41 protein-coding genes and 1 pseudogene are annotated in these 47,028 nt (G+C 63.5%); 15 read left to right on the top strand and 27 right to left on the bottom strand.

Features of this window, described 5'->3' with window-relative positions; all coding sequences use genetic code 11:
- From IQ16_RS40660 to IQ16_RS46125, 3 genes are all read right to left on the bottom strand, one after another.
- Positions 1-362 (bottom strand): helix-turn-helix domain-containing protein (locus IQ16_RS40660; protein ID WP_145832166.1); only part of this gene is annotated, 362 nt, incomplete at its 3' end.
- 40 nt (positions 363-402) lie between these two features.
- Positions 403-2,190: an ATP-binding protein gene (locus tag IQ16_RS40655; RefSeq protein ID WP_014498597.1), complete on the bottom strand. Its 1,788-nt coding sequence runs from the start codon at positions 2,188-2,190 to the stop codon at positions 403-405.
- Positions 2,191-2,308: 118 nt separating this feature from the next.
- Complete coding sequence (locus IQ16_RS46125; protein ID WP_014498596.1) at positions 2,309-2,863, bottom strand: hypothetical protein; 555 nt, start codon at positions 2,861-2,863, stop codon at positions 2,309-2,311.
- Between the two features lie 186 nt (positions 2,864-3,049).
- Here IQ16_RS46125 and IQ16_RS40645 point away from each other — a divergent pair, with 186 nt between their 5' ends.
- From IQ16_RS40645 to IQ16_RS40635, 3 genes are all read left to right on the top strand, one after another.
- Positions 3,050-3,826 carry a helix-turn-helix domain-containing protein gene (locus tag IQ16_RS40645; RefSeq protein ID WP_014498595.1) on the top strand — a complete coding sequence of 259 codons (777 nt, stop codon included), beginning with the start codon at positions 3,050-3,052 and terminating at the stop codon, positions 3,824-3,826.
- 89 nt (positions 3,827-3,915) lie between these two features.
- Positions 3,916-4,140: a hypothetical protein gene (locus tag IQ16_RS40640; protein ID WP_014498594.1), complete on the top strand. Its 225-nt coding sequence runs from the start codon at positions 3,916-3,918 to the stop codon at positions 4,138-4,140.
- Positions 4,137-6,626, top strand: a complete 2,490-nt coding sequence (locus IQ16_RS40635; protein WP_011090898.1) for an AAA family ATPase — start codon at positions 4,137-4,139, stop codon at positions 6,624-6,626. Before IQ16_RS40640 ends, IQ16_RS40635 begins: the two co-directional genes overlap by 4 nt.
- A 90-nt stretch (positions 6,627-6,716) precedes the next feature.
- Here the strand turns inward: IQ16_RS40635 and IQ16_RS40630 are convergent, their stop codons facing one another.
- The 6 genes from IQ16_RS40630 to IQ16_RS40605 all read right to left on the bottom strand — a co-directional run bounded on the left by IQ16_RS40630 (position 6,717) and on the right by IQ16_RS40605 (position 13,732).
- Positions 6,717-7,913 carry a hypothetical protein gene (locus IQ16_RS40630; RefSeq protein ID WP_225163673.1) on the bottom strand — a complete coding sequence of 399 codons (1,197 nt, stop codon included), beginning with the start codon at positions 7,911-7,913 and terminating at the stop codon, positions 6,717-6,719.
- A gap of 58 nt (positions 7,914-7,971) precedes the next feature.
- Positions 7,972-9,315, bottom strand: coding sequence for a PDDEXK nuclease domain-containing protein (locus tag IQ16_RS40625; RefSeq protein WP_014498593.1), 1,344 nt, complete (start codon positions 9,313-9,315; stop codon positions 7,972-7,974).
- Positions 9,312-10,553: a tyrosine-type recombinase/integrase gene (locus IQ16_RS40620; protein ID WP_011090895.1), complete on the bottom strand. Its 1,242-nt coding sequence runs from the start codon at positions 10,551-10,553 to the stop codon at positions 9,312-9,314. Before IQ16_RS40620 ends, IQ16_RS40625 begins: the two co-directional genes overlap by 4 nt.
- Before the next feature lie 157 nt (positions 10,554-10,710).
- Positions 10,711-11,322 carry a JAB domain-containing protein gene (locus tag IQ16_RS40615; protein WP_018646723.1) on the bottom strand — a complete coding sequence of 204 codons (612 nt, stop codon included), beginning with the start codon at positions 11,320-11,322 and terminating at the stop codon, positions 10,711-10,713.
- Between the two features lie 89 nt (positions 11,323-11,411).
- Positions 11,412-12,230, bottom strand: coding sequence for a type I methionyl aminopeptidase (map, locus tag IQ16_RS40610; RefSeq protein ID WP_018646724.1), 819 nt, complete (start codon positions 12,228-12,230; stop codon positions 11,412-11,414).
- Positions 12,231-12,415: 185 nt separating this feature from the next.
- On the bottom strand, positions 12,416-13,732 hold the full coding sequence (locus IQ16_RS40605; protein ID WP_018646725.1) for a mechanosensitive ion channel family protein: 1,317 nt from the start codon (positions 13,730-13,732) through the stop codon (positions 12,416-12,418).
- A gap of 207 nt (positions 13,733-13,939) precedes the next feature.
- Between IQ16_RS40605 and IQ16_RS40600 the strand changes: the two genes are divergently transcribed.
- Positions 13,940-15,733 (top strand): potassium/proton antiporter, encoded by a 1,794-nt coding sequence (locus IQ16_RS40600; RefSeq protein WP_018646726.1) that lies wholly within the window; start codon positions 13,940-13,942, stop codon positions 15,731-15,733.
- 287 nt (positions 15,734-16,020) lie between these two features.
- The gene (locus IQ16_RS40595; protein ID WP_018646727.1) at positions 16,021-16,281 is read left to right on the top strand and encodes a PepSY domain-containing protein; all 261 of its coding nucleotides are present in this window, start codon (positions 16,021-16,023) and stop codon (positions 16,279-16,281) included.
- A 189-nt stretch (positions 16,282-16,470) separates the two neighbouring features.
- Here IQ16_RS40595 and modC read toward each other — a convergent pair whose 3' ends face one another.
- From modC to mepA, 5 genes are all read right to left on the bottom strand, one after another.
- Positions 16,471-17,133, bottom strand: coding sequence for a molybdenum ABC transporter ATP-binding protein (gene modC, locus IQ16_RS40590; RefSeq protein WP_018646728.1), 663 nt, complete (start codon positions 17,131-17,133; stop codon positions 16,471-16,473).
- 2 nt (positions 17,134-17,135) lie between these two features.
- Positions 17,136-17,831 carry a molybdate ABC transporter permease subunit gene (gene modB, locus IQ16_RS40585; protein ID WP_018646729.1) on the bottom strand — a complete coding sequence of 232 codons (696 nt, stop codon included), beginning with the start codon at positions 17,829-17,831 and terminating at the stop codon, positions 17,136-17,138.
- Positions 17,832-17,856: 25 nt separating this feature from the next.
- Positions 17,857-18,642 carry a molybdate ABC transporter substrate-binding protein gene (modA, locus tag IQ16_RS40580; protein ID WP_018646730.1) on the bottom strand — a complete coding sequence of 262 codons (786 nt, stop codon included), beginning with the start codon at positions 18,640-18,642 and terminating at the stop codon, positions 17,857-17,859.
- A 170-nt stretch (positions 18,643-18,812) separates the two neighbouring features.
- The gene (locus IQ16_RS40575; protein WP_018646731.1) at positions 18,813-19,316 is read right to left on the bottom strand and encodes a hypothetical protein; all 504 of its coding nucleotides are present in this window, start codon (positions 19,314-19,316) and stop codon (positions 18,813-18,815) included.
- Positions 19,317-19,900: 584 nt separating this feature from the next.
- Positions 19,901-20,845 (bottom strand): penicillin-insensitive murein endopeptidase, encoded by a 945-nt coding sequence (mepA, locus tag IQ16_RS40565; protein WP_018646732.1) that lies wholly within the window; start codon positions 20,843-20,845, stop codon positions 19,901-19,903.
- 170 nt (positions 20,846-21,015) lie between these two features.
- Between mepA and IQ16_RS40560 the strand changes: the two genes are divergently transcribed.
- Together IQ16_RS40560 and IQ16_RS40555 are read left to right on the top strand one after the other, a co-directional pair.
- Entirely contained in the window at positions 21,016-21,435 is a 420-nt protein-coding gene (locus tag IQ16_RS40560; protein ID WP_018646733.1) for a L,D-transpeptidase, read from the top strand.
- Positions 21,436-21,824: 389 nt separating this feature from the next.
- The gene (locus IQ16_RS40555) at positions 21,825-23,993 is read left to right on the top strand and encodes an EAL domain-containing protein (protein ID WP_018646734.1); all 2,169 of its coding nucleotides are present in this window, start codon (positions 21,825-21,827) and stop codon (positions 23,991-23,993) included.
- Between the two features lie 259 nt (positions 23,994-24,252).
- Here IQ16_RS40555 and IQ16_RS40550 read toward each other — a convergent pair whose 3' ends face one another.
- On the bottom strand, positions 24,253-25,404 hold the full coding sequence (locus tag IQ16_RS40550; RefSeq protein ID WP_018646735.1) for an acyl-CoA dehydrogenase family protein: 1,152 nt from the start codon (positions 25,402-25,404) through the stop codon (positions 24,253-24,255).
- Positions 25,405-25,754: 350 nt separating this feature from the next.
- On the opposite strand from IQ16_RS40550, the gene IQ16_RS40545 reads away from it, so the two are divergent.
- The 4 genes from IQ16_RS40545 (at position 25,755) to IQ16_RS40530 (ending at position 28,783) form a co-directional block, all read left to right on the top strand.
- On the top strand, positions 25,755-26,708 hold the full coding sequence (locus IQ16_RS40545) for a tetratricopeptide repeat-containing protein (RefSeq protein WP_145832162.1): 954 nt from the start codon (positions 25,755-25,757) through the stop codon (positions 26,706-26,708).
- 299 nt (positions 26,709-27,007) lie between these two features.
- Entirely contained in the window at positions 27,008-27,421 is a 414-nt protein-coding gene (locus IQ16_RS40540; RefSeq protein ID WP_026312571.1) for an SRPBCC family protein, read from the top strand.
- 82 nt (positions 27,422-27,503) lie between these two features.
- On the top strand, positions 27,504-28,193 hold the full coding sequence (locus IQ16_RS40535; RefSeq protein ID WP_018646738.1) for an aspartate/glutamate racemase family protein: 690 nt from the start codon (positions 27,504-27,506) through the stop codon (positions 28,191-28,193).
- 272 nt (positions 28,194-28,465) lie between these two features.
- Positions 28,466-28,783, top strand: coding sequence for a hypothetical protein (locus IQ16_RS40530; RefSeq protein ID WP_145832161.1), 318 nt, complete (start codon positions 28,466-28,468; stop codon positions 28,781-28,783).
- Between the two features lie 181 nt (positions 28,784-28,964).
- Here IQ16_RS40530 and IQ16_RS40525 read toward each other — a convergent pair whose 3' ends face one another.
- The 7 genes from IQ16_RS40525 to lepA all read right to left on the bottom strand — a co-directional run bounded on the left by IQ16_RS40525 (position 28,965) and on the right by lepA (position 35,242).
- Positions 28,965-29,192, bottom strand: coding sequence for a hypothetical protein (locus IQ16_RS40525; RefSeq protein WP_020608067.1), 228 nt, complete (start codon positions 29,190-29,192; stop codon positions 28,965-28,967).
- Between the two features lie 69 nt (positions 29,193-29,261).
- Positions 29,262-29,444: a hypothetical protein gene (locus tag IQ16_RS40520; RefSeq protein WP_026312572.1), complete on the bottom strand. Its 183-nt coding sequence runs from the start codon at positions 29,442-29,444 to the stop codon at positions 29,262-29,264.
- A 421-nt stretch (positions 29,445-29,865) separates the two neighbouring features.
- Complete coding sequence (locus tag IQ16_RS40515) at positions 29,866-30,561, bottom strand: helix-turn-helix transcriptional regulator (protein ID WP_018646742.1); 696 nt, start codon at positions 30,559-30,561, stop codon at positions 29,866-29,868.
- Positions 30,562-30,665: 104 nt separating this feature from the next.
- Positions 30,666-31,046: a nuclear transport factor 2 family protein gene (locus IQ16_RS40510; protein ID WP_018646743.1), complete on the bottom strand. Its 381-nt coding sequence runs from the start codon at positions 31,044-31,046 to the stop codon at positions 30,666-30,668.
- 115 nt (positions 31,047-31,161) lie between these two features.
- Positions 31,162-31,611, bottom strand: a complete 450-nt coding sequence (locus tag IQ16_RS40505) for a GNAT family N-acetyltransferase (protein ID WP_018646744.1) — start codon at positions 31,609-31,611, stop codon at positions 31,162-31,164.
- Positions 31,612-31,761: 150 nt separating this feature from the next.
- Positions 31,762-32,997 carry an MFS transporter gene (locus IQ16_RS40500; protein WP_018646745.1) on the bottom strand — a complete coding sequence of 412 codons (1,236 nt, stop codon included), beginning with the start codon at positions 32,995-32,997 and terminating at the stop codon, positions 31,762-31,764.
- Positions 32,998-33,430: 433 nt separating this feature from the next.
- Entirely contained in the window at positions 33,431-35,242 is a 1,812-nt protein-coding gene (gene lepA, locus IQ16_RS40495) for a translation elongation factor 4 (RefSeq protein ID WP_026312573.1), read from the bottom strand.
- A 114-nt stretch (positions 35,243-35,356) separates the two neighbouring features.
- On the opposite strand from lepA, the gene IQ16_RS40490 reads away from it, so the two are divergent.
- Positions 35,357-36,982: a glycosyltransferase family 39 protein gene (locus IQ16_RS40490; protein WP_018646748.1), complete on the top strand. Its 1,626-nt coding sequence runs from the start codon at positions 35,357-35,359 to the stop codon at positions 36,980-36,982.
- Between the two features lie 127 nt (positions 36,983-37,109).
- Here IQ16_RS40490 and IQ16_RS40485 read toward each other — a convergent pair whose 3' ends face one another.
- The 5 genes from IQ16_RS40485 to IQ16_RS40465 form a co-directional block, all read right to left on the bottom strand.
- Positions 37,110-37,427 carry an HPr family phosphocarrier protein gene (locus IQ16_RS40485; protein ID WP_018646749.1) on the bottom strand — a complete coding sequence of 106 codons (318 nt, stop codon included), beginning with the start codon at positions 37,425-37,427 and terminating at the stop codon, positions 37,110-37,112.
- A complete protein-coding gene (locus IQ16_RS40480; protein ID WP_007597752.1) occupies positions 37,424-37,825 on the bottom strand; it encodes a PTS sugar transporter subunit IIA in 402 nt (133 codons plus the stop codon). Before IQ16_RS40480 ends, IQ16_RS40485 begins: the two co-directional genes overlap by 4 nt.
- Positions 37,826-38,033: 208 nt before the next feature.
- Positions 38,034-38,483 carry an HPr kinase/phosphorylase gene (locus IQ16_RS40475; RefSeq protein ID WP_026312574.1) on the bottom strand — a complete coding sequence of 150 codons (450 nt, stop codon included), beginning with the start codon at positions 38,481-38,483 and terminating at the stop codon, positions 38,034-38,036.
- Positions 38,480-40,279: a sensor histidine kinase gene (locus tag IQ16_RS40470; RefSeq protein ID WP_018646750.1), complete on the bottom strand. Its 1,800-nt coding sequence runs from the start codon at positions 40,277-40,279 to the stop codon at positions 38,480-38,482. The genes IQ16_RS40475 and IQ16_RS40470 overlap by 4 nt, the downstream gene beginning before the upstream one ends.
- Before the next feature lie 119 nt (positions 40,280-40,398).
- Positions 40,399-41,100, bottom strand: coding sequence for a response regulator transcription factor (locus tag IQ16_RS40465; RefSeq protein WP_008542552.1), 702 nt, complete (start codon positions 41,098-41,100; stop codon positions 40,399-40,401).
- A gap of 242 nt (positions 41,101-41,342) precedes the next feature.
- Between IQ16_RS40465 and IQ16_RS40460 the strand changes: the two genes are divergently transcribed.
- The 3 genes and pseudogenes from IQ16_RS40460 (at position 41,343) to IQ16_RS40450 (ending at position 46,649) form a co-directional block, all read left to right on the top strand.
- A complete protein-coding gene (locus IQ16_RS40460; protein WP_018646751.1) occupies positions 41,343-42,092 on the top strand; it encodes a HugZ family pyridoxamine 5'-phosphate oxidase in 750 nt (249 codons plus the stop codon).
- Between the two features lie 64 nt (positions 42,093-42,156).
- Positions 42,157-44,747 (top strand): annotated as a pseudogene (locus IQ16_RS40455) (CHAT domain-containing tetratricopeptide repeat protein).
- Between the two features lie 285 nt (positions 44,748-45,032).
- Positions 45,033-46,649 carry a phosphoenolpyruvate carboxykinase gene (locus IQ16_RS40450; RefSeq protein WP_018646753.1) on the top strand — a complete coding sequence of 539 codons (1,617 nt, stop codon included), beginning with the start codon at positions 45,033-45,035 and terminating at the stop codon, positions 46,647-46,649.
- Positions 46,650-47,028: the final 379 nt, after the last annotated feature.

Raw genomic sequence — 47,028 nt, 5'->3', positions numbered from 1 at the left:
GAGCGGATCGACCAGTGCGTTGCGTCGGGCGGCGTCGTACGCAATGTCCGCTCGATTACCTCGGCAACCTGATCATCGTCGATGGTTCGAGGGCGGCCCGGGCGGGCTTCGTCAAGCAGGCCATCACAACGATCCTTCAAGAATCGGCGGCGCCACTTGCCGACGGTGTGTTCATGGATGCCAAGTTCGGCAGCCACAGACTTGCTTGGCAGACCATCTGCACACCGCAGGATCGCGCGGCATCGCTCAGATAGCGATCGGGCTACACGATGACGACGAACTTGCCTCTCCAAGTACGCCCGCTCCTGCGAACTCAGCACCAACGGCGCGATCGGCCGGCCTTTCACACCTGCATTCGCCACGAGCGCTCTCCTCTCTAGAGATCCGAGCGATCAACTAATGTCACGAACTTCCGTTCCAGATGACTAGTTCGTGAAATATCTCGTCGGTGGCCATCTCAACGAGAGGCTTCACGTTCCCAAGAGCGACAAACATCCTCAGGAGAAGAAAAACTCTTTGACGGTCGTGATCGTTGGGTAGTGCCTTTATAAGGAGGTCGCGAATGGCCTCGCGTGCATTTTGCAGATGCTCACCCCCGGCGTCACTCAGGTAGGTGCGGCCGAGCGGTCTCATCGCATCGTGAATCTTGAAACGATCGACACCGAAAATCTGGATTGTACCGCTTGTTCGCAATCGCCTGAATGCCGTGGCCGCGATCTCCGGCTCGAGGTCGAAGGCGCGCTTCAATACGACACTGGCTTCGGATTGAGTCAGTGGGACGTCGCTGAGACTGAGCGCCGCGACAGCGCGGCGCTCAGGGTCGTTAAATCTGTCGAAGACATCTGACAGAATAAGTTCTTGCGCAGTCTCGACAATATGGGTGCGGTCCTCAAGCGCCGCGCAGACTCGGGTGACCACCCCCTCGTAGCTTTCAGCCGCAATTTTCAGCGCATTCTGGACGTAGAGCGGCAGCCCACCAGTGATTTTCAACAAGCGCTCATAGTCTGAGAAATCCCCACGGCATCCGAGCGACGCTCCCTCGGCCGCGGCCGTCTCATTGGACCAGCCGAGAAGCAACTCCGCCTTCACGCCAAGCGTTGCCTCGATTCGGGCGATCGTTGCGCTGGGCTGGGCGAGAAGCACAAACTGCAGCTGATCGGAGGCCCCGACCAGCGAAACCAAATCCGCGGCTGCAATGCGATGCGCGTTATCCAACACCACAGTCGCGGTGAGTTTGTCCTCGGCTAGGTGGCGACCGATCGCAAACAGGATTTCGGTGCCGCTTGCGCCCGGTAACAAGATCTCGCCTAGCTTGCCGCCACGCGATCCGAAGATGCGAGCTGCAAGTTCGCGTGCGACGGCATTGGCCAGCGCAGGGCCGGATATCTCGGCAATATCGTAATATGCCAGACGGTCAGAAGTATGCAGAGCTGTCTGAGAAACCCAGGACGTCTTTCCTGCACCGGAGAGGCCGACGACGAGCCGCACGCGTTGGCCATTTGCCAGATTTGGTTCATGTTCCTGCGGACGATATCGAAGCGGCGGAGCAGGAAAATCTTGGAGTTGGACAACAAGCTGCTCGAAGAGTGCCGGTAATTCCTCAACCGTGAACGTGTGATTGGAGCTTGGCTCAATCCCACCCGCTGCTGCCATCATCCGGCCAGCGATTTTCCAGACGAGGGTTTCTGGAGCCAATACGGAAAAAGGAAGCGTTTCGGCAGCCGCTCGGCACGCCTCGAAACCATCCGCGATGGTCCTCCACGGCAAGGGAAGGGCTTCGTCTACCGCCGGTGATTGCGGCCAATGGAGCCTGGTGTCGGACGGCCATTCTTTACCTGTGATAAGCTTGGCAAATTCCGGCCCAGGCGCACTATTCGATACTATGACGAACTGGCATGAACCGCTCCGTCGACCTTCCTCGTGCTCCTGTCTAATAGCCGCGAACCTTGAGAGTGCGCCATCAATGTCGCTTAGAATAAGGTTAGATGCCCGAGTTTTGACTTGTAGGTAGATTCGTCTGTCAGGCTGGACGAGTTCGACGTCTTCATCATTCTCGACGATGACATGGGTCACACCGGCCCGGGCAGCATCAAACAGACACGCGGCGGCATAGAGGTGCTGATAGAGGAACCCGCGATGAACGGCTTCGATCCGGGCAAGTTGACGGGGATCAAGGTTGAACGTTTCCATATCTGGCGGTCTCGTTATGGCTCAATAAAAGCGTGCGATGGCCGCTCGCGTTCGGCGATGGGTATCCGCTCTGTCGCACCTGTCGTTGAACTGCATCATGCCTTCAATTTCTCCTGGATTAGGCGCGTCGCAGCATTCGCGGGATGTGGACACGGTGAAAACCGTGGGTCTGCACTTGTCGGCGAAGTTTGGGGGTGTCATTGACGCCGAACGCAACCGCCGCCTTCAAGGGGCTGGCAAAGGTTGCGTAGAAGGTCCAGCGAGCGTCTTTCGGCAGAGGCGCGTTCTGCCGACGGTCGGTGATGACGACGTCGCGCGGGTCTTTGGTATTGCGGAAGGCATGGAAGGTGATCCAATCGGGCCGCCTGTAACGTGCCGCCTTGCTGAAGGGCACCGACTGAACCTTCACGTCGCTTTGGTCGAGAACCCAATCGCGCTGTTCCAATATCTGCCTGACCATGTGGCCGACCATCTGCTTGACGCGGTCAACCAGAACATCTTCGCGAAACTCCTCCAGAAGCTGCTCCTCGATGCCCTCGACGGCAGGCTTTCCGAGCTCCGAGGCCGTCTCCAAGCGAGCGATAGTGGCGGGCTTCGTAAGAAACGACCAAATCCGCTGACCGATGTCGGACTCCGAGAGCGAGGCGAATTTCTCCGGATTGTAACGAAGCATGATAAAGGTCTCCTTGACCGGTCATAAATGGCCGGTCATAAATGCCTAGTCAAGGGTACTGCACGTTGAATTGCCCAGTTTGCTGGTTTGCCGCCAGTGTGCCGCTCCGATTCCGGTCGGCTGCCTCACGCTGCCAGGCTCCCTCATGTAAATTTTGAGTCATCGAATACACGGGATGAGGTTGAGATGAGGAAGGTCGTGCCGAACGGGAAGGCGGTGAAAGCCCTGAGGGAGCAGCTTGAAAGGCTGTCGACCCAAAAGGAAATGGCGAGTGAAATCGGTGTCAGCATTCGCATGCTTCGTATGATCGAGAATGAGAATGCGCCAATTGCAGTGACAACGGCTGAACGGTTGGCAAAAGCGCTGCAAGTTCATCGTGAACGCATTATCCTTGGCTCCGAGCTTTCGGAAATGACGCCGACCGTAAGTGCGCCGGAAGTCCTTTCCGCGCTGATGGAAGATGAGGACCGGCTCATCCCCCGCAACGACTATGACATCGCCAGTGCGACAGCGGACGAGGGCGCGCTCTATACGGAGGCGGCCCGCTCGCACGACGTGGCCTGCATTATCGAGACAACGCTCGATGAGGAAACTGGAGCCTATGCGCAGGAGCTTTTCGATATCCTCGTTGGCTTGTCCTGGTCGCAGCGAGATATTCTCGTCGACATTCCCCCCGCGACGGAGATCGCGGTTCGCCGGCGCCTGCGACAGCTCATCGTCCTTCTCAAGGGCAACGACATCTGGATTTATCGAACCTCGGTTCTGAGGCGATTGCCGGAGCGCTACACGGTCGCACCGCCGGACGAGCCGTTCTCCTATCAAAGCCGTCAGGTCGTAGCACTAGGGCCGCCGGGTGAATATGGCGAGACCACCATGCGCGTGCCGATCGATCATGGGCAGCCGTTCATCCTTCCGGCATGGCGGAAGCTTCGCAAGAGCGACAACGAAACAGAGACAGCCTGATGATGAGACGCAATCGCTTGATCGTCGCAGAATTGCACGCGCGCACTGAAATCAAATAGAAGTGCATTGGGCGGAAGTCGGGGGAGCGTATGAAGTTTAAGCTGGAAAATACTTTCGAGGACAATCTCGCTTTGTTTAGGGCCGAGGCTGTACAGATCGATCCCGAATGCGCGAAGATCCTCTTCGACAATTTGCATCTGCTGGATTCGGGAGGTGACACCGCGCCAAGCCGGGCAACAATCGGCGAGTTTCATAAGGCGGTACTGGATGCGCTTGATGGCATGTCCATCCCTCTGGGCGAGGACAAGGCATGACGCGGTATTTCCTGGGCAGCCTGTCCATCGAGGGTTTTCGTGGGATCAATAATGACGGTGACCCGCTCGTCCTCAAGTTCAAATCTGACGCCGTCAACTCGGTGCATGCGCCGAACGGCGTCGGTAAAAGCTCCATATTCGAAGCCGTTTGCTTCGCGATCCACGGCATTGTCCCGCGCCTGAAGGCGCTCCAGGAAGCCGAGCAGGGCGACAGCTATATCGTGAATCGCTTCCATCCCGGGCAGCAAGCGACGGTTGATCTGATATTCGCCAGCGATGACGCCTCGCCAGATGTGGCGATCAAGGTGGTGCGGGCTGCCAACGGTGCGCGCCTAGTGACTTCGCCGAGCGGTCATGCCGACCCGCAGCAGTTCCTCGCGAGCCTGCAGGAGGATTTCGTCCTCGTCGACTATAATCGGTTCGCAAAGCTCATCGATATCTCCGCCTTGGAGCGGGGACGTTCTTTCGCATCGCTCGTGGGACTGAGCCGATACTCCCGGCTACGTCAGGCTCTGGACGGCGCCAAGCGAACGCAGAACGTCAACAGTGATCTGGGCCTCTCCGCGCTTGATGCCGAGGTGACCACAGGCGCGCGCGCGTTGAGTGCGATCGAGCGGCGTGTCATTGCGGCGCATGACGAGGTCGCCGGAGCGGGAAGCGCCGCCGTCGATAAACTCTCCGATCTGAAGGCGGCGGTAACCGCCGCCTTATCCGCCATCGCCTTGCTCAAGCCATTGATCGGCGAGGCCTCGGTAATGGATCTCGATTTCGAAGCGGCAGAGTTGGCGATCGAGAAACAGGAAGGCGGCGAAGCGCGAAAGACGCTGGACACGCTAACGACCTCCGCCACGTCGCTGGCGGGGCTTGAGGTCACGGTAGAGGAATTGGCCGACGTTGATCGGCTGCTCGAGTTGGCCGGAAGAAGAGACGAGGCCGTGCGCAGCGTCGGCGCGGAAGCATTGCACGCCCTTTTGCGCGATGCGCTGGCTGTGGTGTCCGGCTCCGATTGGCACGACCCGAATCAATGCCCAGTTTGCGAGGCGAAAGGTAGTGATGCTCTAAAGCCGCGGCTGGAAGGCAAGATCGCTAAATACGATGTAGCCGCTCAGCTCGGGGCCGAACTCATCAACGATGTCGCCACAGCGCCTGGGATCGCGAAGCTACGCAAGCTTGAAGAGGCGCCGGCCATGGCGATCGCGACGGGTGATCGCTTGCACGTAGCGTTCGATTTGGCCGCCAAGAAGGGGGATTTGGCGACCTCCGACCTGGAGATCATCAAGGCGCGCCTCGGGGTTCTTGAAACGCAGCGTGGCGAAACTCTTGCTCGGGTGCGAGGTGAGGCCGACGCGTTGCAGGCGCGCTTGCCTCCCTCATTGGTGCAGGTAACCCGCATCCTCAGCTTCGCAAAGCAGTTCCGCGATGCCGTGCTGGAATACGAGAGCGGCGAGCCGGTGCTCAAGGTGAAACAGGACAAGCTCAAGGTTCTGAATCGCTGGAAGACATTCATCACGCGCGCCGGCCAAAGCTTTGCTGATGCCGAAGCCGAACTGGCCAACGAGCGGATTGGCGAGATTCAGACCGCTTGTCAGGATCTGTTCGGCCGGTTCGTGCGAGGCGGTCCCGATGTGAAGCCGACCCTGAGCCGCGCGCAGAACAGCGAAAACGTTGATCTAAAGCTCGCGGACTTCTTCGGCCTACAGGACCTCAGTGCCCGGGCTCTACTCTCGGAAAGCTATCGGAACGCTGTGGCGGCTGCGATTTTCTTCGCGGCCGCGACCAAGCACAGCGGTGTTCCGCGCTTCATGGTGCTCGACGACGTGACATCGAGCTTTGACGCTGGTCACCAGTTCGCGTTGATGGACGCCGTGCGGACGTTGCTACGCTATGGCGCTGTGCCGGACGGGCTGCAGTTCATTTTCCTGAGCCATGACACCAGCCTGGAGAAGTACTTCGACAAGCTCAATGGCACTGCGGATTGGCATCACCAGAAGCTCCAAGGCATGCCTCCAAAGGGGCGGCTCATGGTATCGGCCCAGGAGGCGGATCGTCTCAAGGCGCAGGCGTTGCAGCACCTGAATGCTGGCCAGATCGATATTGGTGCGCCGATCCTGCGGCAATATCTCGAATACAAGCTGGGACAGATTATCGCCAAGTTGGAGATCCCTGTTCCACCGGACTATGCCACCCGTGGTGACAAGCGGACGCTTTCGACCTACATCGACGCAATCGGCGAGGCCGTGAAGCTTTATCATGCGGCCAATCGGTGTGTGCTGACGCCTCAGCAGATCGCCGATCTCCAAAACCATCATGTGCCATCGATCGTTGGGAATTTCGTCAGCCACTACGAGACCGGCGCGGGGACGCCTTTCAACGCCTACGCCTTGCTGGGGGTGTTGCAGAGCATTGATAGTCTCGCGGACTGCTTTACCTACGTTGATCCGAGTAACGGACAGAAGCGATACTATCGCCGGTTAGATCGCCGTTAAGCGACTCACGGAGGCTACGCGACAATCTCGCGATCAAGCAACAACAGGGCCGAAGGCCCTGGCGTTGCGCGTGCAGGGAGTTGCCGCAAGCTAGTCGAAGTGTGGGTCGGGATAGCGCTCTTCGATGACGTAGCGCATGACATTCCACCAGACGTTCTCGATCGTGTAGTCCATCGGTTTGATTTTGCGTGGGACCCACTCGCCGAGCGAGCTTGCCATGCGGACATGCCCGGGGGTCTTGATTTCCGGTTCCCTCTCGGCGGCCGTGCCCGATTTGACCGACAGCTCAATGACGTTGAGCGTATCCCGATCATATTCAATGATCGCCTGGAGGAAGCTGCCCTTATCGGTTAGCGGATGAGCGGCTGTATGGGATACAAGAGCCACTTGCAGTTTATCGCCCATTGCGATGTAAGGCTCTAGCAGTCCGTCTGTCTGGAGGCCTTGGCGCCAGCGGTCGTGGGTGTCGAGGGCGTCTGGAAAATCGCCCCAGTTGAAGTCTCCCCGGCCGCCGAAGGTGATCTTGCCGTAACCATCGACATGGTAACGCAGCGCGTCCATCAGCTCGAGCGCTCGACGCGGGTCTTTTTCTGTAAGGACCGCGTCGATGGCTCCCAACACCTCCTCCATGTCGAAAACGATCTTTCTGAGCTCCTCTTTTTGCTCAACAAACATCTTCGGGATTTCACCGACGGGGTTCGGAAGCGGAAGTGTCCAAGGAAAGTCGATGTCGTCTTCGCTGAAGCGCCGATAGGGAATGTTGAGCTTGTCCAGGAAGGCGGCCGACTGGTAGTAGGTCTGGCTCTTCAAGCTATGCTCGATCTGATCGAGTGCGAGCTTACGGGCATTAATTCTAAAAGTGCCTTGGAGCGCAGTCGTGCCGACGACGTAGCTTTCCGGTGAATGGGTGCTGCTGATGGATAGCGTGTTGACGATTTGCCGGGCCGACAGCAGGTACATCTCGCCGTCGTCCTCCCGGCCGACGTGAAGAAGCGCGAAGAAGCCTTCGAGCGGCATTCCTTTGTCGTCAACCACGTAGCTTTTGGGAATGTAGTGCGTTGTGCGGCGATCCTGAAAATATTTTGCCTGTATCACTCCGACGCGCGGCGGGACTCTATCGGTAAATCGCTGCGTGGTGGTGCGTCGCTGTATGAGAAAATCGGCCCCGTCGGTATCTACGCTCCGCTCGAGAACCCAGAACCGGTCGATGAGAAAAGAACGCGTACGCGCTTCTCCGACGGCGCCGTTCTCCATAATTTTGAGCCACGTCGGCCAGCTGTCTTCCACGAGATTGTCCTGTGCTTTCTGGGGTTTTGTCGGTGTCGGATTTGCCGCGAAAAGCACCTTACTCGTCTGTATTCAGTTTCTGGAGTTCCCCAAGGAAGATCGTGCCGATTTCGACGGCGCGTTCAGCGGTCTCCGGGTCCACATCCATGCCATGCGTAGCTTCGTTCATGGTGTGGAGGGCGTCGAGCATCTGCTCTGTGCTACTTGGCACCGATCCATTTCGATGCAGATCACGGAGCATTTTCATGATGCCGGTCGGCCGGTCGAAAGCGACGCCTCGCTTGTCCGCGAGATCGCGTACCGCGCGCTCGATTTCGATGCGTAGCTTGACCACGGACATCAGTGGAAATTCTCGCGCGAACTCCGCGGCCGTCGGGAGGGCATCCTCGAGTTGTGGCGGCAACGCAGCCGAGAGCTGATACTGGGCGACCCCCATCGGTTTGCTGGAGTCTCGCAACGCGTATTCCACGATCACCTCGTTGCGCCCTTTGCACAAGATGATGCCGATGGTCGGTTTGTCGTCGGGATGGCGCAATTGCTCGTCCACGGCCGAGAGGTAAAAGTTCATCTTTCCCGCAAATTCGGGTTTGAAGTCTTCGATCTTCAGCTCGATCACCACGAAGCAGCGAAGACGCAGATGATAGAAAAGAAGGTCCAAGTAGTAATCCTGCCCGCCGACTTCGAGGTGATATTGGCTGCCGACGAATGCGAAGCCCTTGCCGAGCTCGAGGATGAGTGAACGCAGATGCTCGACCAAACCACGCTCGAGGTCGCGCTCCAGCATGTCTGGGCCAAGCGAGAGGAAGTCGAACGTGTAGGGGTCTTTGAGGATTTGTTGGGCAAGCTCGGACTGCTCTGCGGGCAGGGTTCGCGAGAAATTGGTGAGGGCGCTTCCTTGCCGGGCAAAAAGCTTGCTTTCGATCTGATGGACAAGAACGTTACGACTCCAGCCGTGTTCAATTGCCTGCCGCGCGTACCAGGTGCGCTCTTCCTGCGTTTTGACGGCGTCGAGCAAACGGACGTTATGCCCCCATGGCAATAGTGCAACAACCTGTTGCACAAATTCGCCGTTGGGCCAGGCCTCGGCGAACGAGCGCATGTATTTCAGATTCCGGGGCGATAAACCGGTCATTTCCGGGAAAGCCAGGCGAAGATCGCCAGCCAGACGGTCGACCACCCGGGCACCCCAACCTTCGCGCTCCTGCCGTTCCAGGATGTCGCGCCCGATCGTCCAGTAGAGCGTCACTAGCTCGCGGTTGATCGACAAGCTGGCTCGGTGGCGTGCCGCCGCGATCTTCTGCTTCAGATCCCCGACGAACGCCGTGTAGCTTTGCGCGTCCACTTCGCCAGCGGAACCGAGCGCATCGCTGCGGCGAGGGGGCTTTCGCGGCCGCGAGCTCATGCGGCCTCTTTCAGTCGCTTCTTCGCCAGCATGGCGCGCACGAATTTGTCCCATTTCGCCATGCCAGCGCGTTTCTCGATCATATAGTGCCAGCGGTCGTAGTGCTTGGAGCTGACATCCTGTAGCGCGTGGTTCTGGAGGCGATCGCGGATTTCCTTCGACACGCCTGCCTTGCCGGCGAGCGTCTTGAACGTGCGCCGGAGATCGCGGTTTGTCGCATATGGAATCACGCCGCGATCTCGCTGCCGCCAAACAAAGCTATAAAGAGTGCCGTGGCTGACAGGCTTCGAGGGGTCCTTGGCGGAGGGGAAGAACCAGCCATACTCGTTCGGCTTGATCTTTTCGATCAGCTCGGCGGCAAGCAATGGCACTGGGACAGCGTGCGGCTGGAGGTTCTTGGTCTTCGACCAGTCGATGATTCGCTCACTGGCGTCCCATTGATTGACATGAAACCGCGCGATCTCCTCGACGCGCTGCCCTGTCAGCATGATGAGTTGCACCGCGCGGGGATAGGAGGGGTGGACCGGCGTGTCGGGGCTCTCCAGCCAGCGATAGAGTTGCACAAACTCGTCTTCGTCAAGCCAGCGCGTGCCCTGGATCTTAGGCTCGGTAGGAATGCCGGTTGCCGGATTGAAAGGGAGTCGAAAGCGTCTGGAAGACTGCTGCCGATAGTCGTTGTCAGACTTCATGCCCCAGCTAAAGGCGGCATGGAGATAGGAGCGCACATGGTCGGCCATTGATTTGGCACCGCGCTCGTAGATCGGGCGGATCAGCTCGATGATTTCCTCGGCCTCGATCTCGCGAGCGAGGCGGTTGCGTCCGAGCGTGTCGGCGATCTTGTTAAGGCCTTTTTCCGTTTCCTTCCAGGACGGCTTGCTCGCATCCTTGAGCGCGGCGACATAGCCTTCGAACAGATCAGCGACGGTGCCGGGGCGCGTGTCGGTAGCGATCTTGATGCTGCGACCCTTCTGGATGACGTCGGCGAAGTCGCGTTTGAATATTTCGCGTGCCTGGGCGAGCGATATGGAGGGATAAGCCCCGAGCTTCTTCTTGGTCCGCTTCCCATCGCGCCATTGCTGCGCCATCCAGTCGGCGGTGACGCGCTTCGGCATGGGCTTGAGGACAAGCACGAGGCGGCCGGTGCCGCGCCCTTCACCGTCGGCGAGATTTTCCTGTTTCTGACTTAGCTCCACCCGCTTCAACGCATGTCGGATCGCGGTGTCGGTCAGGCTTGGCATGGCGTTTCCTCCTGTGCCGCAACTGGGATCGGTCGAGGAGAAACGGGGATCGTTTGCTGGGATCGGAAAGCCGCTTTCAACCCCTCTTACCGCTCCCAATTTGCCATAGCCGCCCCCTGTGTGCAATGAAGAAAAAATCGGATATATCGTTGATGATTCATCGGTATTGAACGTGATCCAACGTGATCATAGGGTGGGTAGTGGGGTGGTTGTGCACCAGGATCAGCGCGGTCGCCGACAATTCCAGCGCGCGCTTGATCACCTCGCGCGGATAGACCGGGGTGTGGTCGACGGTGCCGGTCTGCTGCACCTCGTCGGCGATCAGCTGGTTGCGCTTGTCGAGGAAGAGCAGGCGGAATTGCTCCTTGTCGGCGAACGCCATGCTGGTGCGGCAATAGTCGATCACCTCGTTCCAGGACGACAGCGCATTGCGGCTGTTGACCTCGCCCTTGGCGACGCGGTGCGCGGCGGCGGCGATCAGCTTGAGCTGGTTGATGGCGGCTTCGCCGATGCCGTCGATCTCGCGCAGGCGCACCACCGGCGCATGCACGACCTCGGCGAACGAGCCGAAGGTCTTGATCAGCGCCTTCGCCAGCGGCTTGGTGTCGCGCCGCGGCAGCGCCGGAAACAGCGCCATCTCCAAGAGCTCGTAGTCGCTGAGCGCGTCCGCGCCCGCGCTGTAGAACCGCTCGCGCAGCCGCTCGCGATGGCCGTGATAGTGCGGCGCATCCTCCGGCTTGCTCTTGTCGTGGTCTGGCTTGGCGGGCATCGACCGCCAGCATTGCCGCGGAACTCTGTTTTTGCAACCGTCAATTGCGGCGGCAAATCCGGTTCGCGCGGGTCGGCCCCCTTAGAGGCTCACCCGATCTGCTTCTCGCCGTGCCGCTCGGACAGCGTGAAGATCTCGACGCCCGTCGCGGTGACGCCGACGGAGTGCTCGAACTGGGCCGACAGCGAACGGTCGCGGGTGACCGCGGTCCAGCCGTCGGAGAGGATTTTTACATGCGGCTTGCCGAGATTGATCATCGGCTCGATGGTGAAGAACATGCCGGGCTTGAGCTGCACGCCTTCGCCGGGCCGGCCGATATGGATGATGTTCGGCTCGTCGTGGAACATGCGCCCCAGGCCATGGCCGCAGAAATCGCGCACCACGCTCATGCCCTGCGGCTCGACGAAGCTCTGGATGGCATGGCCGATGTCGCCTGTGGTGGCGCCGGGTTTCACCGCGGCGATGCCGCGCATCATCGCTTCATACGTCACCTCGATCAGCCGCTCGGCCTTGCGCGCGATCGGGCCGACCGCATACATCCGGCTGGAATCGCCATACCAGCCGTCGACGATGAAGGTGACGTCGATGTTGACGATGTCGCCTTCCTTCAGCGGACGGTCGCCGGGCATGCCGTGGCAGACCACGTGGTTGAGCGAGGTGCAGGTCGAGTAGCGATAGCCGCGATACATCAGCGTCGCCGGATAGGCGCCACGGCTGAAGGCGAAGTCGCGGACGAATTCGTCGATCTTCGAGGTCGGCACGCCCGGCCCGACGATGTCGGTGAGCGCGTCGAGGCACTTGGCCACCAGCGCGCCGGCCTTGCGCATGCCGGCAAAGGCGGCGGGCCCATGCAGCTTGATCTGTCCGGTCTTACGCAGGGAGGTCTCGGTGGCTTCGACGTAGCTCATGCTTGGGCGGTCTTCCGGGCTGATCTCGATGTCGATGGAAAGGCTTGATTTCAGGCCCCAATTTAATGATTGCCCGCCTTCGTGCAAGCCAAGGCAGAGCGTTTTCGAGCGAAGTGGCTACCGGTTCGCGTGAAGAAAACGCGTCAAAACAAGAATCTTACCGGCCCTTGCGCCCGAAAGCGGGCCTAATTCGGGACTTCTACGGTGGTTTCCACCGGCAGGGCGCCGCCGCGGACGCGGATTTCGCGGACGGGGTAGGGAACCCGGATACCCTCGCGCTTGAAGGCGTCCCACAGCGCCAGCATCACGTCGCTCTTGACGTTGTCCATGCCGTCGGGGTCCGCGATCCAGAAGGTCAGCGAGAACTTCATCCCGGCTTCCGCGAACTCGGTCAAAATGCTGTTCGGCGCCTTGCCCTTGGTGGCGCGGGGATGGGCGGCAGCGGTCTCGGCGGCGAGCTTGGTGACCAGGCGCGGGTCGGCGTCGTAATTGGTGCCGAAGGCGATCTTCACCAGCGTGTTCTTGTCGGTATAGGTCCAGTTGACGACCTTCTGCGTCACCAGGTCCTCGTTCGGCACCAGGAATTCGCGTCCGTCGCCGGCGGCCACGGAAATATAGCGCGTCTTCATCGCGCTGATCCGCCCGGTGTTGTCGCCGATGGTGACGAGGTCGCCGGGCTTCACCGATTTGTCGGCGAGCAGGATGATGCCTGAGATGAAATTGGCCACGATCTTCTGCAGGCCGATACCGATGCCGACGCCGACCGCGCCGGAGAACACCGCGAGCGCGGAGAGATCGATGCCGACGGCGCCGAGCGCAATGACGATCGCGACGGCAAGCAGCCCGATGCGGATGATCTTGACCAGCAGCACCTGCACCGACGGCGTCAGATCGGTGGTCGAATTGATCCGGCTCTCGGCGAAATTGCTGGCGATGTTGGTGGCCCACAGCGCGATCAGCAGCAGCGCGCCGGCCTTGATCACCAGCAGCGGCGTCAGCCTGAGGCCGCCGAGCACGATCGCGAAGGAGTCGAGCAGCTCGATGGTCGTGTCGAGCTGGCCGATGATCGACAGCGCCGCGACGAACCAGGCCGTGATCGACACCAGCTTGACGATGAAGGCGTTGCGCAGCACCGAGGTCACCAGCCGGATCACCAGCCAGGCCAGCCCCATCTTGGCGGCGACCATCAGGAGATAGGAGCGGCTCGGCCAGGTCGCGTGGTACATCACCACGCGCGAGATGATCACGAGCAGGGTGAACACCGCCGTCGAGGCGCTCGACATCATCACCCGCGAGAAGTGCCGGAGCGGCAGCGGCCAGCCCATCGCCAGCGATGTCATGTCGACGCGATTGCGAATGCCGGCTTCCGCGGCATAGGCGATGCCGGCTGCCGCGAGAATGAGACCAAATTGCAGGTAGAACCAGGGTGAGGAAATCTCCGCCCCGACGCTGCGTGCGGTCGTCTGCACGAACTCCATGAAGTCTTTGAGGTCCATGTCCATCGGTCTCGTCGGGAAGCGGGGGAGGAATTGATTCGAGGGCGCCGCAGAATCCCACAAGGGGTGCGGCCCGGCCATCGATACACCGTGAAGTGAAGCGCGTTAAGGCCGCAAAATACGGGCAGATTGCCGCGAGCAGCGAAAATGGGTTGGCGCGGGGGAATGCCGACGATAAGGATGAAAATCCTGCGATTTTTACCCGGAAGGTGGATGGCCTCCCTCGACTCCTTCAGCCTCACCATATTGCTCGGCGCCGTCCTCGTCATGGCCGGTATCCTGTCGAGCCTGCTTGCGCTGCGGTTCGGCGCGCCTTTGCTGCTCGTGTTCCTTGCCATCGGCATGCTCGCGGGAGATTCCGGGCCCGGGCAGATCCAGTTCAACGACGTCGGCACGACCTATCTGGTCGGTTCGGTGGCGCTGGCCCTGATCCTGTTCGACGGCGGCCTGAAGACGCGCTTTGCCAGCATCCGCACCGTGCTCGCCCCGTCCCTCGTGCTCGCCACCGTCGGTGTGCTTCTGACCGCGCTGGTCACTGCACCGTTCGCCAAATACGCGCTCGATCTCAACTGGACGGAATCGCTGCTGGTCGGCGCCGTCGTGGCCTCGACCGACGCCGCCGCGGTGTTCCTGCTGGTGCACACCCAGGGCCTGCGCCTGCGTCCGCGCGTCGGCGCGACGCTGGAGGCGGAGTCCGGCACCAACGATCCCTTCGCGATCTTCCTCACCCTGATGCTGGTCGAGTACATCTCGCTGGGAACGGGCACGGCGGGTCACGTGCTGATGGAGTTCTTGCAGGAGGCGGTGCTGGGCGCCGTCGTCGGCTTCTTCGGCGGGCGCCTCGTCGTCATCGCGCTCAACAAGGTCGCGTTGCCGCAGGGCCTGCACGCGCCGTTCGTCACCACCGCAGCGCTGGTGATCTTCGGCGGCTCGCAGATCATGCACGCCTCGGGCTTCCTTGCGGTCTATCTCGCCGGCATCATCATCGGCAACCGGCCGACGCGGGCGCACAATTCGGTGGTGACCTTCCTGGATGCGGCGACCTGGCTGGCGCAGATCGTGATGTTCGTGCTGCTCGGCCTCCTGGTCTCGCCGAGCCGGCTAGGGGCCAGCGTGCTGCCGGCGGTCGCCGTCGCGCTGATCCTGATGCTGGTGGCGCGGCCGCTCGCGGTGTTCGTGTGCCTGGCGCCGTTCCGTTTCAACTGGCGCGAAAAGATCTTCATCGCCTGGACCGGCCTGCGAGGTGCGGTCGCGATCTTCCTGGCCTCCATCCCGATGCTGGTCGGCTTGTCCCAGGCCTATCTCTATTTCGACGTCGCCTTCGTCGTCGTCATCATCTCGCTGCTGCTGCAAGGCTGGACGCTGGCGCCCGCCGCGCGCAAGCTGCACGTCGCGCTGCCGCGCGCCGAGCGCGGCCCGCGCCGCGTCGAGCTCGATCTGCCCGGCCAGCTCGAGCAGCAGCTGGTCGGCTATCCGGTGCGCCCCAAGAGCCTGTATTTCCGCCGCGGCCTGATCCCGTCCTGGTCCAAGCCGACGCTGGTGATCCGCAACCAGAACATCCTGACGCCCATTGAAGCCGATCCGATCGCACCCGGCGACTACATCTACCTGCTGGCGCCGCCGGAAAAGGCCGAGTCGCTCGACCGCTTCTTCGTCGACATGCAGCCGAGCTCGGCGCCCGATCCGCATCTGCTGGGCGACTTCATGGTGTCAGGCGAGCACACGCTGGCCGAGCTTGCCGGGATCTACGGCGTCAAGGTGAGCGAGGACGAAGGCAAGCTGACACTGGCCGATTATTTCGACGTCCACCTCGACCGCGCGCCGAAGGAGGGCGCCGAGCTCGCGCTGGACGAGATCGTCCTCGTCGCACGCAGCATCTCCGGCGGCCGCGTCAATGTCGTTGGCCTCCGCCTGCCGGAAGAAGACGAGACGCCGCCGCCGCTGACGCGCCGGCAGGCGCTGCGGAAGAAGTTTGCGGATTTGTGGACGTCGGTGGCGGGGGTGTAGACGGTCTCGTGTCCCGGACGCGGTGCAGCGTGAAACGCTGCTCCGCAGAGCCGGGACCCATGGCTGTGGGCCCCGGCTCTGCAACGCATCACTTCGTGCTGCGTCGCGTCCGGGGCACGAGAGTTAACCGCGCGTCACTCTGTAGATGTCGGCACCGTTCGCCAGACAACCGCCACCAAATCGCCGCAACCGCCGAAGATTTGCGCGGCTTCGTGACCTCTGGATCCGGAACGCTCTGCGGCGCCGCTCGTTCTTCGCGTGACAGCGTCTTTGACAGGAGCAGTTCCATGCGAAGCATCATCTTGCCTGCCGTCGTCGCGATCGGTCTCGGATCGGCTGCGCCGGCGATGGCCTATGACACCGGCGACCAGATCTCGATGCAGGTCGCGCTCGACGTTGCCAGCGATCTTGGTGTCGCCACGGTCTCGCACACGAACTTCCTCGGCGATGAATGGCAGATCGAAGGCCGTGATCGCACCGGGCGCTGGATGGAGGTCGATGTCGATGCGCGGACCGGCGAGGTCCGCAACGTCGATCGCGGCTGGTAAAGCCGAAGCGGCGGAAACCGCAATGTCGTCCCGGCGAAAGCCGGGACCCATAACCACAGGGAGATGTTTGGCGAAGACTGACAGTGATCTTTCTTCGCCGGTACTTAAACCGCACTTCTTCGATAGATCACGCGGTATGGGTCCCGGCGTTCGCCGGGACGACGGCGGAGAGTGTTGCGGCAGCGTGCCTCACGTCAGCACCTTGACCCCGCCGAACGACGTCACGCGGCCCTGCTTCAGCATCACGATCTGGGTCGCGAGCTGGCGCAGCTCGGCGGCGTCGTGGCTGACATAGACCATCGGCACGTTGGCCTCGTCGCGCAGCCGCACCAGATAGGGCAGGATCTCGAGCTTGCGGCCCTCGTCGAGCGCGCCGAGCGGCTCGTCGAGCAGCAGGAGGCGCGGTTTCGACAGCAGCGCGCGGCCGAGCGCGACGCGCTGGCGCTCGCCGCCGGACAGCTTTCCGGGACGGCGGTCCTGCAGCGCGCCGATGTCGAGCAGGTCGATGATGCGCTTGTGTTGCGCAGGATCGGGCGCAAGTCCGTTCATCCGCCTGCCGTAGTCGAGGTTCTGAGCGACGCTCAGATGCGGAAACAGCCGCGCATCCTGGAACACATAGCCGATGCGGCGGCGGTAAGTGGGCACGTGAATGCCGGCCGCGGTATCGTCCACGGTCTCGCCGTCGATCACGATGGTGCCGCGGTCGGGCCGCAACAGCCCGGCGATCATGTTGACCAGCGAGCTCTTGCCGGCGCCCGAGGCGCCGAACAGGCCGATGACGCGGCCCTCGCCGGTGAAGGACGCGTGAAGCGAGAACTCGCCGAGCTGTTTTTCGATGTCGACCCGCAGCATGGTCAATTCCCGTGCAGGCGCAGCGTGGCGCGGCGGGCGAACCATTCGGCCGCGATCAGCGCGCCGATCGCGATCACGATCGAGACGATCACGAGCCGGCCCGCGGCTGCATCGCCGTCGGGCGTCTGGATCAGCGAATAGATCGCGGAGGAGATCGTCTGGGTCTCGCCGGGAATGTTGGAGACGAAGGTGATGGTGGCGCCGAACTCGCCGATCGCTTTCGCAAAGCCCAGCACCATGCCGGCGAGCACGCCGGGCAGAGCCAGCGGCAGCGTCACCGTGAAGAACACCTTCCAGGGTGCGGCGCCGAGCGTTTCCGCCGCCTGCTCGAGCCGGCGGTCGATCGCCTCGATCGACAGCCGCATCGGCCGCACCAGCAGCGGAAACGCCATCACGCCGCAGGCGAGTGCCGCACCGGTCCAGCGGAATGCGAAAACGATGCCGAGATAGTCGGCCAAAAATCCGCCAACGAGGCCGCGGCGGCCGAAGGTGAGCAGCAGCAGATAGCCGGTGACGACAGGCGGCAGCACCAGCGGCAGATGCACGACGGCGTCGAGCACCGACTTGCCCCAGAAGTCACGTCGCGCGAGCAGCCATGCCAGCGCGATGCCGAACGGCGTCGCGACCAGCGTAGCGATGACGGCGACCCTGAGCGAGAGCAGGATCGCCGTCCATTCGGCGGGAGAGATCTCGAACATCAAGTCGTAATATCAGCTCGCAAAATCAGGTTGTCGGACTGATCAGAAATTTGAAGCCGTATTTTTCCAGAATGGTCTTGGCGGCGGTCGAGCGCAGGAAGGCGAGATAGTCGTTGGTCTCGCCCTTCGCAGTCGTTGTCGCGGCGACCGGATAGATGATCGCGGGGTGCGAATCGGCCGGGAAGGTGCCGACGATCTTGACACCGGGCTCGACCTTGGCGTCGGTGGAATAGACGATGCCGAGATTGGCCTCGCCGCGGGCGACCAGCGTCAGCGCGGCGCGCACGCTCTCGGCCATCGCGAATTTCGGCTCGGCGGCCGGCCAGGCGCCCAGCTTCTCCAGCGCCGCCTTGGCGTATTTGCCGACCGGCACGGACTTGACGTCGCCGGTCGCGATCTTGCCGTCGCCGGCGAGTTTTGCGAGGTCAAAGCCTTGCGCGATGGTGACGTTGTCGATCTTGGAATCCTTCGGCGCGATCAGCACGATGCTGTTGCCGAGCAGGTTGACGCGTGTCGGCTCGTTGATCGTCTTCTTGGAGACCGCGTAGTCCATCCAGTCGGTGTCGGCGGAGACGAACACGTCGGCGGGGGCGCCCTGCTCGATCTGCTTGGCCAGCACCGAGCTTGCGGCATAGCTGACGCTGAACTTGACACCGGTCTTGGCGGTGTAGGCGGCATCGATCTCGTCCAGCGCGTTCTTCATCGACGCTGCGGCGAACACGGTGATGGTCTTGTCCTCCGCCGCGGCGGGCGAGAGGGTCGCGCTCGCGAGGATGACGAAGGCGGTGAAAAGTCCGGTGATACGAAACATGGATAGCGCTCCGTGCGAGCTCGCGCGCAGGCAACACGCGCAAATCTGGCGTTGGTTGGGTCAGGTATGCGACGGGCGGAAGCGCTGTTCCACGGTCCCTTGCGACGGCTTACGGCCGGCGGGGATATCGCAGTGCAAACATAGCAGGCTGAGGCCGCAGGTCAAAGGACCTACTGCGCCGGCAGGATCGCGATCGAGAGCGCATTGTCCTTGGCGCCGCTGACCTGGAGGACAAGCGGCTGCGCCGACAGCTCGTACTTCATGGTCTTGCGGATGCCGTCGCAATCGGTCGCGCCGCTGAAAGCCACGGGCTTGAGGAAATGGCCGTCCTGGACCACGTCGACCCAGGCGCCCGAAGACAGGCTGATCGTATAGAGCCCCGCTTTCGGCGCCTTGATGCTGGTGAAGCCGGCAAAGGTGCCGTCCTTCGGCGCCCGCTCCGGCGGCGAGGGCAGTTTCGCGTCACTCGGGGCGACCAGCCCCAGCGTGATGGCTGACGCGGGCAGGGCCGCCTGCTCGGCGCCCGAGGCGAGTTTTGCCCGATCCGGCGCCGTGAGCGCGGCGCGCTCGCGCTCGATCGGCCATTTGAACTTGTCGCAGCCGCTCGGCTCCTCGGCGGCGAGGGCGGAGGTCGTGCTGAGCGCGAGCGCAGCAAGGATAGTGAGGACGCGCATGTGGAATCCCATCGTTGGCCACACGCGGAGGCGAGGCGTGCGGTCAGGCTTGTTGAAAGACGGGATGCGCATCCCGGGATGCCGCGGGCTTACGGCTGGGCGACGAGGCATGTTAGCGCATTCGCGTGGTGCGAACCAATTAACTCGTTCGTCATTCCGGACAAGCGCGCCCCAATCACCGCTGTCGTCCCGGACAAGCGTAGCTCTGGACTACGCGTAGCGTTGTCCAGAGCGGAGCGCCGATCCGGGACCCATAGCCACAGGCGGGTGTGATTACGGGGATTCGGAGTGATCTGCTTCGCGCAACAATTTCTCCCTGTGGCTATGGGTCCCGGATCGGCGCGCGCTTTGGGCGCGCTTGTCCGGGACGACAGCGGTGGTGTGACGTGGCAGCGTCAATCTCCCCTCGTCATCCCGGACAAGCGCAGCGGAGCGGAGCGCCGATCCGGGACCCATAGCCACAGGCGGGTGTGGTTACGGGGATTCGGAGTTGCCATCTCGCGCCACAACCACTCCCTGTGGTTATGGGTCCCGGGCTCGCTTCGCGCCCCGGGACGACACCGGTTGGTAGGCTGCAGCGCACCCTACGGCTTCGCATCGCCCGCATGCAGCACGGCCTTGCAGGCCGCCGGCATCTGCGCCAGCGTCATCGGCGGTTTGGGCTTCGGCGGCTCCGGCGGCGGCTTGGGGTGCAGCACGGCGTCCGAGAACCAGTAGCCGAGATCGGCGTCCTTGCAGCCTTCGTCCTCGGACTGCGACGGCTGGCCCTCGCAGTCGCCGGCGCCCGCCGGGCAGCGCATGCGGATGTGGAAGTGATAGTCGTGGCCCCACCAGGGGCGGATCTTCGACAGCCATGAGCGGTCGCCCTTGGCCTCGCGGCACAGCGCCTTCTTGATCGCGGCATTGACGAAGATGCGCTGCACCGCCGGCTCCTGCGCCGCGTCGCGCAGCACCAGCACATGGGCAGGCGTGAACACCTTCGGGTCGATGTCGAGCCGGTCCTGGCGCACCATCATCACCGCCGACATCTCCTCGCGCTCCTCACGCGAGAGGCGGCGGTCCGGCATCGGCGTCAGCCAGATGTCGGCGTCGAGGCCGATCTGGTGGCTGGCATGACCCGACAGCGCCGGCCCGCCGCGCGGCTGGGCGATGTCGCCGACCAGGATGCCCGGCCATCCCGCGTCCTTGTGGGCCCTGGCCGCAAGGCGCTTGATCAGCGCGATCATGTCGGGATGGCCGAAATTGCGGTTACGCGACAGCCGCATCACCTGCCAATTGTCGCCATTGAGCGGCATCTGCGCGGCGCCGCCGATGCAGCCCTTGGTGTAGGAGCCGATGACATGCGCCGGCCCCTTCGAGGGCAGCAGTTTTCGCGCGAACAGTTCCTTGGCGCCGAGATGCGGATCGTTCGGATTGGCCAGTGGCGGCAGCGGCTTCGGGTTGACGCTGCCCTTGTCCTGGGCCAGCGCGCCGCCGGCGGCCAGGAGCGTCATGACAAGCAGGAGAGGGGTAATGCGGCGGGGACTCATGCCCGGTCGTTATAACCCAACGCCGCGTCAGGGTTAAGAATTAGGCTTGTCGCGAGGGCGCGATCTCACGCCGTCTTTACAGCCGCCAGCCGCTGGCGACATCATGCCCGCGAGGCAAAGGGCCTTTTATCATGGCATTTGTTTTGGCGCGGCTCGCGAGGCGGGCCGCCATGGCCGCTTTTGCAATGGCCGCCATTGTACTGACCCCGCTCCTTGCGACCCCGGCGCAGGCCGATCTCAGGGTCGACATCGACAAATCATCGCAGCGCATGTCGGTGCGCGTCGACGGCGCGCCGCGCTACTCCTGGCCGGTGTCGACCGGCCGCCGCGGCTACGGCACGCCGAGCGGCACCTTCCATCCGCAGGCGATGATGCGGCGCTATTTCTCGCGCAAATACTACAATTCGCCGATGCCGCACGCGATCTTCTTCCATCACGGCTTCGCCATCCACGGCACCACCGACCTTTCGCGCCTGGGCGGACCGGCCTCGCATGGCTGCATCCGCCTGCATCCCTCGCATGCGGCAGCCCTGTTCGCGCTGGTCCAGCGCGAGGGCGCGCGCAACACGACGATCCGTATCTCCAACTAGGGAATCGTTGAGCATTGCAATTTTTTGCGTCGCCCGGCCGCATTTTTAACGGCGCGATAACCGTATCCTGCATTGACCAAAATTCGTGCGCGGAGTGAGGGAACGCCGCGGTCCGCATGCAATCGGCCGTGATTTCGGAAATGATTCAAGCGCGCGCGTAATTTTGCGCCAGCGCGCCATCTGATCGCGACGGCGGAATGGGTTTGGCGCGTCGGTCGGCGCATTTTGCGCCTCGCAAACAGGCACGAGTGCCGGCGTGCGGCGGCGGTCCCGAGGCCAAGATTACTTTTTTTTCAGACACTTGCCCCAAAACTTGCGGCCACAGGGCGCGACTGGGACATGTGACGTTGAGTTTGGGGTCTCGAAAACAAAAAAGGCGAAAGCGTAACGTGCTTGCGGCGGCCGGCGGGCAGCTGCGCAAGCCGCGCTTCGCGCGCGCGCCGCATCCGCCCGTTGCACAGGACGAGCTCGTGCAGAGCCGCGCGGAGGCGGAGGCCGCGATCGCGGAGGCGCGCAAGGCCCATGAGCGGCTGCGTCAGGCCATCGACATCCTGCCGCAGGGCATCGTCTTTCTCGATGCCGAGGGCCGCTATGTCCTCTGGAACAAGAAATACGCCGAGATCTACAGCAAGACCGCTGACCTCTTCGCCGAAGGCGCGCGCCTCGAAGACACGCTGCGCGTCGGCGTCGCGCGCGGCGACTATCCCGAGGCCGAAGGCCACGAGGACGAGTGGATCGCCGAGCGGCTGCAGAAGCTCTATCAGCCCGGCGCACGTCACGAGCAGAAGCTGGCGGACGGCCGCGTCATCCTGATCGACGAGCGGCTGACCGACGACGGCGGCGTGGTCGGCCTGCGCGTCGACATCACCGAGCTGAAGCAGCGCGAGGCCTCGTTCCGGCTGCTGTTCGACGGCAATCCTGTTCCCATGATCGTCTGCGCGCTCGACGACGAGCGCATCCTCGGCGTCAACGACGCTGCGATCGCGCATTATGGCTACAGCCGCGCCGACTTCGAGAAGCTGACGATCCGTTCCTTGCAGGCGTTCGACAGCGAGCCGCCCTGGACCATTGATGTGACCGGCGAGGAGCAGGCCGGCCGCACCTGGAAGCACGTCAAGGCCGACGGCGCGCTGATCGACCTTGCAATCTATTCGCGCGAATTGACCTATGCCGAGCGGCCCGCGGTGCTGCTCGCGCTGATGGACATCACCGAGCGCAAGCGCGCCGAGGCGCGGCTCGCTTTCATGGCCCAGCATGATGGGCTCACCGGCCTGCCCAACCGCAATCTGCTCCGCCAGCAGGTGGATGAAATGCTCGCGCATACGCGGCGCAGCACCGACAAGGTCGCGCTGCTGATGCTGGGGCTCGACAATTTCAAGTCAGTCAACGACACGCTGGGACACGCGATCGGCGACAAGCTGCTCCGCGGCGTCGCCAAGCGGCTGCGCTCCACCTTGCGCGAGGAAGACGCGCTGGCGCGCCTCAACTCCGACGAGTTCGCGATCGTGCAGAACGGGCTGGCCCGGCCGGAAGATGCTGTGGGACTGGCAAAACGCCTGCTCGAGGCCATCTCTGATCCCTATCTGCTCGACGGCCATTCCGTGGTGATCGGCGCCTCCATCGGCATCGCAATGGCGCCGGGCGACGGCGATGATTCCGAAAAACTGCTCAAGAGCGCCGACATGGCGCTGTCCCGGGCCAAGCAGGATGCGCGCGGCACCTTCGCCTTCTTCGAGGCCGCGCTCGATGCCAAAGCGCAGAGCCGCCGCAAGATCGAGGTCGAGCTGCGCGATGCGATCCAGAACGACGTGCTGCGCCCCTACTACCAGCCGCTGATCGACCTCCAGAGCGGCCGCATCACCGGCTTCGAGGCGCTGGTGCGCTGGCCCCATGCCGAGCGCGGCATGGTCTCGCCGGCCGAGTTCATTCCGGTCGCGGAAGACACTGGCCTCATCAATCCGCTCGGCGGGCTGATGCTGCGCCGGGCGTGCCTGGATGCCGCGACCTGGCCGGACGACGTCCGCGTTGCCGTCAACCTGTCGCCGCTGCAGTTCCGCAGCGGCAATCTGCTCTCGATGGTGACGGACGCGCTGAAGCATTCCGGCCTGCCGCCGCGGCGGCTCGAGCTCGAGATCACCGAGACGCTGCTGCTGGAGAAGAGCGCGCAGGTGCTGGCGACGCTGCATGCGCTGCGGGCGCTGGGGGTGCGCATCTCCATGGACGATTTCGGCACCGGCTATTCCAGCCTCAGCTATTTGCGCAGCTTCCCCTTCGACAAGATCAAGATCGACCAGTCCTTCGTGCGCGATCTCGGGGCCAATCGCGAGGCGCAGGCGATCATCCGCTCCATCGTCAGCCTCGGCAAAGGCTTAGGGGTCACCATCACCGCCGAAGGCGTCGAGACCGAAGCCGAGCTGAGCTGCCTCCGCACTGAGGGCTGCGACGAGGGCCAGGGTTTTCTGTTCAGCAAGGCCCGGCCCAATCTCGAGATCATCAGCCTCTTGCAGGCGCAGCGCGGCATCGACGCCGCCGACGAGGACGCCGCGCTGGTGGCGTGAGCGGATACTGACGTAAGGGACGCGCCGCTCTCTCACTCCCTCGCCCCGTTCTTACGGGGAGAGGGTGGGGTGAGGGGCGTCTCCGCGAACTCCGTTCAAACTGTGTGCGCGCGATTATGCGTGTCGGATCGACCTTTGCTCTGGTCGAAATCTCGCCTTGCCCCTCACCCGGATCGCGCCGGACGATGCTGCGCATCGCCGGGGCGATCCGACCTCTCCCGGCAAAGGGCGGGGAGAGGTTCAGTGAGCTGCTTGCTCTTCACCCCCCCGCCAAAATCGCCTTCCCCACATCCTCGTAATGCGTATCCCGCGCCTGGATCTGCTGCGCGATCGCGTGCATGTCGCGAAACCGTCGCTCGAACGGCTGGCTGCGGAACACCGCAGTCGCACCGGCCATGTGATAGGCGGTATCGACCACCTTTGCCGATTGATGGATGGTCCAGGTCGCCGCCAGCCGGACTGCGCTGCGCTGCACCGCGCTGAATTCGCCGGTGGCGACCAGGTCGCGCCACATCGCATTGGCCGTGGCATAGAGATAGGCGCGCGCGGCGCGCAGATCGCCCTCGGTGCGGCCGATCAGTCCCTGGACTGCCTGATTGTCGCGCATGGCGCCGGCCGCCAGCGACTGATGTTTTGCGCGCGCGAGCGCAATGGCGGCATCCAGCGTGGCGCGCGCGACGCCGAGCGAGACTGCGGCAAAGCCGAGACTGAAGGTCGAGCCGGTGCCGATCCTGTAGAGCGGGCCCGGCTCGCGCAGCGCGGACGACACGTCGCGGAACGCGGTGAAGCGCTCGGGGATGAAGAGGTCCGCTACCTCATAGGAGTCCGTGCCGGTGCCGGCGAGCCCGATTGCCTGCCACACGTCGTGCAGTGTCGCGCTTGCGACGGGAAACAAAATGGTCCGCACCTCCGGCGAGCCGTCGACATTCTTGCGCGGCACACCATCGCTCCCGACGATGCGCACATGCGCCCCCAGCCAGCTCGCCTGCCGCGAGCCCGAGGCAAAATCCCAGCGCGCCGTGACGCGATAGCCGCCCTCGACCGCGCGCGCCTCATGCGCAATCGCGCCCCAGGCGAGGATGCCGGGCGCGGTGTTGAAGATCTCATGCGCGGTGTCGTGATCGAGCCAGGCCGCGATCATGGCGCAGACGCTGCATTGGCCGAGGCACCAGGCGGTGGAGGCATCCGCCTTCGCAATCTCCTCCAGCATCTGCATGAATGCTTCCGGCACGGCCTCGCTGCCGCCGACGCTCTGCGGCAGCAGCGCGCGATAAAACCCGTTCTCGATGAGGGCGGAGACCACGGCAGGCGTCAGCCGCCGCGTCCGTTCGATCTCGGCGGCTTCGCCCGCGATCAGCGGCGCGAGCGCGCGGGCACGTTCGACCAGGCCGACGCCGGGAGCTGCATTCATTGCTGCGTTTCCTCGCCCCTTCTTGGTGTGAGCGGTCTTGAGGGTGCGATGGTGGTCTATTTGGCGGGGAGGATCAAGATGGTGCGGCTATCGCTTCGGAGCCCAAGCCATCCCGTGACCTGCTTGATTGATTTCGCGCGCGAGGACGTTCAATCCGGGGCAACCTGTCCCGCTCTCGTTCGGTCAAACGACTGCTGCGATCACGCTAATGCCCGCGATCCGAACTTCCTGGCCGGAACCTGGCGACCGGCCGGTGATTGGCCGTCGCGCCGCGGCTGCATTGAACCTGTCCGGCTTCCGGGAGCACCAACGGCTCGTAAGTCCCGATAGAAGCGACGAGGGAAGGCGCGATGAGGACCCTGAAAGCATCGATCTGCGTTGCAGTCACGGCGCTTGCCTTGAGCCTGTCGTTCGGCGCGCCGTCCTACGGCCAGGAGGACGAGGCGGGCACGCTCACGCGGCAGATGAAGGAGCTTTATCGGGCCGGGAAGTACACGGAAGCGCTGCCCCTGGCCCAGAAGTCGCTGGCCCTTCGCGAGAAGGAGTTTGGCCCTGATGACGCGCACGTCGCGATGCCGCTGAACGACCTCGGCACGATCCATTACAATCTCGGCCAATACGCCGTTGCCGAGCCGCTGTACAAGCGCGCGCTGGCCATCCGGGAGAAGACGCTCGGTCCGGATCATGCGGAAGTCGCAATGGTGCTGAACAATCTGGGCGATCTCTATCGCGCGGAAGAGCGCTACGCGGAAGCGGAGCCGCTCCTCAAGCGGTCGATCGCCATTGGCGAGAAAACCAACGATCCGTCGCTCGTGCTGGCGTTGAGCAACCTCGGCGCCGCCTACAGCAATCAGGGCCGGTACGACCAGGCTGTACCGCTGTTCAAGCGGGGACTGGCCGTGCTGCAGAAAGCGCTCGGCCCCGACGATCCCGAAGCCACGGTGCTGATGAACAATCTGGCCGATGCCTACATCCAGCGGCATCGCTATGCCGATGCAGAGCGGCTGCTGAAGCGGTCGATGGTGATGACCGAGAAGGCGTACGGTCCCGATCATCCCGATATCGCACAGGCGCAGAACAATCTGGCTGCGCTCTATGCGCGTCAGGGGCGTAACGCCGAGGCCGAGCGGCTGTTCAAGCGGTCGGTGGCCACGTTCGAGAAAACTCTCGGTCCCAACCATCCGGATCTCGCCGGGGTCCTGGATAACCTCGCCGGCCTCTACAAGGATCAGGGCCGCTATGCCGATGCCCAGCAGATCTTCAAGCGCTCGATGGCCATCCGCGGCAAGACAAGGCCGATCTGAATAGCTTTCGTAGGGTGGGCAAAGGCGCGGAGCGTCGTGCCCACCACGCTTTCCGACGGCAAACGAGTTTGTGGCACGCTTCCGCCTTCGCTCTTCGAGCTACGGCGGACAAGTCGCTTTGCCCACCTTGCGACACTTTTCCAACTTTTTTGACGATTGACGGCCGGACATGTCGGCAAGGACCGGTCTCGATCGTCCTTGGGTGGACACGTCCCCGGACGTGTTGGAGATATGGACCCGAGACTCGTGACGTGATTTCGTCAATTCGAGCCGTCAAAGTCGCAACTGGAGCAATGCCCATGAGGATCACCGTCGAAACCAGCGTCGCCGCCCCCATCGATCAGGTCTGGCGTGCCTATACGACGCCTGCCGATATCGTGAAGTGGAACGCCGCGTCCGACGACTGGCATACGACCAGGGCCACGGTCGACCTGCGCGAGGGCGGCGCCTTCTCCTCGCGCATGGAAGCCAAGGACGGCAGCATGGGCTTTGACTTCGCCGGCACCTACACGACGATCGTCGAGCACAAGCTGATCGAATATGCGTTCGGCGATCGCAAGGCCGAAGTCGAGTTCGTCCCCGGTCCGAAAGGCGTCGTCGTCCGCGTCGTCTTCGACAGCGAACCGACCCACTCGGTCGAGCAGCAGCAAGGCGGCTGGCAGGCCATCCTCGACAATTTCGCGCGCTACGTCGCGGCGAAGAAGACGTCGTGAGGGTGTGCAGGGCGCGGAGCCTTGGCGGGCTTCCGCGTCTTCGTCTACGATCCGATCGCGCAATTGTTCCGGAGACGCAGGGATGCGAACCATTGGCCTGATCGGAGGCATGAGCTGGGAGAGCACCGCGCTCTATTACAAGCTCATCAACGAGCGCATCCGCGACCGTCTGGGCAAGCTGCATTCGGCTCCGCTGCTGCTGTATTCCTACGATTTCCAGGAGATCAAGGAGATGCAGTATGCCGGCCGCTGGCGGGAGGCCGCAAGCAGCCTCGCGGAGGTCGCGCGGCGCCTTGAGAGCGCCGGCGCGCGCGCCATCGTGCTGTGCACGAACACGATGCACAAATTGGCGCCCGACATCACGTCGGGCCTGACCATTCCCTTCATCCACATCGGCGACGCGACCGCGCAGCGCATCCGGGCGAAGGGATACCGGCGGGTTGGGCTGCTCGGCACCAGGTTCACGATGGAGGAGGAGTTTTACATCGACCGGCTTCGCGCGCATGACCTCGAGGTCATGGTTCCCCCTGCGGACGCCCGGGCCGACGTGAACCGCATCATTTACGACGAGCTGTGCCTCGGAAATGTCACCGCCCCCTCGCGTCGCCGCTATCAGGACGTGATGGCGGCGCTCGTCGCCGCCGGCGCCGAATGCATCATCCTCGGCTGTACGGAGATCACGATGCTGGTGGGACAGGCCGACACAACGGTCGAAACATTCGACACGACCGCCATCCACGCCGAGGCGGCGGCCGATTTCGCCATCGGGTGATGATGATCTCGTTGGACGTTTGCCATCCAAGGCCGGGATTGCAGCTTTCTTAGGGTGGGCAAAGGCGCAGAGCGCCGTGCCGACCACTCTTCCCGACGGTACACAATTTGGTGGGCACGCTTCTGCCTTCGCTCTTCGAGCTACGGCGGACAAGTCGCTTTGCCCACCTGCGACTGATCGCAAGATGCGCCTTTCGGCGATGGCGATTGGAACAAGAAAAACCTTGGGAAGTTCGCGTGTTTAGGGGCCGGAGCAAGCCGTGGAGGAGAAGCATGCGAACAGCAATTCTCGCGTTGATTGTCGTTGCCGGAAGCGCAATGACCTTCCAGGCAACGGCCCAACAGCAAAAGGCCGCACCCAGTGAGCAAACCAAGGAGGAGATGCGCCGTGATGTAGACCAGGGGCTCAAGACTGGCGAGCCCAACGAGCAGATGCAGCGTGATGCGGACAAAGGGATCAAGACCCGCAACTCCGGAGAGTCCGGATACGTGGCCGACCAAGACAAGCCAGGTGCTGCTGCGCATCCTCCGGGTCGACCGGGAAGTGAGCAGACCACGGGTTCGGGTGGCCAGACCAGCGCTCCGAAATAGAACCCTTGGCTCGTAGCTCGATGGGTCGCGCGGCTTATCCGCCGTAGCTCGAAGAGCGAAGGCGGACGCGAAACCCATCAAGCTTCATTCTCGCAATTGGATCGAGCTAACAGGGATTACCGGATATTGCGAGCCCGCGTCGGGGCGATGGGTTTCGCGGAAGCTCAACCCATCCGAGCTCTCAGATGACAGCTGCGGCCAGCAGGGAAGCGCCGCCAACCGCGACCAGCACGAGGCCGGGCCAGTTCGATCTGATGCCGAAGCCGCTGCCCGGCGCTGTAGGTTCCAGCGTGTCAAGTCCGGAGCGAAGCCGCTTGGTGCCGCTCAGCCGGCCTCGCCAGATCGGCTGAAATGCCATCTGGAGCACGCCGACGAAAACCAGGAGCGCACCAAGCCATATGAGGGTCATGCTCGCCTCCTGCTCAGTCAACGCCGAGCGGTTGCTCCCCGCGGAAAGCCCCTTCGAGAAGCATCCTGCTTACTCTTCGTCCGGCTCGCGCACGACTGGCGCTTCATCATCTCGGTGCTCGTCGTCGCCGTCGTCGTCTTCGTCTGCATCCTCGTCTTCATCGGGATCTCGGGGCGGCATCGTGTTGCCCACGATCACGACGCAACGCCAGTCGATCAATCCAGTGAATTCCTCAAGGAGATGTGGCGTCATGTTGTTGCTCCTATCCGGAGGTTCTCACCGACCGGCAGGATATGGGCCGCTCATCTACCTGACAAAGCTGGCCTGGTGCGCGGTCCAGTGGCGGATGTGGCTTGCGAGGCCCGTCGTACCGGGCGGGGGCTCGTTGCCAGCTTTCCTTGTATCGACCCGCTCAAACGTCGTGTTGTTCCCGCTCGTTGATCATCAGGGACCTCCACTGGCGTAGAAACGACGTCCATCCTGGATGGTTCCTCGGGCGCAACCTGATGGGACGGGGGCGGATGGGTCGCGCGGCTTGTCCGCCGTAGCTCGAAGCTCGTAGGATGGGTAGAGCGAAGCGAAACCCATCAAGCTCATCCCCACAATCGGGTCGAGCTAACGAGAAGTAAGAGATACTCCGTCCGCCCGGCAGGGCGATGGGTTTCGCAAGAGCTCAACCCATCCTACGCCTGGCTGCGTCGACCTGGGTCCGCCATTGCTTGACGAGGTCGCGCCGGCGGCCGGGATAACGTTCGGTCTTGAGCCGGAGCTTTTCGATCCGATCCGCCCGGAAGGAGCGAAAATCCTTCCTCATTTCACACCAGCCGGCCAGGATGCGCCGGGATTCGAAAAAGGCGACGCCAATCGGCCAGATCGTCCGAGTGGTCTTCGCGCCATTCGGATCGCGATACACGATGGAAAGCTTGTGCTGGTCGCGCATGGCCTGGCGCACAAGGCGGAGATCGACGGCTTCGGGTTGCTTCGGCCTGTGCGCGACATGAAATGCATTGTCGTCGATCTTGTGCCGCAGCTCTGACGGCAGCACGGCGCCGATTTTCGCGAGCGCATTACGCGCCGCCAGCGCGAACTCTTCATCGGTCTGGCGGGACACCCATTGGGCGCCGAGCGCGAGGGCCTGGATTTCCTGCTCGGAGAACATCAGCGGGGGCAGGAGAAAGCCGGGCTGCAGCACATAACCAAGACCGGCTTCGCCCTCGATCTGCGCGCCCAGCGCCTGCAGGTCGGCGATGTCGCGATAGATCGTGCGCAGCGAGACGCCCGCCTCGGCAGCCAGATTGCTGCCCGACACCGGATGACGGTGCCGCCGCAGGATCTGCATGAGGTCGAACAGCCGCTGGCTCTTGGACATGCTGCAAGTCTAGCAGGTATCCTGCCAAAGATTGGCAGCAATCTACCGCAGAATGGCGGCACGGCTTCGGGCAGCCGCGCCGCTTGATGAGCTGGACCGGATTCCTAGCGCGGTTGGACCGTCGCCGCATAGGCGGCAAACGGCGCGGCATCGTAGATCACCTCGGTCGACACGATCTTGCCGTCCCTCACCTTGAGGAGCTCCGCGACGATGGCGTTGGCAACCGGATGGGTGTCCGCGTTGTAGACGACAACAGCCTGCTGATCGTCGCCGTAAGTCGCGAGGGGCGTCACCTTCTGGAGCATGCGGGCAAAGCCGCCGTGGAACTCGCGAAACGTCGAGGTCCCGACGATCCGCCCGCGCGGTGATGTGCAAACGATGTCGTCCGCCGAGATGGAGATGACCGTATCGACGTCTTTGCGGGCGATGGCCTCGACATAGGTGTTGGCGATCTGCACTGCCTCGCCGCTGCTTTGGGTATTCATGGTCTTCCTTTCAGTGATTGGTGCACTGAAAGAAGGCCTAGCGCAGGGCAGTGACAGATTCTGGCAGTAGGAAATCGGCGCTGCCGGGACTGCCAACCCGGACCTGCCGTCGACCTCATATGCGGGCAGTTGTGTCGAGCATCGTTCTTTGGTGGGACCAGGCCAGACCGACAACACGGCTAAATCCAATCGCCTCCCAAAACTGCGCTGCAGCCTGATTGCCTGCATGGACAGTCATGGTGGAAACGCTTCCGGTCGCGTCCTGCAACAGCGCCATGGCAATGGTGTAGGCAACATTGCGCCGTCTGAATTCGCGATGCACGTAGAACCGTCGCATTCTCCACGTCGGTTGCCCTATCGGTGCAGGTTCGTTGGTCATCGCACCGATACCCGCGAGTCTGCCGCCGAGATAGCAGGCGTATGCTGCATGAAAAATGGCGGGGGTCTCTGTCAACTCAGCGGCCAGGCGCGTCATTTGCCGATGGCCATCCGCTGTTGCATCCGCCTCCAGGTCAGCGAAGCCAGCGGGTAATTTGTCGACTATTGGTTCAAGTTTAGGGTCCATCACCCTTGGAGCCTTATCAGATACGGTCAGAACTGCCTTGGCCGGATGCGGAGTTCGTCCGCCGTAGCTCGAAGAGCGAAGGCGGGTCTGAGAGCGGCAAAAAAAAGCCCTGGGGGAATGTCGACCGCGCCGAAAGCCTTTGCGGCCTGTTCAAGCGTTGCCTCGCCACGCTGCGGCGCGGCCAAGGTCGAGCGTCTGCCTCCGTTTGGTCGGGAAGCTCAGCGCCACTGCGACGGCGGCAAGCCCGATCGCGAAAGAGCCGACGTGCAGCCATGTGTATTGCTGGAAATTGTCGAACACGAGGCCGCCGGCCCAGGGTCCGAGCGCCATGCCGAGGCTGGCAAAGGCCGACACCGCGCCGAACACCGTGCCCATGATGCGCGCGCCAAAGAATTCGCGCACCAGCACCGCATAGAGCGGCATCACGCCGCCATAGGCGAGGCCGAACACGACCGAGAGCGCGTAGAATTCGCCGAGCTGGGCGACCGCAAGATAGGTCGCGATGCACATTGCCTGCACGAACAGGCCGCCGACCAGCACGGGCTTTGCACCGATGCGGTCGGCGAGCGCGCCCAGGAGCAGGCGTCCGCCGAGGCCCGAGACGCCGACGACGCTGTAGACCGTCACCGCGGTGAGCGGGGCGATGCCGCAGACCATCGCATAGGACACCATGTGGAAGATCGGGCCGGAATGCGCGGCGCAGCAGGCGAAATGCGCCGCTGCGAGCGCGATGAATTGTGGCGTGCGCAGCGCCTGCGCCGCGGTCAGCTCGACTTCCGGCGCGGCATCTGCAGCGGTGGCGCCCGTCGTTGCCGGCGCCGGACGCACCAGGAAGCAGGCCGGGATCAGCAGCGCCCACGCAGCACAGCCGATCACCAGCATCGCGGTGCGCCAGTCATAGGCCGTGATCAGCCAGCTCGCGGTTGGCGCGATCGTCACCGGCGACACGCCCATGCCGGCGGAGACCAGCGCCACCGCAAGGCTGCGGTTCTTCTCGATCCATGCGCTCGCAAGCGCCATCATCGGCGCGTAGAAGCTGCCGGCGGCAATACCGATCAGCACGCCGAAGGAGAGCTGGAATTGCCACAGGCTCGTCGCCTGGCTCGCGGCGATGAGACCGATCCCCAGCAGAACGCTTCCCGCGAGGACCACGATACGAGTGCCAAACCGGTCCGACAGCGTGCCCCACAGGAACGCGGCAAACCCCATGCAGAGGAAATCCAGCGTCGCGGCGGCCGACACGCCGGCGCGCGACCACCCCATCGCCTCCGAGATCGGCTGCAGAAACACCGCGAGCGACAGCATCGTGCCGAAGCCGACGCACGTCATCAGCGCACCCGCGGCGACAATGACCCAGCCATAGTCGAAGCCTGATGGCTTGCTCATGCGTTTCCTCGCGCTTTTGGTTTTGTTGATACTGCGCACGGGGATGGTGGCCCATCTGCCGGTGAAGGGCAAGGTGACCCGCGATGCGCGATTTGCCGCTCTGCCGTGAGCGCGGTCTCTTCCGTCGCGATGATCAAGGCGTTCGCCGCATCGTCATTCCTGCCTCGCGCCGAGCCCCGGAATGACGATGTGCCACACACCGCGATGATTGCATTATGCCCCTGTTTTGCCCGACGGAGCAAATGGAATTCTGAAAATCAAAAAAAACTCAATCCAAACAAACCCCCGGCTACTGTGCATGGGGTTGATTTCGATCTTTTTGCTTACTCCGCCCATGCACGACGTCTCGGCAGAGTCCAAAATGCAAATGCCCGGGAGCAAGCCCGGGCATGGCGTCGGCGAATGGATTCGTGAAACAGCTTCAGCGTCCGCCTCAGCTATCCACCTTCAGTGCGGCGATAAAAGCTTCCTGCGGGATGTCGACCTTGCCGAACTGCCGCATCTTCTTCTTGCCTTCCTTCTGCTTCTCCAGAAGTTTGCGCTTACGCGTGATGTCGCCGCCGTAGCACTTCGCGGTGACGTCCTTGCGCAGCGCGCGCACCGTCTCGCGGGCGATCACCTTGCCGCCGATCGCCGCCTGGATCGGGATCTGGAACATGTGCGGGGGGATCAGCTCCTTCATCTTCTCGACCATGGCGCGGCCGCGGCCCTCCGCGCGGGTGCGGTGGACCAGCATGGAGAGCGCATCCACCGGCTCGGCATTGACCAGGATCTGCATCTTGACGAGGTCGGCCGGCTTGTAGTCGGTGAGATGATAGTCGAACGAGGCGTAGCCCTTGGAGACCGACTTCAGGCGGTCGTAGAAGTCGAACACGACCTCGTTGAGCGGCAGATCGTATTTCACCATGGCGCGGGCGCCGACGTAAGTCAGCTCCTTCTGCGAGCCGCGTCGGTCCTGGCAGAGCTTAAGCACGCTGCCGAGATATTCGTCCGGCGTGAGGATCGTCGCTTCGATCCAGGGCTCCTGGATCTCCTCGATCTTCACCACGTCGGGCATGTCGACGGGATTGTGGATCTCGAGCTCGGTGCCGTCGGTGAGCTTCATCTTGTAGATGACGCTCGGCGCGGTCGCGATCAGGTTGAGATCGAACTCGCGCGACAGCCGCTCCTGGATGATCTCGAGGTGCAGCAGCCCGAGGAAGCCGCAGCGGAAGCCGAAGCCGAGCGCGGCGGATGTCTCCATCTCGAAGGAGAAGCTGGCGTCGTTGAGGCGCAGCTTGCCCATCGCGGCGCGCAGCGTCTCGAAATCGTCGGCATCGACCGGGAACAGGCCGCAGAACACCACGGGGATGGCCGGCTTGAAGCCGGGCAGCATGTCCGCGACCGGCTTCCTGTCGTCGGTGATGGTGTCGCCGACGCGGGTGTCGGCGACTTCCTTGATCGCGGCGGTGATGAAGCCGATCTCGCCGGGGCCGAGCTCGTCGACCTGCTGCATTTTCGGCGTGAAGAAGCCGACGCGCTCGACGTCGTAGGCCGCGCCCGTGCCCATCATGCGCACGCGCTGGCCCTTCTTCATCGTGCCGTCGACGATTCGCACCAGCACGACGACGCCGAGATAGACGTCGTACCAGCTGTCGACCAGCAGTGCCTTCAAGGTCGCCTCGCGATCGCCCTTCGGCGGCGGCAGGCGGGTGACGATGGCTTCCAGCACGTCGGGAATGCCAAGGCCGGTCTTGGCGGAGATCATCACCGCGTCGGAGGCGTCGATGCCGATGACGTCCTCGATCTGCTGCTTGACCTTCTCGGGCTCGGCCGCGGGCAGGTCGACCTTGTTCAGGACCGGGACGATCTCGTGGTTGTTGTCGAGCGCCTGGTAGACGTTGGCGAGCGTCTGCGCTTCGACGCCCTGGCTGGCATCGACCACGAGGAGGGAACCTTCGCACGCCGCCAGCGACCGCGAGACCTCGTAGGCGAAGTCGACATGGCCGGGCGTGTCCATCAGGTTGAAGATGTAATCCTTGCCGTCCTTGGCGCGGTAGGCGAGGCGCACCGTCTGCGCCTTGATGGTGATGCCGCGCTCGCGCTCGATGTCCATGGAATCGAGCACCTGCTCCTTGCCCGCCATCTCGCGGTCGGAGAGGCCGCCGGTCATCTGGATCAGGCGGTCGGCCAGCGTCGATTTGCCATGGTCGATATGGGCGACGATGGAGAAATTGCGGATGTTGGAAATGGGGACGGTCGTCATGGGCGCGGGATACCACTCACATCCCCGTGCGGCAACCATATTGCTGTATTTTCAGGGCCTTTCTTCACGCCAAGCTGATTCCACGGCGGGCCAAAACGCGCTAGCAAGCGGGCCATGTCGACTACCTCGATCCCCTCCGCCAGAGCGCGGGCAAAGACCCGCTTGGGTTACAACCGTTTCCGGGCCTGGCTGGTCGCCTGCGCGACCCGCCCCGAGGCTCGCCTCTGGCTGGTGATCCAGCTCGCCATCCTGCATGGCGTGCTCTGGACCTTCATCCTGATCAATCTGAAGGCGGCGCAGGACGTTCACATGGACGTCGCAGAAGCCTGGGGCTGGGGCCAGAAATTCCTCTGGGGCTATGGCAAGCACCCGCCGCTGTCGGGCTGGGTCGCCGGCCTCTGGTTCAGGATGTTCCCCGCGACCGACTGGGCGACCTATGCGCTGGCGATGACGACGGTCGGCATCGGCATGGTGATCTGCTGGCTGGTTGCCTTGCGCGTGGTGGATGCGCGCCGCGCGTTCCTGGTCGTGGTGATGGTCGCGCTCTATCCGATCTTCAATTTCAAGGGCTTCAAGTACAACCCCGACCTGCTCCAGCTCGTCACGCTGCCCCTGCTGGTGCTCGCTTATCTCAACGCCTTCGAGAAGCGGAGCTGGCAGTCCGGCATCTGGCTCGGCCTTGCCGGCGCGCTGGCGCTGATGACCAAATATTGGGTGCTGACCATGATCGGCGCCATCGGCCTTGCCGCGCTGATCCATCCGGAGCGCGTGAAGTTCCTGACGTCACCGGCGCCGTGGGTGGCGATCGCGACGATGGTCGTGGCGATGATCCCGCACATCGTCTGGCTCGCGGAGGCGCATTTCGTGCCGCTGACCTATGCCGGCGACACCTACAGCCTCGATGACGCGCGTCTCGTGCATCAGCTCGTGGCCGGCTATGCCCTGCACAATTTCGCGTTGCTGGCGCTGCCGGTGGCGCTGGCCGCGCTCGCCATGGCGTGGGTGCCGCCGTGGCTCAAGCTGCTCGTGCGTGCGCCGTCGCGCATCGTCACGCGCGCCTGGGCGCGCGGCGCCAATCCGGGCGTCAATGTTGCGCAGGCGCTGAATATCTGGATCGTCCAGGTCATCGTCGCGGTCGGCCCGCCGCTCGGCGCGCTGGCCTTCAACATCTACATGAAGACCGACTGGGGCATCTCGCTGTTCTTCCTGGTGCCCTTAGCGCTGGTCGCGATTCCGGCGCTGCGGGTGCAGAGCGCGGTGCTGTTCAACATCGCCACGATCTGGCTCGTGCTCAGCGTCGCGACGCTCGCGGCCTCGCCCTGGATCGCCGCGCGCGAGATGGCCGCCAATGCCGGCAACGCACAGATCTATGGCGCGCGCTCGGAGCTCGCGCGCGAATTGACCCAGGCCTGGCACACCCGCTTCGGCTCGCGCTGGGCCGTCGTTGCCGGCACGATGGAGCAAATCCAGCCGCTGGTGTTCTACAGCCCGGATCATCCCTCCGCATTGCTGCCGTTAGAGGCCTGGGATTCCGGCCTGACCTCGCGCGACGACGTGAAGAAGTACGGCTTCATCGGCGTGTTCGACCCGACCGACGGCCGCCTGCCGGCGTTCGAGAAATGGGTGTCGGAGACTGCGCCCAACGCCGAGCGCATCGTGATGACGACGCGCCGTTTCACCCACGGCAAGGCCGGCCCGTCGATGAGCTGGAATATCTACATCGCGCCGCCGGGGAAGTGATTGCGACGTTGTCGGTCTCGTAGGGTGGGCAAAGGCGCGACGCGCCGTGCCCACCATCTCTCGATAATCGCCAGAAAAGTCGTGGGCACGCTTCGCTTTGCCCACCCTACGGCGCCGAGCGCGTGGCTCAGACCCCTTCCTCGTTGAACTTGCTCTCAACGAGCTCGGTGATCGCCGCAAGCGCGGCTTCCGCATCATCACCCGTCGCGGCGACGGTGATCGTCGTGCCCGGCCCCGCGGCGAGCATCATCAGGCCCATGATCGAGGTGCCGCCGACGGTCTCGCCGCCGCGCGTCACCCACACCTGCGCGTTGAAGCGCTCGACCGCCTGGACGAATTTCGCCGAGGCGCGCGCGTGCAGGCCGCGCTTGTTGATGATCAGGAGCTCCTTGGAGATCGCGCCCGCGGGCACGCCTGTCGCCGCTTGTGGCGCGTCGTCGCTCATTTGCCGGCGAGCACGCGACTGGCGATGGTGACGTATTTGCGGCCAGCTTCCTGGGCCATCGCGATCGCGTCCGGCAGCGGACGCTCCTCGCGCACCTTGGCGAGCTTCACCAGCATGGGCAGGTTGATGCCTGCGAGCACTTCGACCTTGGGCCGGCTCATGCAGGATATTGCGAGGTTCGACGGCGTGCCGCCGAACATGTCGGTGAGGATCGCAACGCCATCGCCGGAATCGACGCGGTTAACCGCCTCGATGATATCGCTTCGGCAGAGATCGGAATCATCTTCGGCGCCGATCGTGATCGCTTCGATTTGCTTTTGTGGGCCCATGACATGTTCAAGCGCTGCCTTGAATTCGTCGGCAAGGCGCCCGTGGGTCACAAGTACTAGACCAATCATCGGAAAACTCCTCGCGGGCGCTTTTGGTGCACCGCACGAACGCGCCACTTTGACCATCCAGAGCCCCCGCGCAAGAGGGGATGTTGCGTATCTCCCTGAATCTAGACGGATGGATGAGGGGAGCTGCGCCGGTCTACTCGGTCGCGATAGTGGGGTTCATATGGTTACCATTTCCCTTCAAACAATCGCCTGAGGGCTTAGCAGAAGGTTAACTCTTGGTAGTGGTCAAGGCCGCGACAACCAAAGGGAGGGGCGAATAGTCGCGGCTGACGGGGATTCGCGGTATTTCCACACCGAAAATGCTTGTTTTCAGGGATTCGGCCGCAGGCAGCCGCTCCGCGTCCTGAGCATCCAGATCGACCACGAGGCCGACGGTCGCATGCTCCACGAAGTCGCAGCGGCGGATTCCGAGGCCTCGGATCTCGATCAGGCCGGCCAGTGGAGGAGCGGGGCGGACCTCAATTTCGTTGCCGACTGTCGCCAGATGGACACGGTCATCACCGACCAGAACGGCCCTTTCGAGCAGGCCTGACCGCCCCGCCATGATCAAATCGAAGGCAAGGCGCGACTTGCCGGAGCCCGAGGGACCGCGGATCAGCACCGCGATCTGTCCGACCTTGACCGCGGAGGCGTGCACGCTGGGGCCGCCGTCGCTCATAGCGCCGGCAGCCTCACCACGAAGCGCGCGCCGGCAATTGTCGGAATGCCCTCGTCGTCCGCCGGGCCTGCGCGATTCTCCGCCCAGATGCGTCCGCCATGCGCGTCGACGATCTGCTTGGAGATCGAGAGCCCGAGGCCGGAGTTCTGGCCAAAGCCCTGATGCGGACGATCGGTGTAGAAGCGCTCGAAGATGCGCTCCAGCGCGTCGTCGCGAATGCCGGGGCCGTCATCGTCGACCACGATCTCGATTTCTCCGCGGACGCGGCGGCAGGTGAGGCGCACCTTGCTGCCCGCTTCGGAGAAGGACTGCGCGTTGGAGAGCAGGTTGGAGACCACCTGTCCGAGTCGAGAATCGTGGCCGGTCACCGCGAAAGTGTCGGTCGGCCCGCGCCCCTCGAAACGGGCCTCGACCGCGACGTCGTGACCGAGCTTGGTTTCGTTGGCGACGGAGACCAGCGTGCCGAGCAGGCGCCTGAGGTCGACCGGAATCGCATCCTGCCGCTGCAATTCGGCATCGAGGCGGCTGGCGTCGGAGATGTCGGAGATCAGGCGGTCGAGCCGCTTGACGTCGTGCTCGATCACCTCGAGCAGGCGCGCGCGGCTGTTCTCGTTGCGCGCCAGCGGCAGCGTCTCGACCGCGGAGCGCAGCGAGGTCAGCGGGTTCTTCAATTCATGGGCAACGTCGGCGGCGAACATCTCGATCGCCTCGATGCGGCTGTAGAGCGCGTTGGTCATGTCGCGCAACGCGCCGGAGAGATGCCCGATCTCGTCGCGGCGGCGGGTGAAGTCGGGGATCTCGACGCGGGTCTTGATGCGGCGGCGGACGCGCTCGGCGCTGTCGGCGAGCCGGCGCACGGGACCGGCGATCGTGCTGGCAAGCAGCAGCGACAGCATGATCATGACCGCGGCCGCGACGCCGCCGACCTTCAGGATGGCGAGGCGCTCGGCGGTGACCATCTGGTCGATGTCGTCGCCCTGGGTGGACAGCATCAGCGCGCCGTGGATGGCGCGCGAGCGCAGTACCGGCACGGCCACCGAGACGATCACCTCGCCGCGCGCATTGACCCGCACCATCGAGCGCTTCTGGCCCTGCAGCGCATCACCGACTTCACCATAGCCATTGCCGTTCTCGGGCCCGAGTTCGCGATAGAGCGGCAGGTCGCCGCGGTTCAGCCAGGTGCGCACCGCGACCATGCCGCGCTCGACCACGCCGGGCTTCTCGGCCGACAGCGGCGGCAGCGGGAAGCGCAGCACGTTTTCGAGGTTGCGGCTGTCGAGCAGCAGGCTACCGTTCGGATCGTAGATGCGGGCGCGCGTCTTGGTCGGCGAGATCAGCGTGCGCAGCACCGGCGCCACGCGCTCCGGATTGATCGGGAAATCCAGCGGCGAATAGTCGTCCGAGCCGCCATAGGTCTCGCCCGGCTTGAGGTCGAGCAGCCGGTCGGGATCGATGGTGATGGCGTTGGTCTGCACGGTCGCGGAGGCCGCGATGGCGCCGGCGATGATCTCGGCCTGCACCAACAGGCTCTGCGCCCGCGCGTCGATCAGGCCGGCGCGGAATTGCGACAGATAGAGGATGCTGGCCACCAGCGCGACGAGGCCGGCGAGGTTGAGCGAGACGATGCGGCGGGTCAGGCTCGAGAAGGACAGCGCGAAGAAGAATTGCCCGGCGCGCTTGAGCCAGTTCAGCGGCCGCCAGCCCTGCGGCTTGTCTTCGACGACGCGCTCCGGAGCGCCGTCGGATGCGATATCCCCGGCGCTCTGGTTCGTGTCAGGCTGCGTTCGGTCCAGCAATGCTTATGCCCGCGTTAGGACAGCTCGTGGCAATGGTCCCCGCATCCTAGAGCCATCCCGGTCGCGATGGAATCAGAACCGGCGATGCTCTCAGTCCTTCGTGAAGGCGCCCGCCGCCCTCAGGCTTCCTTGAAACGGTAGCCGACGCCGTAAAGCGTCTCGATCATCTCGAACTCGTTGTCGACCACCTTGAACTTCTTGCGCAGCCGCTTGATGTGGCTGTCGATGGTGCGGTCGTCGACATAGACCTGATCGTCATAGGCGGCGTCCATCAGCGCGTTGCGGCTCTTCACCACGCCGGGCCGGGTCGCGAGCGCCTGCAGGATCAGGAATTCGGTGACGGTCAGCGTCACCGGCTCGTTCTTCCAGGTGCAGGTATGGCGTTCCGGGTCCATGCGCAGCAGGCCGCGGTCGAGCGCCTTGGCGTCGTTCTCCTTCGGCGCGACGGTCGGGTCCTTCGGTGCCGAGCGGCGCAGCACGGCCTTGACGCGCTCGACCAAAAGGCGCTGCGAGAACGGTTTGCGGATGAAGTCGTCGGCGCCCATCTTGAGGCCGAACAGCTCGTCGATCTCTTCGTCCTTGGAGGTCAGGAAGATCACCGGCAGGTCGGATTTCTGCCTGAGGCGACGCAGCGTCTCCATGCCGTCCATGCGCGGCATCTTGATGTCGAGGATGGCGAGATCGGGCTGGGTGGTGCGGAAACCGTCAAGCGCGGAAGCGCCGTCGGTGTAGGTCATGATGCGGTAGCCTTCGGCTTCCAGCGCGATCGAGACGGATGTGAGAATGTTGCGGTCGTCGTCGACCAAAGCGATTGTGGGCATGAGCCTCTGCTTTCTGCTTTCCGTTTGGGTCGTGGCTTGAAACGGCGAGCAATCCAGTGATGCGCCGCATACATGGGTCCCGAACTTGGCGTTCGAACTTTTGTCACCGAGCAATGCAAGCTGGGCTGAAGTGTGACCAAGTTCCACGAAACACGGCAGATTCGCCGCATCTCGACCCATAACCGGACCCCCGTTTAGCCGAAAAAAGACCTCCCTTGCAACCACCTGAGCCGAGAAAGCCCATGCAACCGACCCCCGATTTCGACCCCGGAAAGCTCGCCAAATCGCTGCTGAGGCGGTCCCGGCAGGGCGCTCTCGCAACGTTGATGGCGGGCTCCGGCGATCCCTATTGTTCCCTGGTCAATCTGGCGAGCCACCCGGATGGCTCGCCCATCCTGCTGATCTCGGGGCTGGCCGTGCACACCAGGAACATCCTCGCCGATCCCCGGGTCTCCCTGATGCTGGACGAGCGCGCGGCCGGCGACCCCCTGGAGGGGGCCCGGATCATGCTGTCCGGGCGGGCGGAACCGGCCGGTGACGAGAAGGAATTGCTCCAACGGCGGTATTTGGGTGCCCATCCGTCGGCGCAAGCCTTTGTCTCCTTTAAGGATTTCTCCTTCTTCCGGATCCGTCCCACCGGCACCCATCTGGTCGCCGGCTTCGGCCGGATCGTCGACCTCAAGCCCGAGCAATTCCTCACCGACCTCAGCGGCGCCGAGGACCTGCTGGCGGCCGAGGAGGGCGCCGTCGAGCACATGAATGCCGATCATCGCGACGCCATGAACCTCTATGCGACCAGGCTGCTCGGCGCGCCGGCCGGCGACTGGCGCTGCACCGGATGCGACCCCGAAGGTCTGGACATGCAGGACGGCCAGGCCGCGCTGCGGCTGGACTTCCCGGAACGCGTGACCGATGGCACGGCGCTGCGCAAGATGCTGGTCCGCCTCGCTGGCGAAGCACGCAAGATGATGGACCAGAGCGCAAGCCTTTGAACGCTGCCGCCCATCGCCGCGACCCAAGACCGTGATGGTTTTCGGGCTCGCAGCGAGAGGGATCATGGCGCGTCATCGTTTGGCATTGGCCGCGGGCCTGGCCCTCGCGATCACCACATTGCTTGTCACTCCCGCCCTGGCCCAGAAAGGCGATCTCGCCGCACAGGGCGCGCGTATCAACGCGCTCATCAGCGCCGGCAAGTATCCGGAAGCTCTGCCGCTCGCGCAGGCCATGGTCGCGCGCCTTGAGAGTGACAACGGCCGCGAGCTCTCCGCCGCGCTCAACAATCTCGGCCAGGTCTATGCCGGTCAGGGCCGCGACGATCTGGCCGAGCCGGTCTACAAGCGCGCCATCGCGCTGATGGAGAAGGCGCTCGGCCTCGACACCGCCCTGATCGCGCCCGAGCTGAGCAATCTCGCCGCGCTGTATCAGCGGCAGGGTCGCTTCACTGAAGCCGAACCGCTGTTCAAGCGTGCGCTCGCGGTCAGCGAAAAGAGCCTGTCGCGCGAGCATCCCGATGTCGGCCGGGCCCTCAACAATCTCGCCACGCTTTACGTCAAGCAGGAGCATTTTGCCGACGCCGAGCCGCTGTTCCAGCGTGCGCTCGCGATCTATCAGAAGGCCGCAGGTCCCGAGCATCCCGCGGTCGCCACCGTCCTGAACAACATCGGCCAGGTCGACCGTGACCTCAACCGCGATGCCGAGGCCGAGGCGCCGATCAAGCGCTCGCTCGCCATCCGCGAAAAAGTGCTGGGGCCGGATCATCCCGATGTCGCGCGCTCGTTGAACAATCTCGCCGGGCTCTACGAGCACCAGCAGCGCTATGCCGATGCCGAACCGCTGTATCGCCGGGCGCTGGCGATCCGCGAGCGTGCGCTTGGGCCGGAGCGTCCGGACACTCTGACCTCGACCGGCAATCTCGCTTATTCCTCTACATCTCCGGACGCACTGCCGATGCCCTGCCGCTCGCGGAAAAGACGCTTGCCAGCGGTCGCGCGCAGCTGCGTATCGTGTTGCCGATCCTGTTCTCCGCGCGGCAGCAGCATCTCCTGCCCGACGACAAGGCGCTGGACGAGGCGCTCGCCGCGATCCAGCGCGGCACGCAATCCTCGGCGGCGTCGGCCGTGAACAAGCTCGCGGTGCGGCTTGCCGCCGGCAGCGACCGGCTCGCCGAGCTCGTGCGCAGGGATCAGGATCTCGGAGCCGAGGCCGAGGCGCTCGACAAGGCGATCATCACGGCGGTGTCCAAGCAAGCCGGGCAGCGCGATGCCGCGGCCGAGCAGCGCAGCCGCGCGCGGATCGCGGCGATCGCGAGCGAGCGCGCAGGCCTGCAGAAGACGCTCGCCGTAGAGTTTCCCGACTATGCCTCGCTCTCCAACCCGCTGCCGCTCGCAGTGAAGGACATCCAGCCGCTGCTGTCGGCCGATGAAGCGATGACGATCTATTCCGTCGTCGACAAGCAGAGCTACGTCATCGCGATCACGCGCGAGGGCGTGGACTGGAAGCAGGTTCCGCTCGGTGCGGACGCGCTGACGCAGAAGGTGTCCGCGTTCCGCAAGGGGCTCGACGTCGGCAAGGCGCGCGATGCCTCCGGCAAATCGGGCCTGTTCGACCTCGCGCTCGCCCATGAACTCTATGCCGCGCTGCTCGGGCCGGTCGAGGCGCTGACGAAAGACAAGCGCAGCCTTCTGGTGGTGCCGTCGGCGGCGCTGACTGCATTGCCTTTTCATCTGCTCGTCACGGAGACGCCGCAAGCTGCGATCCCGGACAAGCTCGAGGGCTATCGCAACGCCGCTTGGCTGTTGCGGCGTCAGGCCGTCTCGGTGCTGCCGTCGGTGATCAGCCTGAAATCGCTGCGCGCCTTTGCGCGCCGGGACCAAGGCGTCAAGCCGATGACCGGCTTCGGCGATCCCGTGTTCAACCCTGCAGCCGAAGGGCCGGCCGACCGGCGCGCCGCGGGCGGCAAGGTTGCCGCGCGCAGCATCGCGACAATGGCCTATACCGATTTCTGGCGCGGTGCTGGCGTCGATCGCGCGCAGCTTGCGAAAGCGCTGCCGCAACTGCCTGACACCGCCGACGAGCTGAATGCGGTGGCGAAGGATGTTGGCGCCGGCGAGGTCGACATCCATCTCGGTCGCGACGCCAGCGAAACGACGCTCAAGCGTGCAGCGCTTGCTCAATACAGCATCATCTACTTCGCCACCCACGGTCTCGTTGCAGGCGACGTCAAGGGTCTGGGTGAGCCGTCACTTGCGCTCTCCATTCCCGACCAGCCTTCCGAGATCGACGACGGTCTGTTGACCGCGAGCGAAGTCGCGCAGCTCAAGCTCAATGCGGATTGGGTTGTGCTGTCGGCCTGCAACACCATTGCCGGCGACAAGCCCGGTGCGGAGGCACTGTCGGGATTGGCACGCTCGTTCTTCTACGCCGGCGCTCGTGCGTTGCTGGTCTCGCATTGGGCAGTCGATTCGGAAGCTGCCACCCGCTTGACCACGTCGACTTTCGCCCTGCTCAAAAACGAACCAAAAATCGGTCGTGCCGAAGCTTTGCGCCGCGCCATGTTGACGTACGTTGATGACGCCTCTTCACCGCGCAATGCTTATCCTGCGATGTGGGGACCCTTCGCTCTGATCGGCGAGGGTGAGGTAAGATAAAACGCCGCAAGGGATTGTGCGTCGCAATAACCCCAGGCAACGCCAAAACAAGCATTTGGTTGCGCGATCATTCGTGATTTTTTGATGCGCCTGCTCAGAGCAGACATGCGCGACGTTTGGCGCGGTCCTTGAATAAACCAAATCCTGCGGGATCAGCTTGGCAACGCCAGCGTTCATCAGTATTAGGTCGTCCAGCCGAGGCCGGATGGCCTGCTATTCACGGTGACCGCGATGGTGCCAATGCTTGGTCGCGCTAGGTGTCGCGGGTTCTAGGAGGATTTTTTCGTGCAAGAGACGGGCGTGCGCAACGGTGCCTTCGGCGCCGACAAATTCGGCTTAAAGAAGCTCAAGCAGGTTCACTGGAATCTGGGTGCGCCGCAACTCTATCAATACTCGCTCTCCGCGGGCGAGGCGGTGCTGTCCGCTGACGGCGCACTCTGCGCCGACACCGGCGAGTTCACCGGCCGCAGCCCCAAGGACAAGTTCACGGTGCGCGACGCCAGCACCGACAAGAAGATGTGGTGGGCCGGCAACCAGTCGATCACCGCTGAGCAGTTCGAGGCGCTGTACCAGGACTTCCTCAAGCACGCCGAAGGCAAGACGCTGTTCGCGCAGGACCTCTACGGTGGCGCCGATCCGGCCTACCGGATCAAGACGCGCGTCTTCACCGAGCTCGCCTGGCACTCGCTGTTCATCCGCACGCTTCTGATCCGCCCCGAGGCGGTCGAGCTGTCGAGCTTCACGCCGGAGCTCACCATCATCGACATGCCGAGCTTCCGCGCCGATCCGAAGCGCCACGGCTGCAAGTCCGAGAACGTCGTCGCGATCGACTTCGCCCGCAAGATCGTGCTGATCGGCGGCTCCTACTATGCCGGCGAGATGAAGAAGTCGGTCTTCACCACCCTGAACTATTACCTGCCCGAGCGCGGCGTGATGCCGATGCACTGCTCGGCCAATGTCGGCGCAGGCGGCGACACCGCGATCTTCTTCGGACTGTCAGGCACCGGCAAGACCACGCTGTCGGCCGATCCCAACCGCACGCTGATCGGCGACGACGAGCACGGCTGGGGCCCGAACGGCGTCTTCAATTTCGAAGGCGGCTGCTATGCCAAGTGCATCAAGCTGTCGCAGGAAGCCGAGCCGGAGATCTATGCGGCTTCGACCCGCTTCGGCGCGGTGCTCGAGAACTGCGTGCTCGACGAGGACACCCGTGTCGTCGATTTCGACGACGGCTCCAAGACCGAGAACACGCGTTCGGCCTATCCGCTCGACTTCATCCCGAACGCCTCGCGCACCGGTCGCGCGCCGCAGCCGAAGAACGTGGTGATGCTCGCCGCCGACGCCTTCGGCGTGCTGCCGCCGATCGCAAAGCTGTCGCCGGCGCAGGCGATGTATCACTTCCTGTCCGGCTACACCGCCAAGGTCGCCGGCACCGAGCGCGGCCTCGGCAACGAGCCGCAGCCGGAATTCTCGACCTGCTTCGGCTCGCCCTTCCTGCCGCTCGACCCCAGCGTCTACGGCAACATGCTGCGCGACCTCATCGCCCAGCACAATGTCGATTGCTGGCTGGTCAACACCGGGTGGACCGGCGGCAAGTACGGCGTCGGCTCGCGTATGCCGATCAAGGTGACGCGCGCGCTGCTCACTGCCGCGCTCGATGGTTCGCTCCGCAATGTCGAATTCCGCACCGACAAATATTTCGGCTTCGCGGTCCCGACCGCGCTGCCGGGCGTGCCGGCCGAGATCCTCAACCCGGTCAACACCTGGAAGGACAAGGACGAGTTCGACAAGACCGCCCGCGCGCTGGTCGGCATGTTCCAGAAGAACTTCGCCAAGTTCGAGGCCCAGGTCGACGCCGAGGTGCGTGCGGCGGCGCCGGACGTGAAGATGGCGGCGGAGTAAGGTCGCGGAGCTTGAAACACGAAAGGGCGGCCGTGAGGCCGCCCTTTTTGTTGTGTGCCGAGTATGAGCGACAGCTTGGAGGTGGAAGTCCTCTATCCAGCCTGATGGCGGCGAAGGATTAGCGAAGCGCAAGGGCGTCATCGTGAGGTGGGGTCTGAAGAAAGCGTGGAGCAAAGCCGCGGCCCGATGGACAAACACCGGATAACGAGGCCTACCCGGCCGGACGAGCGAGCAATTGATCGCGAAGTCCAAGGTCATCAAAGGTCGGGGTGGTAAATTCGGCGGGCGTGCGGTGAAGGCGGTCGGTCTTACCTCGGGAGGTCTGCGCTGTGTCTCGGCAACGAGACTGAGACCGTCGCAAGACGGCCTGACCGCAGCG

The sequence above is a fragment of the Bradyrhizobium huanghuaihaiense genome (assembly GCF_007830635.1).
Taxonomy (GTDB): Bacteria; Pseudomonadota; Alphaproteobacteria; order Rhizobiales; family Xanthobacteraceae; genus Bradyrhizobium; species Bradyrhizobium huanghuaihaiense.
This window is presented reverse-complemented; position numbering and strand designations above follow the sequence as displayed.

Coding starts and splice junctions, on each gene's coding strand:
- IQ16_RS40490 (WP_018646748.1), top strand. CDS start 35,357: ATGTCGACTACCTCGATCCCCTCCGCCAGAGCGCGGGCAAAGACCCGC.
- modC (WP_018646728.1), bottom strand. CDS start 17,133: ATGCTGCGGGTCGACATCGAAAAACAGCTCGGCGAGTTCTCGCTTCAC.
- IQ16_RS40595 (WP_018646727.1), top strand. CDS start 16,021: ATGCGAAGCATCATCTTGCCTGCCGTCGTCGCGATCGGTCTCGGATCG.
- IQ16_RS40640 (WP_014498594.1), top strand. CDS start 3,916: ATGAAGTTTAAGCTGGAAAATACTTTCGAGGACAATCTCGCTTTGTTT.
- IQ16_RS40645 (WP_014498595.1), top strand. CDS start 3,050: ATGAGGAAGGTCGTGCCGAACGGGAAGGCGGTGAAAGCCCTGAGGGAG.
- IQ16_RS40460 (WP_018646751.1), top strand. CDS start 41,343: ATGCAACCGACCCCCGATTTCGACCCCGGAAAGCTCGCCAAATCGCTG.
- IQ16_RS40465 (WP_008542552.1), bottom strand. CDS start 41,100: ATGCCCACAATCGCTTTGGTCGACGACGACCGCAACATTCTCACATCC.
- IQ16_RS40635 (WP_011090898.1), top strand. CDS start 4,137: ATGACGCGGTATTTCCTGGGCAGCCTGTCCATCGAGGGTTTTCGTGGG.
- IQ16_RS40515 (WP_018646742.1), bottom strand. CDS start 30,561: ATGTCCAAGAGCCAGCGGCTGTTCGACCTCATGCAGATCCTGCGGCGG.
- IQ16_RS46125 (WP_014498596.1), bottom strand. CDS start 2,863: ATGCTTCGTTACAATCCGGAGAAATTCGCCTCGCTCTCGGAGTCCGAC.
- IQ16_RS40475 (WP_026312574.1), bottom strand. CDS start 38,483: ATGAGCGACGGCGGCCCCAGCGTGCACGCCTCCGCGGTCAAGGTCGGA.
- modB (WP_018646729.1), bottom strand. CDS start 17,831: ATGTTCGAGATCTCTCCCGCCGAATGGACGGCGATCCTGCTCTCGCTC.
- map (WP_018646724.1), bottom strand. CDS start 12,230: ATGAGCTACGTCGAAGCCACCGAGACCTCCCTGCGTAAGACCGGACAG.
- IQ16_RS40535 (WP_018646738.1), top strand. CDS start 27,504: ATGCGAACCATTGGCCTGATCGGAGGCATGAGCTGGGAGAGCACCGCG.
- IQ16_RS40615 (WP_018646723.1), bottom strand. CDS start 11,322: ATGCCCGCCAAGCCAGACCACGACAAGAGCAAGCCGGAGGATGCGCCG.
- lepA (WP_026312573.1), bottom strand. CDS start 35,242: ATGACGACCGTCCCCATTTCCAACATCCGCAATTTCTCCATCGTCGCC.
- IQ16_RS40540 (WP_026312571.1), top strand. CDS start 27,008: ATGAGGATCACCGTCGAAACCAGCGTCGCCGCCCCCATCGATCAGGTC.
- mepA (WP_018646732.1), bottom strand. CDS start 20,845: ATGAGTCCCCGCCGCATTACCCCTCTCCTGCTTGTCATGACGCTCCTG.
- IQ16_RS40480 (WP_007597752.1), bottom strand. CDS start 37,825: ATGATTGGTCTAGTACTTGTGACCCACGGGCGCCTTGCCGACGAATTC.
- modA (WP_018646730.1), bottom strand. CDS start 18,642: ATGTTTCGTATCACCGGACTTTTCACCGCCTTCGTCATCCTCGCGAGC.
- IQ16_RS40510 (WP_018646743.1), bottom strand. CDS start 31,046: ATGAATACCCAAAGCAGCGGCGAGGCAGTGCAGATCGCCAACACCTAT.
- IQ16_RS40525 (WP_020608067.1), bottom strand. CDS start 29,192: ATGACCCTCATATGGCTTGGTGCGCTCCTGGTTTTCGTCGGCGTGCTC.
- IQ16_RS40600 (WP_018646726.1), top strand. CDS start 13,940: ATGGCCTCCCTCGACTCCTTCAGCCTCACCATATTGCTCGGCGCCGTC.
- IQ16_RS40625 (WP_014498593.1), bottom strand. CDS start 9,315: ATGAGCTCGCGGCCGCGAAAGCCCCCTCGCCGCAGCGATGCGCTCGGT.
- IQ16_RS40485 (WP_018646749.1), bottom strand. CDS start 37,427: ATGAGCGACGACGCGCCACAAGCGGCGACAGGCGTGCCCGCGGGCGCG.
- IQ16_RS40530 (WP_145832161.1), top strand. CDS start 28,466: ATGCGAACAGCAATTCTCGCGTTGATTGTCGTTGCCGGAAGCGCAATG.
- IQ16_RS40520 (WP_026312572.1), bottom strand. CDS start 29,444: ATGACGCCACATCTCCTTGAGGAATTCACTGGATTGATCGACTGGCGT.
- IQ16_RS40500 (WP_018646745.1), bottom strand. CDS start 32,997: ATGAGCAAGCCATCAGGCTTCGACTATGGCTGGGTCATTGTCGCCGCG.
- IQ16_RS40545 (WP_145832162.1), top strand. CDS start 25,755: ATGAGGACCCTGAAAGCATCGATCTGCGTTGCAGTCACGGCGCTTGCC.
- IQ16_RS40550 (WP_018646735.1), bottom strand. CDS start 25,404: ATGAATGCAGCTCCCGGCGTCGGCCTGGTCGAACGTGCCCGCGCGCTC.
- IQ16_RS40505 (WP_018646744.1), bottom strand. CDS start 31,611: ATGGACCCTAAACTTGAACCAATAGTCGACAAATTACCCGCTGGCTTC.
- IQ16_RS40560 (WP_018646733.1), top strand. CDS start 21,016: ATGGCCGCTTTTGCAATGGCCGCCATTGTACTGACCCCGCTCCTTGCG.
- IQ16_RS40655 (WP_014498597.1), bottom strand. CDS start 2,190: ATGGAAACGTTCAACCTTGATCCCCGTCAACTTGCCCGGATCGAAGCC.
- IQ16_RS40620 (WP_011090895.1), bottom strand. CDS start 10,553: ATGCCAAGCCTGACCGACACCGCGATCCGACATGCGTTGAAGCGGGTG.
- IQ16_RS40575 (WP_018646731.1), bottom strand. CDS start 19,316: ATGCGCGTCCTCACTATCCTTGCTGCGCTCGCGCTCAGCACGACCTCC.
- IQ16_RS40605 (WP_018646725.1), bottom strand. CDS start 13,732: ATGGACATGGACCTCAAAGACTTCATGGAGTTCGTGCAGACGACCGCA.